Source organism: Acinetobacter yuyunsongii (genome assembly GCF_041021915.1).
Classification (GTDB): domain Bacteria; phylum Pseudomonadota; class Gammaproteobacteria; order Pseudomonadales; family Moraxellaceae; genus Acinetobacter.
This window is the reverse complement of record NZ_CP157435.1, coordinates 2,191,512-2,249,182: the sequence shown is the minus strand read 5'-3', so window position 1 is coordinate 2,249,182 and position 57,671 is coordinate 2,191,512. Positions and strand designations below refer to the sequence as shown.

At 38.4% G+C, this 57,671-nt stretch carries 50 protein-coding genes, 6 tRNA genes and 3 pseudogenes (1 of these 59 only partly in view); 34 read left to right on the top strand and 25 right to left on the bottom strand.

The window, feature by feature from the left end:
- Positions 1 to 17 precede the first annotated feature (17 nt).
- The 3 genes from ABLB98_RS10770 (at position 18) to ABLB98_RS10760 (ending at position 2,575) form a co-directional block, all read left to right on the top strand.
- Positions 18 to 1,661 carry a nitrite/sulfite reductase gene (locus ABLB98_RS10770; protein WP_348882287.1) on the top strand — a complete coding sequence of 548 codons (1,644 nt, stop codon included), beginning with the start codon at positions 18 to 20 and terminating at the stop codon, positions 1,659 to 1,661.
- Entirely contained in the window at positions 1,654 to 2,139 is a 486-nt protein-coding gene (locus tag ABLB98_RS10765; RefSeq protein WP_050041452.1) for a DUF934 domain-containing protein, read from the top strand. The genes ABLB98_RS10770 and ABLB98_RS10765 overlap by 8 nt, the downstream gene beginning before the upstream one ends.
- Positions 2,140 to 2,221: 82 nt before the next feature.
- A complete protein-coding gene (locus tag ABLB98_RS10760) occupies positions 2,222 to 2,575 on the top strand; it encodes a multidrug efflux SMR transporter (protein WP_087543165.1) in 354 nt (117 codons plus the stop codon).
- Between the two features lie 45 nt (positions 2,576 to 2,620).
- On the opposite strand, the gene ABLB98_RS10755 is transcribed toward ABLB98_RS10760, so the two are convergent.
- From ABLB98_RS10755 to ABLB98_RS10745, 3 genes are all read right to left on the bottom strand, one after another.
- Positions 2,621 to 3,064, bottom strand: coding sequence for a VOC family protein (locus ABLB98_RS10755; protein WP_348882286.1), 444 nt, complete (start codon positions 3,062 to 3,064; stop codon positions 2,621 to 2,623).
- A gap of 133 nt (positions 3,065 to 3,197) precedes the next feature.
- Positions 3,198 to 4,373, bottom strand: coding sequence for a thiolase family protein (locus tag ABLB98_RS10750; RefSeq protein WP_087547050.1), 1,176 nt, complete (start codon positions 4,371 to 4,373; stop codon positions 3,198 to 3,200).
- 111 nt (positions 4,374 to 4,484) lie between these two features.
- The gene (locus ABLB98_RS10745; RefSeq protein ID WP_005162070.1) at positions 4,485 to 4,997 is read right to left on the bottom strand and encodes a GspH/FimT family pseudopilin; all 513 of its coding nucleotides are present in this window, start codon (positions 4,995 to 4,997) and stop codon (positions 4,485 to 4,487) included.
- A 387-nt stretch (positions 4,998 to 5,384) separates the two neighbouring features.
- Between ABLB98_RS10745 and omp38 the strand changes: the two genes are divergently transcribed.
- Positions 5,385 to 6,455 carry an outer membrane protein Omp38 gene (gene omp38, locus ABLB98_RS10740; RefSeq protein ID WP_005162068.1) on the top strand — a complete coding sequence of 357 codons (1,071 nt, stop codon included), beginning with the start codon at positions 5,385 to 5,387 and terminating at the stop codon, positions 6,453 to 6,455.
- A gap of 146 nt (positions 6,456 to 6,601) precedes the next feature.
- Here the strand turns inward: omp38 and ABLB98_RS10735 are convergent, their stop codons facing one another.
- The 5 genes from ABLB98_RS10735 to ABLB98_RS10715 form a co-directional block, all read right to left on the bottom strand.
- On the bottom strand, positions 6,602 to 6,760 hold the full coding sequence (locus ABLB98_RS10735) for a hypothetical protein (protein ID WP_348882285.1): 159 nt from the start codon (positions 6,758 to 6,760) through the stop codon (positions 6,602 to 6,604).
- Positions 6,761 to 6,764: 4 nt separating this feature from the next.
- Positions 6,765 to 7,970 (bottom strand): RtcB family protein, encoded by a 1,206-nt coding sequence (locus tag ABLB98_RS10730; RefSeq protein WP_348882284.1) that lies wholly within the window; start codon positions 7,968 to 7,970, stop codon positions 6,765 to 6,767.
- A gap of 255 nt (positions 7,971 to 8,225) precedes the next feature.
- Entirely contained in the window at positions 8,226 to 9,683 is a 1,458-nt protein-coding gene (locus ABLB98_RS10725) for an amino acid permease (protein WP_348882283.1), read from the bottom strand.
- An 18-nt stretch (positions 9,684 to 9,701) separates the two neighbouring features.
- Complete coding sequence (locus ABLB98_RS10720; protein WP_348882282.1) at positions 9,702 to 10,718, bottom strand: methyltransferase; 1,017 nt, start codon at positions 10,716 to 10,718, stop codon at positions 9,702 to 9,704.
- Between the two features lie 62 nt (positions 10,719 to 10,780).
- Complete coding sequence (locus tag ABLB98_RS10715) at positions 10,781 to 12,139, bottom strand: uracil-xanthine permease family protein (protein WP_004908784.1); 1,359 nt, start codon at positions 12,137 to 12,139, stop codon at positions 10,781 to 10,783.
- A 177-nt stretch (positions 12,140 to 12,316) separates the two neighbouring features.
- Here ABLB98_RS10715 and typA point away from each other — a divergent pair, with 177 nt between their 5' ends.
- The 3 genes from typA (at position 12,317) to ABLB98_RS10700 (ending at position 15,311) form a co-directional block, all read left to right on the top strand.
- Positions 12,317 to 14,152 (top strand): translational GTPase TypA, encoded by a 1,836-nt coding sequence (gene typA / locus ABLB98_RS10710; protein WP_004908783.1) that lies wholly within the window; start codon positions 12,317 to 12,319, stop codon positions 14,150 to 14,152.
- Between the two features lie 244 nt (positions 14,153 to 14,396).
- Entirely contained in the window at positions 14,397 to 14,825 is a 429-nt protein-coding gene (mscL, locus tag ABLB98_RS10705) for a large conductance mechanosensitive channel protein MscL (RefSeq protein WP_348882281.1), read from the top strand.
- A gap of 147 nt (positions 14,826 to 14,972) precedes the next feature.
- The gene (locus ABLB98_RS10700) at positions 14,973 to 15,311 is read left to right on the top strand and encodes a gamma-glutamylcyclotransferase family protein (protein ID WP_087543182.1); all 339 of its coding nucleotides are present in this window, start codon (positions 14,973 to 14,975) and stop codon (positions 15,309 to 15,311) included.
- 41 nt (positions 15,312 to 15,352) lie between these two features.
- On the opposite strand, the gene ABLB98_RS10695 is transcribed toward ABLB98_RS10700, so the two are convergent.
- Both ABLB98_RS10695 and mutM read right to left on the bottom strand, forming a co-directional pair.
- Complete coding sequence (locus ABLB98_RS10695) at positions 15,353 to 15,643, bottom strand: peptidylprolyl isomerase (protein ID WP_004664683.1); 291 nt, start codon at positions 15,641 to 15,643, stop codon at positions 15,353 to 15,355.
- Between the two features lie 33 nt (positions 15,644 to 15,676).
- Complete coding sequence (mutM, locus tag ABLB98_RS10690; protein ID WP_256414759.1) at positions 15,677 to 16,498, bottom strand: bifunctional DNA-formamidopyrimidine glycosylase/DNA-(apurinic or apyrimidinic site) lyase; 822 nt, start codon at positions 16,496 to 16,498, stop codon at positions 15,677 to 15,679.
- Positions 16,499 to 16,702: 204 nt separating this feature from the next.
- Here mutM and ABLB98_RS10685 point away from each other — a divergent pair.
- Positions 16,703 to 17,375 (top strand): annotated as a pseudogene (locus ABLB98_RS10685) (TonB-dependent receptor plug domain-containing protein); the annotation flags it as partial.
- Between the two features lie 295 nt (positions 17,376 to 17,670).
- Here ABLB98_RS10685 and ABLB98_RS10680 read toward each other — a convergent pair.
- The 4 genes and pseudogenes from ABLB98_RS10680 to ABLB98_RS10665 all read right to left on the bottom strand — a co-directional run bounded on the left by ABLB98_RS10680 (position 17,671) and on the right by ABLB98_RS10665 (position 20,622).
- Positions 17,671 to 18,474: a tetratricopeptide repeat protein gene (locus ABLB98_RS10680; protein WP_348882280.1), complete on the bottom strand. Its 804-nt coding sequence runs from the start codon at positions 18,472 to 18,474 to the stop codon at positions 17,671 to 17,673.
- Between the two features lie 217 nt (positions 18,475 to 18,691).
- Positions 18,692 to 19,423: a DsbC family protein gene (locus tag ABLB98_RS10675; protein ID WP_348882279.1), complete on the bottom strand. Its 732-nt coding sequence runs from the start codon at positions 19,421 to 19,423 to the stop codon at positions 18,692 to 18,694.
- 189 nt (positions 19,424 to 19,612) lie between these two features.
- Positions 19,613 to 19,747 (bottom strand): annotated as a pseudogene (locus ABLB98_RS10670) (DsbC family protein); the annotation flags it as partial.
- 152 nt (positions 19,748 to 19,899) lie between these two features.
- Positions 19,900 to 20,622: a folate-binding Fe/S cluster repair protein gene (locus ABLB98_RS10665; protein WP_348882278.1), complete on the bottom strand. Its 723-nt coding sequence runs from the start codon at positions 20,620 to 20,622 to the stop codon at positions 19,900 to 19,902.
- A 185-nt stretch (positions 20,623 to 20,807) separates the two neighbouring features.
- On the opposite strand from ABLB98_RS10665, the gene ABLB98_RS10660 reads away from it, so the two are divergent.
- The 4 genes and pseudogenes from ABLB98_RS10660 (at position 20,808) to ABLB98_RS10645 (ending at position 22,433) form a co-directional block, all read left to right on the top strand.
- Positions 20,808 to 21,254 (top strand): SRPBCC family protein, encoded by a 447-nt coding sequence (locus tag ABLB98_RS10660; protein ID WP_348882277.1) that lies wholly within the window; start codon positions 20,808 to 20,810, stop codon positions 21,252 to 21,254.
- Positions 21,255 to 21,316: 62 nt separating this feature from the next.
- Positions 21,317 to 21,652 carry a DUF2004 domain-containing protein gene (locus ABLB98_RS10655; protein ID WP_087535721.1) on the top strand — a complete coding sequence of 112 codons (336 nt, stop codon included), beginning with the start codon at positions 21,317 to 21,319 and terminating at the stop codon, positions 21,650 to 21,652.
- Positions 21,653 to 21,681: 29 nt separating this feature from the next.
- A pseudogene (locus tag ABLB98_RS10650) lies at positions 21,682 to 22,037 on the top strand (DUF488 domain-containing protein).
- 51 nt (positions 22,038 to 22,088) lie between these two features.
- A complete protein-coding gene (locus ABLB98_RS10645; protein ID WP_005162025.1) occupies positions 22,089 to 22,433 on the top strand; it encodes a zinc ribbon domain-containing protein YjdM in 345 nt (114 codons plus the stop codon).
- A gap of 187 nt (positions 22,434 to 22,620) precedes the next feature.
- On the opposite strand, the gene ABLB98_RS10640 is transcribed toward ABLB98_RS10645, so the two are convergent.
- Both ABLB98_RS10640 and ABLB98_RS10635 read right to left on the bottom strand, forming a co-directional pair.
- Positions 22,621 to 24,336, bottom strand: coding sequence for a proline--tRNA ligase (locus ABLB98_RS10640; protein ID WP_348882276.1), 1,716 nt, complete (start codon positions 24,334 to 24,336; stop codon positions 22,621 to 22,623).
- Positions 24,337 to 24,526: 190 nt separating this feature from the next.
- Positions 24,527 to 25,183: a hypothetical protein gene (locus ABLB98_RS10635; RefSeq protein WP_087548323.1), complete on the bottom strand. Its 657-nt coding sequence runs from the start codon at positions 25,181 to 25,183 to the stop codon at positions 24,527 to 24,529.
- A 280-nt stretch (positions 25,184 to 25,463) separates the two neighbouring features.
- Between ABLB98_RS10635 and pilG the strand changes: the two genes are divergently transcribed.
- The 6 genes from pilG to ABLB98_RS10605 all read left to right on the top strand — a co-directional run bounded on the left by pilG (position 25,464) and on the right by ABLB98_RS10605 (position 34,590).
- Complete coding sequence (gene pilG / locus ABLB98_RS10630; protein ID WP_004652356.1) at positions 25,464 to 25,847, top strand: twitching motility response regulator PilG; 384 nt, start codon at positions 25,464 to 25,466, stop codon at positions 25,845 to 25,847.
- A gap of 19 nt (positions 25,848 to 25,866) precedes the next feature.
- The gene (locus tag ABLB98_RS10625; RefSeq protein ID WP_004664659.1) at positions 25,867 to 26,229 is read left to right on the top strand and encodes a PleD family two-component system response regulator; all 363 of its coding nucleotides are present in this window, start codon (positions 25,867 to 25,869) and stop codon (positions 26,227 to 26,229) included.
- Positions 26,230 to 26,268: 39 nt separating this feature from the next.
- On the top strand, positions 26,269 to 26,805 hold the full coding sequence (locus ABLB98_RS10620) for a chemotaxis protein CheW (RefSeq protein ID WP_005162018.1): 537 nt from the start codon (positions 26,269 to 26,271) through the stop codon (positions 26,803 to 26,805).
- A gap of 47 nt (positions 26,806 to 26,852) precedes the next feature.
- Complete coding sequence (locus tag ABLB98_RS10615; protein WP_348882275.1) at positions 26,853 to 28,940, top strand: methyl-accepting chemotaxis protein; 2,088 nt, start codon at positions 26,853 to 26,855, stop codon at positions 28,938 to 28,940.
- Between the two features lie 155 nt (positions 28,941 to 29,095).
- Complete coding sequence (locus tag ABLB98_RS10610; RefSeq protein WP_348882274.1) at positions 29,096 to 34,123, top strand: Hpt domain-containing protein; 5,028 nt, start codon at positions 29,096 to 29,098, stop codon at positions 34,121 to 34,123.
- Positions 34,124 to 34,134: 11 nt separating this feature from the next.
- Positions 34,135 to 34,590, top strand: a complete 456-nt coding sequence (locus ABLB98_RS10605) for a hypothetical protein (protein ID WP_004664651.1) — start codon at positions 34,135 to 34,137, stop codon at positions 34,588 to 34,590.
- Between the two features lie 50 nt (positions 34,591 to 34,640).
- On the opposite strand, the gene dapE is transcribed toward ABLB98_RS10605, so the two are convergent.
- The 3 genes from dapE to ABLB98_RS10590 all read right to left on the bottom strand — a co-directional run bounded on the left by dapE (position 34,641) and on the right by ABLB98_RS10590 (position 37,024).
- Positions 34,641 to 35,774 carry a succinyl-diaminopimelate desuccinylase gene (gene dapE / locus ABLB98_RS10600; protein ID WP_348882273.1) on the bottom strand — a complete coding sequence of 378 codons (1,134 nt, stop codon included), beginning with the start codon at positions 35,772 to 35,774 and terminating at the stop codon, positions 34,641 to 34,643.
- A gap of 124 nt (positions 35,775 to 35,898) precedes the next feature.
- Complete coding sequence (locus ABLB98_RS10595; RefSeq protein ID WP_017196706.1) at positions 35,899 to 36,042, bottom strand: entericidin A/B family lipoprotein; 144 nt, start codon at positions 36,040 to 36,042, stop codon at positions 35,899 to 35,901.
- A gap of 100 nt (positions 36,043 to 36,142) precedes the next feature.
- Positions 36,143 to 37,024: a DUF1853 family protein gene (locus tag ABLB98_RS10590; protein WP_348882272.1), complete on the bottom strand. Its 882-nt coding sequence runs from the start codon at positions 37,022 to 37,024 to the stop codon at positions 36,143 to 36,145.
- A 100-nt stretch (positions 37,025 to 37,124) separates the two neighbouring features.
- On the opposite strand from ABLB98_RS10590, the gene ABLB98_RS10585 reads away from it, so the two are divergent.
- The 9 genes from ABLB98_RS10585 to ABLB98_RS10545 all read left to right on the top strand — a co-directional run bounded on the left by ABLB98_RS10585 (position 37,125) and on the right by ABLB98_RS10545 (position 39,800).
- Entirely contained in the window at positions 37,125 to 37,490 is a 366-nt protein-coding gene (locus tag ABLB98_RS10585) for a YbaN family protein (protein WP_348882271.1), read from the top strand.
- A gap of 328 nt (positions 37,491 to 37,818) precedes the next feature.
- Positions 37,819 to 38,325, top strand: coding sequence for a cell wall-recycling L,D-carboxypeptidase ElsL (elsL, locus tag ABLB98_RS10580; protein WP_005161998.1), 507 nt, complete (start codon positions 37,819 to 37,821; stop codon positions 38,323 to 38,325).
- Positions 38,326 to 38,491: 166 nt separating this feature from the next.
- A tRNA-Val gene (locus ABLB98_RS10575) sits at positions 38,492 to 38,567 on the top strand.
- A 23-nt stretch (positions 38,568 to 38,590) separates the two neighbouring features.
- Positions 38,591 to 38,667: transfer RNA gene (locus ABLB98_RS10570), tRNA-Asp, on the top strand.
- A 45-nt stretch (positions 38,668 to 38,712) separates the two neighbouring features.
- Positions 38,713 to 38,789, top strand: a tRNA-Asp gene (locus ABLB98_RS10565).
- Positions 38,790 to 38,892: 103 nt separating this feature from the next.
- A tRNA-Val gene (locus ABLB98_RS10560) sits at positions 38,893 to 38,968 on the top strand.
- Positions 38,969 to 39,006: 38 nt separating this feature from the next.
- A tRNA-Asp gene (locus ABLB98_RS10555) sits at positions 39,007 to 39,083 on the top strand.
- An 82-nt stretch (positions 39,084 to 39,165) separates the two neighbouring features.
- Positions 39,166 to 39,241 (top strand) — tRNA-Val (locus tag ABLB98_RS10550).
- Between the two features lie 88 nt (positions 39,242 to 39,329).
- Entirely contained in the window at positions 39,330 to 39,800 is a 471-nt protein-coding gene (locus ABLB98_RS10545) for a DUF2750 domain-containing protein (RefSeq protein WP_005161994.1), read from the top strand.
- Between the two features lie 31 nt (positions 39,801 to 39,831).
- Here ABLB98_RS10545 and ABLB98_RS10540 read toward each other — a convergent pair whose 3' ends face one another.
- From ABLB98_RS10540 to yccS, 4 genes are all read right to left on the bottom strand, one after another.
- The gene (locus ABLB98_RS10540) at positions 39,832 to 40,617 is read right to left on the bottom strand and encodes a YdcF family protein (RefSeq protein ID WP_348882270.1); all 786 of its coding nucleotides are present in this window, start codon (positions 40,615 to 40,617) and stop codon (positions 39,832 to 39,834) included.
- 123 nt (positions 40,618 to 40,740) lie between these two features.
- Positions 40,741 to 43,278 carry a sulfite reductase flavoprotein subunit alpha gene (locus ABLB98_RS10535; RefSeq protein ID WP_348882269.1) on the bottom strand — a complete coding sequence of 846 codons (2,538 nt, stop codon included), beginning with the start codon at positions 43,276 to 43,278 and terminating at the stop codon, positions 40,741 to 40,743.
- Between the two features lie 158 nt (positions 43,279 to 43,436).
- Positions 43,437 to 44,021, bottom strand: a complete 585-nt coding sequence (locus ABLB98_RS10530; RefSeq protein WP_005161985.1) for a YcxB family protein — start codon at positions 44,019 to 44,021, stop codon at positions 43,437 to 43,439.
- Positions 44,022 to 44,100: 79 nt separating this feature from the next.
- The gene (gene yccS, locus ABLB98_RS10525; protein WP_348882268.1) at positions 44,101 to 46,275 is read right to left on the bottom strand and encodes a YccS family putative transporter; all 2,175 of its coding nucleotides are present in this window, start codon (positions 46,273 to 46,275) and stop codon (positions 44,101 to 44,103) included.
- A gap of 142 nt (positions 46,276 to 46,417) precedes the next feature.
- Between yccS and ABLB98_RS10520 the strand changes: the two genes are divergently transcribed.
- A complete protein-coding gene (locus tag ABLB98_RS10520; RefSeq protein WP_348882267.1) occupies positions 46,418 to 47,635 on the top strand; it encodes a multidrug effflux MFS transporter in 1,218 nt (405 codons plus the stop codon).
- A gap of 21 nt (positions 47,636 to 47,656) precedes the next feature.
- On the opposite strand, the gene ABLB98_RS10515 is transcribed toward ABLB98_RS10520, so the two are convergent.
- Positions 47,657 to 48,364: a nitroreductase gene (locus tag ABLB98_RS10515; protein WP_348882266.1), complete on the bottom strand. Its 708-nt coding sequence runs from the start codon at positions 48,362 to 48,364 to the stop codon at positions 47,657 to 47,659.
- Between the two features lie 422 nt (positions 48,365 to 48,786).
- On the opposite strand from ABLB98_RS10515, the gene ABLB98_RS10510 reads away from it, so the two are divergent.
- From ABLB98_RS10510 to sbmA, 5 genes are all read left to right on the top strand, one after another.
- Entirely contained in the window at positions 48,787 to 50,133 is a 1,347-nt protein-coding gene (locus ABLB98_RS10510; RefSeq protein ID WP_348882265.1) for a DcaP family trimeric outer membrane transporter, read from the top strand.
- 181 nt (positions 50,134 to 50,314) lie between these two features.
- Entirely contained in the window at positions 50,315 to 51,550 is a 1,236-nt protein-coding gene (gltS, locus tag ABLB98_RS10505) for a sodium/glutamate symporter (protein ID WP_348882264.1), read from the top strand.
- A gap of 94 nt (positions 51,551 to 51,644) precedes the next feature.
- Entirely contained in the window at positions 51,645 to 53,120 is a 1,476-nt protein-coding gene (locus ABLB98_RS10500; RefSeq protein ID WP_178882934.1) for a sodium:alanine symporter family protein, read from the top strand.
- A gap of 161 nt (positions 53,121 to 53,281) precedes the next feature.
- Complete coding sequence (locus ABLB98_RS10495; RefSeq protein ID WP_348882304.1) at positions 53,282 to 54,259, top strand: patatin-like phospholipase family protein; 978 nt, start codon at positions 53,282 to 53,284, stop codon at positions 54,257 to 54,259.
- 229 nt (positions 54,260 to 54,488) lie between these two features.
- Positions 54,489 to 55,685, top strand: coding sequence for a peptide antibiotic transporter SbmA (gene sbmA, locus ABLB98_RS10490; RefSeq protein WP_348882263.1), 1,197 nt, complete (start codon positions 54,489 to 54,491; stop codon positions 55,683 to 55,685).
- A gap of 51 nt (positions 55,686 to 55,736) precedes the next feature.
- Here sbmA and ABLB98_RS10485 read toward each other — a convergent pair whose 3' ends face one another.
- Complete coding sequence (locus tag ABLB98_RS10485) at positions 55,737 to 56,486, bottom strand: DUF4850 domain-containing protein (RefSeq protein ID WP_348882262.1); 750 nt, start codon at positions 56,484 to 56,486, stop codon at positions 55,737 to 55,739.
- Positions 56,487 to 56,611: 125 nt separating this feature from the next.
- Between ABLB98_RS10485 and ABLB98_RS10480 the strand changes: the two genes are divergently transcribed.
- A protein-coding gene (locus ABLB98_RS10480) for a DUF1176 domain-containing protein (RefSeq protein ID WP_348882261.1) crosses the window boundary here: on the top strand, positions 56,612 to 57,671 show its 5' portion. It continues 17 nt past the right edge of the window; only the first 1,060 of its 1,077 coding nucleotides appear in the window; it begins with the start codon at positions 56,612 to 56,614; its stop codon lies off the right edge, out of view.

The window sequence follows — 57,671 nt, the reverse complement described above, 5'->3', positions numbered from 1 at the left end:
ATGACTAGCCATACGCCATGTATTTATATACGGATTTCGATCAACAACTGATTAACCAACGTGTTGCTCAGTTTCGCGATCAAACAGAACGCTATTTAGCAGGAAAATTAACAGAAGACGAATATCGTCCATTACGTTTGCAAAATGGTCTGTACGTGCAACGTTATGCACCTATGCTCCGTATCGCTGTGCCGTATGGCTTGATGAATACTAAACAACTCAGAAAAATTGCTGAAATTGCGACTGAATATGATCGTGGTTATGCCCACGTTTCAACTCGTCAAAATATTCAGTTGAACTGGCCTGCTTTAGAAAATGTACCTGATATTCTTGCTGAGCTGGCAACAGTACAAATGCATGCAGTACAAACCTCAGGTAACTGTATTCGTAATACCACGACTGATCAGTTTGCAGGCGTGGTTGCTGGTGAGATTGCAGACCCACGTCCGACGTGTGAATTGATTCGTCAGTGGAGTACTTTCCATCCTGAATTTGCCTTCTTGCCACGTAAGTTCAAGATTGCAGTTTCTGCTCTGGAAGAAACAGACCGTGCTGCAACAGCTTTCCATGATATTGGTGTTTATATCGTTCGCAATGAAGCGGGCGAAATGGGCTATAAAATCATGGTTGGTGGTGGCTTGGGCCGTACCCCAATCATTGGTAGCGTAATCCGTGAGTTCTTGCCACGTGAAGATTTGATTGCTTATTTAGAAGCGACTTTACGTGTTTATAACTTACATGGTCGTCGTGATAACAAATATAAAGCACGTATCAAAATTTTAGTTAAAGCACTTACGCCAGAAGTCTTTGCTCAAAAAGTTGAGGCTGAATTTGAACACACACGTGAAGCATTGAAGATTCAGCCTGAGATCTTGAAAAAGCTGGATGAAGAATTCACTCCGTTTGATTATCAAGAGTTAGAAGATCAAGATTTCACAGCATTGTTTGCTGAATATCCTAAATTCAAACAATGGTTCAACGTCAATACTAATGCTCATAAAGTCAAAGGCTATCGTATTGTGACGATTTCTTTGAAACGTGCAGGCGTTGCCCCTGGTGATATGACTTCTGAAGAAATGAATTTAATTGCTGACTTGGCAGATAAATACACCTTTGGTGAATTCCGTACCACACATGAACAAAATATTTCACTTGTGGATGTACCACAAAAAGATTTATTTGAATTATGGCAAACCTTAGAACAGAACAATATGGCACGTGCACATATTGGTTTTATTACCGATATTATTTGCTGTCCAGGCGGTGATTTCTGTTCATTGGCAAATGCGAAATCAATTCCAATTTCAGAAGCGATTAGCCGTCGTTTTGATGATTTAGATACGATCTATAATCTTGGTGAACTTGATCTGAATATCTCAGGCTGTATGAATGCTTGTGGTCATCACCATGTGGGTAACATTGGTATCCTTGGTGTAGATAAAAAAGGTGCAGAATTTTATCAAATCACGCTAGGCGGTAACGCGAATCATGATGCGTCTATCGGTGATATCTTAGGACCATCTTTTGCTGCTGATGCAGTCCCTGATGTCATTGAAGAAATCCTAAATACTTACCTTGATCTACGTACTGAAGGTGAGCGTTTTATTGATACGTATCGCCGTGTTGGCATCCAACCATTTAAGGAGCGTGCTTATGCTTAATACATCGCTACAAGTGCTGTTCAAAGATGGCACGATTGCTGATAATACTTATCAAGTGATTGCTGAAGATGGCGTAATTCCACAAGGTGATGTGGTTGTAACAACTGCTCAGTTAGATCAGTTGGCAAATGTACAAGCTAAAAAAGCGTTATACATTACTGTTAATGATTCACCTGAAACTCATCAATTTCCATTAAATGAATTGGATGCGATCTTCATTGAGTTCGCAGGTTTCAATGATGGACGTGGTTATTCATTTGCAGCATTATTACGCCGTCAAGGTTATCAAGGCGAGTTACGTGCTGTCGGTGATATCTTTAAAGATGTTTTAAACTATTTAAAACGTTCTGGCTTTGATAGCTTTGTGGTTAAAGAAGGTAAGGATATTCACGAAGCCGCTGCTGGACTTCAAGATTTCACCAATCCGTATCAAGCTTCAACTGCTGTGCCACAAGCGAGTTACCAAACAGGTGCTTAAGCTCATTTAAGTAAAAAAGCTGAACTCAGGTTCAGCTTTTTTTATTGCGTATTATTTAAGACTTATAGATTGAAGAATAACAATGCTGACCTTTATTGCAAAAATAAATCCTGGGGTGATTTGGCTGCTTTTCGCCATCGCAACTGATGTGCTCTCAACTTTTTATTCTGCCAAAGCAAATGGATTAGTGAATAAACTCGATCAAGGAATCGCCTTGGTTTTATATCTTGTTTCTTTTACTTGTGCTGCGATTGCATTGAAGTATATGCAAGCTGGGATTTTATATGTGCTTTGGTCTGGGCTAGGTGTTATTGCGACAGCTGCTTTAGCAAAAGTTTTTTTAGGGCAGCATATTGATTTAGCAGGGTGGGTTGGGATTGGATTTATCACTATCGGATTAATGATTATTGCTCAGTATTCTAATATTGATGTTTAGGGGTACTATCAGAAAAGACTATTTTGATAGTACCTGATATGCTGCTTATATATCTTCAAGCTGACAATTGACCATCCACTTGATTCCGAACTGATCTGTGAAAGCACCATACAGTGCGCCCCAAAAGGTTTTTTCTAATTGCATTTCAATATGGCCACGTACAGAAAGCTGGTTGAATAAACGTCGTGCCTCCATTTCATCGTGTTTAATATTGATTGAAATATAATGATTGTTGCCTTGGGTGAAAATACTATTCGGAGAGCAGAACTGATCATTAACGTCTGAACCCATGAGTACGGTATATTCATTAATAGGTAAGGAAACATGCAGAATTAAGCATTTATCTGCTTCTGATAACATAACCCCTTCTGTAGGTGGCATATCACCATAGCGACTGATCATTGCGAATTCACCGCCAAAAATAGATTGGTAAAAAATAAATGCTTGTTCAGCTTGTCCTTTAAAATTTAGGTAATGGTTGAGCTGCATGAGGGAACTCCTTATTGTTTTTTTATACAGCCCATAACTTATCGGGATTTTAATAATTGGTGCATTATTTTTTGTAATTATGAAAATAAAAAATCCTGCACTTGGCAGGATTTTTAGTTAATCGAATTAATGCTTAGATCAATTCGATTGCAACTGCTGTTGCTTCACCACCACCGATACAAAGCGCCGCAACACCTTTTTTACCACCAGTGCGTTTAAGTGCATGAATTAATGTAAGAATGATACGTGAACCCGTAGAACCAACTGGATGACCAAGTGCACAAGCACCGCCATTAATATTGACTTTTTCTGTATCTAATTTGAAGTCATCAATTGGGCACATTGTAACCATTGCAAAAGCTTCATTGATTTCCCAAAGATCAACATCTTGTGCATCCCAACCAGCTTTTTTCAAAACTTTTTCAATTGCCCCTACAGGAGCAATCGTAAATTCAGAAGGATGTTGAGAGTTTGATGCGGTTGCAATAATTTTTGCTAAAGGTTGTAAACCACGTTGAGTAGCGACTTCACTAGAGGTTAACACTAAAGCAGAAGCGCCATCAGAAATTGAACTCGCATTTGCCGCAGTAATTGTACCGTCTTTTGCAAATGCAGGTTTCAAACTTGGGATTTTGTCAATTTTTGCATTTAATGGTTGTTCATCTTGATCAACAACAACATCACCTTTACGGCTAGACACTGTTACTGGAACGATTTCATCTTTGAAATAACCTTCAGTAATTGCTTTCTGTGCACGTTGTAGAGAGCGTATAGCGAAATCATCCATTTGTTCACGTGTATAGCTACGTTTATTTGCCATATCTTGTGCAAATGATCCCATTAAGCGGCCAGTTTCTGCATCTTCTAAACCATCAAGGAACATATGATCCTTAATTTCACCATGACCCATGCGATAACCTGCACGTGCCTTAGGTAAAACGTAAGGAGCATTGGTCATTGACTCCATACCACCCGCAACCACGATTGCAGCACTACCAGCTTTGATCATATCAGCAGCTTGCATCACAGCTTTCATGCCAGAACCACAAAGTTTGTTAATGGTTACTGCACCAGTTGAATCAGGCAAACCTGCTTTACGCATAGCTTGACGAGCTGGACCTTGTTTTAAACCTGCTGGTAACACACAGCCCATGATTACTTCTTCTACATCAGTAGGCTGTAATCCCGAACGAGCAATTGCTTCTTTAATGGTGATTGCACCTAATTCGGGTGCAGTTGCGCTTGATAATGCGCCTTGGAAGCCGCCCATTGCTGTACGAGCGCCATTGACAATTACGATGTCAGTCATTGTGTGTCTCCAGACTTATAATTTGCAGAGAATGTTCAAAACCTATGCAGTATATTAAAAAAAGCATGCGAATAAAGTATTTTACGTCGTTTAGGCTAGACTGAAGAGTTTTTAACACGTGGTAATTTCCTTACTACGTATGTGCCCCATATTGCTGAGAATTAATTGAGTATGATGATTAGAATCATTCATACAATAAAAGAAACTTCCATTTGAGCCTCTTGGTAGCCCTGTATCACCTTGGAAAGTAAGTGAATTTATTCTTAATGTACCCCTCCAATCTAATTTCCCATACTTATAATGAAATGCTGTGGAATACAATAAAGGATCATTTGAATCACGTTGCCGGTTAGCATTTAAATCAAGGAATCCGATTAGTCCACTGTTCCAATCTGAATCGCAGCTAGTTAAGTCTTTACTTGCGCATAAAGTCACATTTTTATGATGAATCTGTGCGTCAGATTTGGATTTTTGTATGTAAATTGTGAGTGTTCTTTTCATATGATTTACTTCATTTGAAATCAATAATTGATTCAAATAAGGTAAACTGAGGCATGCTAGAATCGCACAAATAGCAAGTGTGACCATTAATTCACTCAGAGTGAATCCTCTAACTTTTAACATTTTTTTACCTTTTGATAATTTTGTAATTTTTTTATTAACAAAGTGTTAAGTAATTACTGTATTTATTAAATTAAGTTTAGTATTAGAAAACTAACCATTACTTCATCAAGCAAATACTGCTAAAATTGAAGAAAGCGAACGATAAGCTATTCGAGCTTTAGAGTTGAATTGAAAATTTACTGAACTACAACGGAAATTGTAAGAAATTTTGTCAATAATTTACGAGGTTAAAGTTATCAAGCACTTGGAAAATTCATCAAGTGTTTGTATGATTCAAAGTGAAGTGAATAGCTTAAAAATAATACTGTGAACACTTCTGTGTTTATGGGGCCAAAACTCATAGGCTAAGCTTGAACAACAAACAATTGTTATCTCTGGAGGATATCCATGAAATTGAGTCGTATTGCACTTGCTATGCTTGTTGCTGCTCCTTTAGCTGCTGCTAATGCGGGTGTAACAGTAACTCCATTAATGCTTGGTTACACATTCCAAGATTCTAAGCACAACAACAGCACTGAAAACTTAACAAATGCTGGTGAGTTACAGGACGATTTATTCGTTGGTGCAGCTCTTGGTGTTGAATTAACACCTTGGTTGGGTTTTGAAACTGAGTACAACCAAGTTAAAGGTGACGTTACTAGTGCAGCACCGAATGGTGAATACAAGCAACAACAAATCAATGGTAACTTCTATGTTACTTCTGATCTAATCACTAAAAACTACGATAGCAAAATCAAGCCATACGTATTATTAGGTGCTGGTCATTATAAATATTCTTTCACTGATGCTAACGAAGCTCAATTGGGTCGTGTTGGTCGTGGTTTGAAAGAAGAAGGTACTTTAGGTAATGCTGGTTTTGGTGCTTTCTGGCGCTTAAATGATGCTTTATCTCTTCGTACTGAAGCTCGTGGTACTTATAACATCGATGAAGACTTCTGGAACTATACAGCACTTGCTGGTTTAAACGTAGTTCTTGGCGGTCACTTGAAGCCAGCTGCTCCAGTAGTAGAAGTTGCTCCAGTTGAACCAGTACCAGTTCAACCACAGCCACAGCCACAGCCACAAGAATTGACTGAAGACCTTAACATGGAACTTCGTGTATTCTTTGATACCAACAAGTCTGACATCAAGCCACAATACAAGTCTGAAATCGCGAAAGTAGCTGAGAAATTAGCTGAATACCCGAATGCGACTGCACGTATTGAAGGTCACACTGATAACACTGGTCCACGTAAGTTAAACGAACGTTTATCTTTAGCTCGTGCTAACTCTGTTAAATCAGCGCTTGTTAACGAATATAACGTTAACGAATCTCGCTTGACGACTCAAGGCTTTGCTTGGGATCAACCGATTGCTGACAACAAGACTAAAGAAGGTCGTGCCATGAACCGTCGCGTATTCGCTGCGATCACTGGTAGCCGTACTGTTCTTGCACAGCCAGGTCAACAAGCTCAATAATTTGAGTTTTTGAACTGAATAAAAAAGCGACTCTGATGAGTCGCTTTTTTATATGGGTTTGTATACAAGTGATTTGAATATATAAACATTTTAATTAGTCCTACAAAATAATTTGACTGATGTGTTTGATTAATATTTTCTAGAATTTACCAAACTTCTTTTCTAAGCTTTTGTTTGGTGTTTTGTCTTTCTCGACGGTGCTGAGCTCTAGGTTTTTCTGTTTCATGGATCCCTCCTTTTTGTAGTAAAGGGGAGAGCGCTACAGGATTACGAACTTTGATTTTAGGCATTGCTTTAAGTTTCATCTATTTAACCTTTTATACATAGAACTTGTTTAAGGGTGTGCACGATTTCGATTAAATCTGATTGGTTTGCCATGACTTGATCGATATCTTTATATGCACTTGGTATTTCGTCAATTACACCACTGTCTTTACGACATTCAATACCTTGGGTCTGTTGAATCAAATCCTCTTGACCAAAAAGTAATTTGGCTTTACTACGGCTTATTTTTCGTCCTGCGCCATGTGAACATGAGCAGAATGAATCAGAATTCGCTTTGCCTTTCACAATATAAGAGTGAGCCCCCATAGAGCCAGGAATGATGCCTAATTCATCTTGGCCCGCTCGAATTGCCCCCTTACGTGTGATTAAGAGATGCTCACCAAAATGAGTTTCTTGACTGACGTAATTATGGTGGCAATTAATCGCTTCTTTGGTCATTTGAAAAGGTGATAGCAGTGGGCGGATTGCCTCTAAAATCAGACGCATCATTTCACGTCGGTTTTCAAATGCATATTCTTGTGCCCATTCCACGGCTTCAATATAGTCATTAAAACTATTTGAGCCTTCTGCAAAATAACTCAAGTCCTTATCTGGGACATGCCCAAATCGATGTTGAGCTTCTTTCTTTGCTAGCTCGATAAAATAAGTTCCAATCACATTACCTAAACCACGGCTACCCGAATGGAGCATGACCCAAACGTCCTGATTTTCATCTAAACAGAGTTCGATAAAGTGATTGCCACCGCCTAAGGTACCGAGTTGTTTTTGCCATGTCGCATCAAACTTTCTGAGCATCCGAACTAAGCCAGGGTGCTTTTTAATGATCGGCTGCAAGCGTTTTTCCAGTGGAATAATGCTTGAGGCTTTCGCCTTAATTTGTTTGTGTAATTCAAAGCCTACAGGGACTTTACGTTCAATTGCATGGCGTAAAGGTGCGAGATTATCTGGCAACTGTGATGCTTTGAGATTGAGTCGGATAGCATTCATGCCACAACCGATGTCGACACCGACAGCAGCAGGAATAATTGCATGTTTGGTTGGAATGACGCTGCCAACAGTTGCGCCTTTACCGACATGCACATCAGGCATCACGGCAATATGTGAATACACAAATTGCAGTTGTGCCATTTTCTTTAGTTGTTCAATGCTTTCGCTATCAATATCATTGGTGAATATTTTTACTGGAACACCATATTCAGCATCAGCATTAAGTATTTTTTGTACGCCCATTTTGTTTGCTCGGTTATTTTAATATTGTGTCCGAATAGGCATAAAAAAACCTAGCGAATGCTAGGTTAAGTAGAGCATTCGGACAAGTGATGATTGGATTTGTACACTTGTCCGTGAGTCGACAGTGCCAAATCCTAGAGTGTTGTTCCTTGTAGTGCCGGCATGATGTCGTACTCCTATATAATAGTGTAGCTGAAAATACGAGCTAATAATTTTACTGATATTTAGTTAAGGGTCAAGTGAATTTTTGGCTTTTTATTCGCCTTCTTTCACGTTCATGTCTTTATATGCAATCAACTTAGTTTTGTGCTTCCATTTATAGCCCAACCAGATCGCCAAAAATAATGGGATACTGATATAGGTTGAAACTAAGCCTAACCAATCAATTTTGCCACCTAGCACAGCTTGATAGTTTTGTCCTAAAATAATGATTGAACACAGAATAAAGGCAAACCATGGTGCAAATGGGAAAAACTTGGCACGGTAAGCCAAATCTTCTAATTTATAACCTTGAGCAATATAACCTTTACGGAAACGATAATGTGAAATTGCAATTCCTAACCAAACGATAAAACCACACATCCCAGACATATTTAACAACCAGTTAAATACTTGTTTTTCGCCGATAAATGTGGTCAAGAAGCACAGAGCAGCAACGGCAGTGGTTGCATAAAGTGCATTCATGGGTACGCCACGACCATCAAGTTTTGAGAACCATTTTGGCGCTCGTCCTTCTTTTGCCATATCGAACAGCATACGTGTAGATGAGTACATCCCAGAGTTACCTGCAGATAAAATCGCACTGAGAATAACCGCATTCATCAAGCTTGCAGCAAAGGCAAAGCCTGCTTTTTCGTACAATAAGGTAAATGGTGAGAGTGCAATATCTTCACTTTGTGCGGCTTTTAATAGGAGTGGGTCATCATAGCTTACCAATGTACCAATGATAAAAATACATAAGATATAAAACAGTAAAATACGCCAGAAGATTTGTTTAATCGCCAAAGGAATCGTTTTCTTTGGATCTTTCGATTCACCTGCTGCAACACCAACCATTTCAGTTCCTTGGAAGGAGAATCCAGCGATCATGGCAACACCAATCAGGGCTTGTAAGCCACCAACAAACGGTGCATCTTTATAATGCCAGTGTTGAAAGGTTGATAGATTCGGTGTCATCATAATTTTAACAATCATCCAGATACCGATGACAATAAACACAATGATTGCAAGCACTTTAATCAAAGAAAATAAGAATTCACTTTCACCAAAGCCTTTTACCGTCAATGCATTAATCGCAAAAATAATGGTAAGGAAGATTGCACTCCAATAAAACCCAGGAATATCTGGGAACCAGAATTTCATGATGAACTGAACTGCGACCAATTCAAAAGCAACGGTAATTGCCCAGTTATACCAATAGTTCCAGCCTAAGGCGAAACCAAAACCATCTTCGACATAACGACTGCCATAAGTGAAGAATGCACCTGAAGTTGGATTGTGCGTGGCTAATTCACCGAGACTCGTCATCAAGAAATAAATCATGATCCCGATGAGAGCATAGGCCAATAACGCACCACCGGGACCGGCTGTTGCGATTGTTGAACCTGAAGCAAGGAATAAGCCTGTACCAATTGATCCGCCAATGGCAATCATATTCAGGTGGCGTGCTCCGAGCTGACGCTGAAGGTGTTGAGGAGCAGATGTATCGCTCATAAAAATTCCTTAAACTGTTTATTTCGCACAGGCATATAACACTTTGAATCCCTGTTGATCTGCCTTCACAAGACATTGACCAAAGCTCTGCTCTATCAGAGGTGGATAGTTTAGAAAACGATTCGCCACGATCCATAGTTCACCTGAATTTTTCAGATGCTTTTTCGCCAATTGGCAGAGCTCTTCACTTGCATCGTAATTGGTATGAATGCCTTGATGAAAAGGTGGATTACTTACGATGGCATCTAGATCTTTAGGCGCATCAACAAAACTTGTGACAGGCTGTAGATGTAGCTGTGCTAAGTTCAGATCATTTTTTTGAAAAGTGAACTCAGTAGACCGTAATGCAAATGCATCAACATCAAGTGCAAAAATGTGCTGGTTTGGATTTATTTTGGCTAAATAAGCACTAATAATTCCAGCACCGCAACCAAAGTCGGCAATCTTACCTGATTTTACTTGGCTCAGGTAAGGGAGTAATACGGCTGTTCCAACATCTAAATGGTCTTGACTAAATACACCCGGTAAAGCACAGATTTCGAGCTGTTCTTGATTGACTTGCACAATATAGTTTTTTAACCAATGGTCAAGTGGTTTGTGTATTTCTCTCTTTTCAATTTTCATGTGCCAAAATTGACAGTGGCGTGCACTATCAATTTTAAAGGCTTTACCATATTGCAGGAGTTGTTTTGCAGCACGTTCAACACCGCTTTTTTTTTCACCCACTAGAAATACGCTTTGACCGAGTGTTAACTGGCTCACCACGACATGAAGAATATAATTCAATAACTCTTTAGATTTTGGAACGAAAATAACAACCTGATCAAAACTTGCTTGTGGAAACTCAACTGAGAAATATGAATTTATACCAGTGCTTTGAAAACCTTGATGATCAGCATAATTCCAAGTCCAGACAGACGCTTGTACTTGATGAGGTAAATTTTTGGCGAGTTGATCGTTGGGCGCATTAATCAGTAAGATTTGCCCTTTTAAATAATCTTGTTGACGTATGACAACTTCACTACGTGGATCCATATTGATCTCTCATCAAAAACAAAGCCCAGTCGTGAAACTGGGCACTTGCAATTGTTAACGAATTATTTTTGAGTTTCAGGTAAAACAATATTCAAAATCAAGGCTGCAATACCACCTGTTGCAACACCTGAGCTGAAAATATTTTTAAATAATTCAGGAAGGTGTTCTAGGATTTGTGGTACTTGTGCTACCCCTAAGCCTAGTGCTAATGAAATTGCAATAATTAACAATGCACGGCGATCTAAATGGATCGTTGATAAAATATTAATACCAGATGCTGCCACAGCACCGAACATGACCATCACCGCACCGCCAAGTACCGCTTGTGGAACAGCTTGAATCACAGCAGCCACAGCAGGGAATAAACCTAATAAGATCAATAATGCTGCAATCCAAAGACCTACATAACGGCTCGCAACACCAGTCAACTGGATCACACCATTATTTTGTGCAAATACAGAACTTGGAAAAGTATTGAAAATACCTGCTAAGAAAGAGTTGGCACCATTAACTAGAACACCACCTTTGATGCGTTGCATCCAAATGGGGCCATCTACAGGTTGATTGGAAATTTTGCTGGTTGCTGTGACATCACCAATTGCTTCTAGAGAAGTTACTAGATAAATAAAAGCCATTGGAATAAACAAGCTCCAAGAAAAGCTCAATCCAAAATGCATTGGTGTTGGGATTTGAATAATCGGGGCTTCTTGTAATACGGAAAAGTTTAAATGTCCCATAAATCCAGCAAGTACATAACCGATGACTAAAGCGATCAAAATTGCTGAACTTTTCACCCAAATAATGCGAATTCTATTCAGTAAAATGATAATCCCCAAAACTGTACATGACATAATGAGATTATCTGCGTTTGCAAAGGTATTATCCTGCATTGCGGTATAACCACCACCCATGCTAATCAGTCCTTCTTTGATCAATGTTAGACCAATTAACAGAACGACGATTCCTGTAACGAGAGGAGTAATCAGCTTTTTTACCCAAGGTAAAATTTGAGATACGCCCATTTCGATAAATGAACCAGCGATTACGACACCAAAAATGGCAGCCATAACTTGTTCGACAGGTGTGCCAGCGGCTACCATTGCGCTACCTATACCAATGATAGGACCAATGAAATTAAAGCTAGTTCCTTGAACAATAAGTAATCCAGCGCCAAATGGACCAACTTTTTTACATTGCAAGAAAGTCGCGATCCCTGAAATGATTAATGACATAGAAAGAATCATATTGGTGTCTTCGCGAGACACGCCTAATGCCAAACAAATCAATAATCCAGGGGTGACAATTGGCACTAAAATCGCTAAAAGATGTTGAAGCGCCGCTAAAAAAGCAATAAAAGGTTTCGGTCGATCATTTAGCCCATAGACTAGATCGAGCGGTTGTTCAGAGTGGGGATTTGACATGGGAGCATAAAAAAGCGGTAAGCATTAGTTGATTATTCTAATAGACTTAGACTACTTTACCAACGATTCTGTAACTATTCGTCAGAAAAAAATTGCTCTGTCAATAAACTGTCACTACTAAACTTTAGTATTTTTCTGTATAATTTGCCCTCAAATTTAAAGCGTATCGAATTTTACATGTCAGATATTAAAACTCTCCGTAACATTGCCATTATTGCGCACGTCGATCATGGTAAAACGACTCTTGTAGACAAACTTTTACAACAATCAGGTGCTCTTGGTGATCGCGCAGGCGAGATTGAACGTGTTATGGATTCTAACGCGCTTGAGTCTGAACGTGGTATTACCATTCTTGCGAAAAATACTGCAATCAAATGGTTAGATAAGCGTACTGATACTGAATACCGTATCAATATCGTGGATACCCCCGGACACGCAGACTTCGGTGGCGAAGTTGAACGTGTAATGTCGATGGTTGACTGTGTATTGCTTCTTGTTGACTCTCAAGAAGGTCCAATGCCACAAACTCGTTTCGTAACGCAAAAAGCGTTCGCACGTGGTTTGAAGCCAATCGTAATCATTAACAAAGTTGACAAGCCAAGCGCTCGTTGTGACTGGGTTATTGATCAAGTATTCGACTTATTTGATAACTTAGGCGCATCTGATGAGCAATTGGACTTCCCAGTTGTTTATGCTTCAGGTCTTCGTGGTGTGGCTGGTCCATCACCAGAAGAATTAGCGGATGATATGACTCCGTTGTTTGAAACGATTGTTGATATCGTAGAACCACCAGCAGTTGATGTTGATGGTCCGTTCCAAATGCAGATTTCTTCACTTGATTATAACAGCTTCGTTGGTGTTATTGGTGTTGGTCGTATTCAACGTGGTTCTGTAAAATTGAACACTCAAGTAACCGTAATTGATAAAGAAGGTAAGACACGTAATGGTCGTATCTTAAAAATCATGGGTTATCACGGTTTAGAGCGTGTTGATGTTGAATCTGCTTCTGCTGGTGATATCGTTTGTATCACAGGTATTGATGCATTAAATATTTCTGACACGATTTGTGATCCGAAAAATGTTGAAGCATTACCTGCATTGTCTGTTGATGAACCTACAGTTTCGATGACGTTCCAAGTGAACAACTCACCGTTTGCTGGTAAAGAAGGTAAATTCGTGACTTCACGTAATATCCGTGAGCGTCTTGATCGTGAATTGATTCACAATGTGGCATTACGTGTTGAAGATACTGATAGTCCAGACCGTTTTAAAGTATCTGGTCGTGGTGAACTTCACCTTTCAGTATTGATTGAAAACATGCGTCGTGAAGGCTTTGAAATGGGCGTATCACGTCCACAAGTCATCATGAAAGAAATCGATGGTGAAAAACAAGAGCCATACGAAAATGTAACGTTTGATGTTGAAGAACAGCATCAAGGTTCAGTTATGGAACAAATGGGCTTCCGTAAAGGTGAAATGACCAATATGGAAGTTGATGGTAAAGGTCGTATCCGTATTGAAGCGACTGTACCTTCACGTGGTTTGATTGGTTTCCGTTCTGAATTCTTAACCATGACTTCTGGTACAGGGATCATGACATCAAGCTTCTCGCATTACGGTCCAGCAAAAGCAGGTACTGTTGCGAAACGTCAAAATGGTGTGTTGATTTCTATGGTTCAAGGTACTTGCTTGGGCTATGCATTATTCACACTTCAAGACCGTGGTCGTTTATTCGCTAAACCACAGCTTGAAGTATATGAAGGCATGATCATCGGTATTAACTCTCGTTCAGATGATATGGTTGTTAACCCAACTAAAGCGAAGCAGTTAACTAACGTTCGTGCATCAGGTACTGATGAAGCGCTGACTTTAACACCTGCATTGGAATACACGCTAGAACAAGCGCTTGAATTCATTGAAGATGATGAGTTAGTTGAAGTAACACCAAAATCAATTCGTATTCGTAAGCGTTACTTGACTGAAAACGAACGTAAGCGTAATCGCGATAAATAATCTTTTAGCATAGAAGATTTAAAAAACCGCTAAATTAATTTAGCGGTTTTTTTATTGAAAATGAATCATGACTGATGCATGCTTAAGTTCATATTTTTAGTACAATAAAATATGTTGTTAAAGTGTGAAATAACTATCTTTTTTTGGAAAAATATTAAATTATCAACATTGTGTGAATAAACGTAGCTGTGTAATAAACAATGCAAAAACAGACTACATTAACTTCAACTCTGGAGAGTTATAGATGAGTATTATTCAAGAATTTAAAGAATTTGCCATCAAAGGCAATATGATGGATCTTGCTATTGGTGTCATCATTGGTGGTGCATTTGGTAAAATTATTGATTCATTGGTGAAAGATATCATCATGCCACTTATTTCAGTTATTACTGGTGGGGGTGTTGATTTTACGCAGAAGTTTATTGTGCTCGGAGACAATCCAAATAATTTACAGTCTTTAGATCAATTAACGAAAGCAGGTGTCAATGTTTTGACCTATGGTAATTTCTTAACCATCTTTATTAATTTCATTATTTTGGCATGGGTTGTGTTTCTTATGGTGAAAGTAATGAATCGTATGCGTAAACAAAAAGAAGTAGCGCCAGCAGCACCAGCGCCTACACCTGAAGATATTCAATTATTACGTGAAATTAGAGACTCTTTGAAAAAATAAGTACTTATTATTTTCATAAAAAACGGCATTTAAAAATGCCATTTTTTATTGGAAGTAGATAATTCCATATTTGGAACGCAAGCTTTTACATGGAAAATTGCAAGATTTGACTTTAAAATATTTGCATATTTGAATGGAACAGCAATCATGAACCAACTATTTGTCTATGGCACACTTTGCCCAAACCGAGAAAATGCGCATATTTTGGGTGGAATCGGTGGAGATTGGCAAAAAGCATCGGTACACGGCACAATTCATATTTTAGATTGGGGACCAGATAAAGGTTTACCTGCCTTAGTTTTAGCTGAACAAGATCCATTAATCATGGGATATTTATTCAGCACGGAAAAATTAGAACAAAACTGGCAAATGTTAGATGAGTTTGAAGGATTCCAATATGAGCGAGTTGTTGCTGAGGTTATCTTGGAATCTGGTGAAAAAATAGATGCATGGACTTATGTGATGAAACCGCAAGAATTAAAATAACTGAGAAGAGGAGAGAGCTTAAAATAATTAAGCTCAAACCATTATCTTAAGCCATCCATGCGAAATTTCACTTCAATTAAGTGAAAACCGAATTGGCTTTTGATCGGGCCGTGTAAGATTCGTTCTGCTGCTGTAAAAACTAATTTATCAATAACAGGGACCAATTGCCCCTTTTTCACTTCACCGAGTTCGCCTCCACGTTTAGCTGAGTTGCAAGTAGAGTATTGTTTGGCGATTTTGCTAAAATCAGCACCAGACTGAATTCGTTTTTTTAGCTGTTCGGCTAAGTCTTTATCTTTGACAAGAATATGTCGAACAATTGCGGTTTGCATAAGGTTGTTCTCCTTGATTGCATCTTAAATGGTCTATACTTTGCTTAGTTTCAAAGGTTGGCATTGTGGACAAAATACACTAGCACGTTGACCTAACTTTAAGTTTTCTAATGTAGTTTCACAATTAACACACATTTCACCTGCGCGACCATAAGCTAAAAGTGTCTGCTGAAAGTAACCATTTTCACCCATGGCATTACTATAGTCACGTAAAGTCGAACCACCTAAATCAATTGCTTGTTTTAAGATGCGTTTTACTTCGATGACTAACTTTTCCACTTGTGCTTTGCTCAGCGTCGAAGCAGGTTGCGCAGGATGAACCCCAATGTTGAATAAACTTTCAGTTGCATAAATATTGCCCACACCAACCACTATATGGTTATCCATTAAAGCAATTTTAATGCCGACATTTTTTTTAGCTAATTTTTCATGCAAATATGTTGGATTAAAATTTTCAGTTAATGGTTCTGGCCCTAGCGTATCAATCAATTTACTTTGATTGGTTTCATCTAACCATAGAATACACCCAAAGCGCCGTGGGTCATGGTAGCGGAGTTGCTGATCTTCAAATTCGATCACAAGATGGTCATGCTTTTTTAATTCATCACTGGATTGACATAGGCGAAAGCTTCCTGACATACCTAAGTGCCAAAGCATTTGATCTTGTTCAAATTCAGCCAAAATATATTTGGAACGACGTTTGAGTTGAGTTAAACGTTGACCAATTAATTTTTCAATATCATCAGGGATAGGCCAGCGCAAACTAGGATTGTGTACTCTTACAGCTTGTACACGTTGCTCTAAAAGCGGCAGTAAACTGGTTTTTGTGGTTTCAACTTCAGGAAGTTCGGGCATAGTGAGCTCAAGTTGTTTCAACAACAATACAATGAGGGTAAATGTTTAACTTACAATTATGACGATATTTAATTTGATTGGCTAATCATCATTAAAATTGATTTTTGGTTTTTTAGCTAAGGTTAGAGATCTAATCTAATTATAAAATAATGAAATACTTACTTTAAAAAGCTTGCCCTAAATTCTGTGAAACAAGGAATTTTCATATCTTTAGTAAAAACAAATTTTTTATATGGTTGTGTTGCAATAAGCATGGGTTTGAATGGTTCTTTTGCTTGGGCTGCTGAATCAGAAGTCGATCGGCCCATACAACTTCCGGACAATTAAGGTCGGAGCAACTCGTACTGACACAGCTTATATTGAAACACCAGCATCAATTTTTAGGGTAGATATGCCTAAAAACGATCAGAGCTTAGAAGTTGATTTAACTGAGCTTGTGAAAGGGATACCGAGTGTTCAACTGCGCAATCGAGAGAATTATGCCCAAGATTTGCAACTTTCTATGTGTGGTTTTGGTGCACGTCCCACATTTGAAGTTCGTGGAATTCTTTTATATAGCGATGCTATTCCTGCCACAATGCCAAATTGACAAGGGCAAACCTCAAATATTGATTTAAGGAGTTTAAGTCATCTTGAAGTATTAACAGGTCCATTTTCTTCGTTATATGGAAATTCTTCAGGAGGTAAGATTTTAGTAAAAACAAAGGAAGGACAGGGTAAAGATTCGATAGAAATGAGTTGTGCGGGCGGTAGTCATCACAAAAATCATGCTGGTTTAGTTTTACAAGACGGTTTAAAAAATCAAAATGAACCAAGTTATATGATTAATTCATCCTATTTTGATACAGATGGTTATCGCGATCATAGCAGTGCAGAAAGTATCAAACCAATTCTGAAAAGAATACATGTTTACTTTTTAATGACAACTTAAACAATTGCATCGGCTTATACAGGATACATATTTTGCTATACGGATTGGAGTTTAAATGGATTTACCCCTATAGATAATTTATTTAATAAACAATATATCGGTTCAGTGATTGTGAACGAAGGAAATAATCGCTTCTTTGAACCTACAGATGGGCGCAATTGGAGTGCTTGGATTAAGTTAAGCAAACAATTTTAAATAAAAAGCAGCACTCTTTAGGGGGGGGAGTGCTGCTGAATTGATTTTAGTTCTTTGTTTTTACTGAAGCTGCTTTTTTTGCAGCAATTGCTTCTTCAACTTTAGCCAATGATTCCTTCGCATTTGGATAGTTAGCTGCTGCTAAGCGAGTAAAAATATTTTTTGCCTGCTCTAAATCTTGGTCAACAATATCTCCATTTGCTAACATATTACCGAGAACCATTAAAGATGGTGCATAACCTTTTTTAGCTAAATCTTTAAGGCTATCAATCGCCTGTGCTTGCATAATAGGATTTTTATTTTTAACACCAACACTCAAATCGTAGATTGTTTTGAGATGTTTTGCTGGATAATAATCTTTCCGTAGCAATGGTAATAGTTTCTGAACAGCGATCTGATCGTATTCAGGTTTACCTTGCTCAAATAAAATTTTTGCAGTTTCAACAATCGCTTCATCAGAGCCTTGTTTAGAAGCTTTATCTAAATATTCTTTGTATTTTTGATTATTCTTAGTGATGCCCAAATCACCTTTATGATAAGCCTGTGCTAATGTATAACTGGCTTGAGCAAAGCCTTTATTTGAAGCATCTTGATAATGCTGTACGGCTTTCTTTTCATCCTTTACCGTGCCTTGACCAACTTGAGTCATATAACCTAGGTTATAAATTGCTTGGGCATTCCCTGTATCTGCGAGACGCTGCATTTCTTGAAACGCGGCAGGGTAGTTTTTTGCTTCGTATAGTTTAGTTGCTTGAGCAAATGCATCTGTTTTTGCAGTTACTTTACTATCAGCCGCAAATGTTGAATGACTTGTAGCAAGAATTAAGCTGGCAATCAGCAACTTTTTCATTTTATTTATTCCTTCCACAGATATCTGCTTTAATCCATTACATGGCAGTTTTTAATGCCCTCATCATAAAAGTTTGGTGTGAAATGTAAATATAGATTTTGTATAAATCTTGCTTAATTAATTTATTTTAATTTTTATATTATTTAATATAAATCAGAATCTTATGTTGTAAGTGGTGGCTTGCCAGTCAACTGAAAAGCCACCACCTAATTAGATACTATTTTTTAGTTTGTGCTTCTAAGAGAAGTTGTTCAATTTGTTGAGCATTTTGTGGTAAACCCGCGACTCTAGTGCCATTTTCAAGGAAGATTGTAGGTGTCCCACTAATTTCTAGATTTTGTCCTAAAGCAATATTTTTCTGTACAGGTGTTTCACATGTACCTGAATTTTGGGCTAACTTACGATGTAGCATGTAATCTTCCCAAGCCTCATATTGGTTTTTTGCACACCAAATTTTATTTGCTGCAGTTTCAGCTTGTGGATGCAATTTCTTAAGTGGGAATAAAAAAATGTAGACCGTTACATTGTCGATAGAGGTCATATATTGTTCAAGTTTTTGACAATATGGGCAATCGGGATCGGTAAAGACATATAAAGTACGTTCGCCTTTACCTTTGATGTGCTTAATGGCTTGTTTGAGAGGAAGTTGTTTTACATCAATTTTACTCAGTTCAGAAATACGATCTTCTGTTAGGTTTTTCTGATTTTTTACATCGAGTAAATTGCCAAAAAAAAGATATTTAGCATTTTCATCTGTATAGATAATCTTACCAGACACATAGACTTCATAAATTCCACTTAGTGGAGATGGGGTGACTGAAGTAACGGGAATATCTGGATAATTTTGTTTAAAGTTTTGTTCTAAGGTTTTGCTATCAGCATGTACTATTTGTAAGCTTAATAGACTCAGTGATAAGGCTGATAGCCAAGTTTTGATGGTTATTTTCATTTGAGAGAGATATTGTTGAGAATAGGTGAACAATAACCTTCATTTCGATTCTCGACAAGAATGATCATTAAACTTTATTTCAAATAAGGCTGCATTGCCAATTGCATTAATTCAATCAGTTCGGGATCCATCTCTATATCGACCAGAAGCATCTATCCATATAGAGCCTCTGATGTTTGAAAGAGTCTAAAGATCTGGAATAGGTGTTTTATCTATAAATTCTGGTTTTAATTCATTAGGAAGGCTTTGGATTCTTTGATTAATTTTTTCTGTGTTAGCAAAACTAGATTGCATATTAAATAAAGCGGTAGCCATCGTAATCATAAAAAGTAATGTAGACTTGAGTACAGCTAATTCCGATAAATTGAATAAAATAAAAAAGTATTTGTTTTAAATAAGAGTATATGCTTAATTTTAATTAGAGGATCTTATTTATAATTAAAAAGCCCTAGTAAAAGGGCTTTTGTTTAAAATGATTATTGTGGTCGTGCTACATCACCATTTAATACTTCTGGTAAATCCAAAACCTTTGCACCAAGTTCTTCTAAAGCAACTGGTTTTGCAATTACAAGCGCGATATAGCCGTCTTCAAATGCAGCACTATTCACAACCTCAACATCTTTACTTAGCTGGCTAGCAGGAGAAGGAACAGTATCTTTGCCTTGGATTAAATGTAACCAATGTTTTGGTTTTGCTTTAAACCATAGACGTGCCACAATTTCCTGACCTAAATAACAACCTTTATCAAAATGTACACCATCACGCTGATGCAAACGTAGTTCTTGTGGTTGAAACAAATGTTCTGTACTTTGACTAATCCATGCTTGACCTGACTGAATCGCTTGAATTTGCCAAGCATCGATGTCTGTCTCCACAGAAGAAAACTCAGTTTGAATGCCATTTAATAAAGGAAAAACAGATCCTATTTCTTCTAATTTCATTTTTGAAAAAGCACCAAACTTTTTAATATGTTTGGAAAACTCTTCGGCTTGATCTTGGGTGGTTACAAGTTCAAAACTTTCTGGGTTTAATCTTTTAATCCATAGCCCAAAATGAATACGTCCTTTTAAGTCACAAATAGCGGTATAGCGATTTTCATTTTCAGGGAGACGTTCTACATGAACAGTCACTTGACCCTGTAGAAATTTTTGCGCATCTACACCATTCAAGCTAAAAGCAGTAAAAGCAAGCTGACTCATAGATTAATCCCAAAGCTGCGTTCTTATCACTAAATATGGAGTACTATTTTGCGCCATTTTTTACAAAAAAGCAGCTTTAGATTCTAGATATTCGGGTTCAATTGAGCGATTGAAGGAATAGTATTTCATGACTAAATCGGTATGATAGAGGCACGAATTAAAAATAACTTAGTCTGAGAATAATAATGAGTGGAACAGTACAACTACATCGTGTATTTAATGCACCACCAGTTCGTGTTTTTAAAGCCTTTCTCGATCCAGATGCCTTGGTAAAGTGGATGCCACCTCATGGTTTTACTGCCAAAATCTATCACTTAGACCCACAAGAGGGTGGAACATACAAAATGTCATTTACTAACTTTTCAACTGGACAAATTCATTCATTTGGAGGAACGTATATTGAAATTATCCCGAATGAATTATTACGCTATACCGATAAGTTTGATGATCCTAATTTACTAGGTGAAATTCAGGTCACAATAAAATTAAGATCAGTGGCAGTAGGAACCGAAATGCATATTACTCAAGAGGGAATACCTGATGTTATTCCTGTTGAAGCGTGTTATTTAGGTTGGCAGGAATCTCTGTATTTATTGGGATTGCTGATTCAAGCTGAAATTCCAAATGAATAACAACTCCTTAGCTTAATTCAAACTAGCTAAATTTTTAATATTTAATCATATTGGGGAATATTATGTCTGAACAAATTCTTGAACACAGAGAACAATTGGCTCGTGTTGCCATGCGCGAAGCTTTAGAAAATCAACAAGCAGAAGATAGTGTGGAGTTATTTATTCAACATCATCTTGAAGAAGTTGAACCTGAATATTGGGAAAAATATTTTGACACATCAAAACCTAATTTATTACAAATTTTAGAGTTACTGGTATTAGATTCACGTTGGGATGAGGGGGATCTGGAAAGTTATGAAATTTTAGATTTCACCTTACCAGATGAGATCACAAATTACGTTATCTGCGTTAGTTTTGATTCAAAAGGGCAAGTTGTTAATATTTCAATGGAAAGCTGAAAAAATTGTGAGATGTGGGGTAGGCTGATGTGAGAATTGAGATTAAACGTATTTATTGATCCTGTTGAGCCGACTGATGGACAGCGTGTATTCGTAGATCGGTTATGGCCAAGGGGAATATCGAAATAGCAGGCACATTTAGATTTATGGCTTAAAGATATTGCACCCTCAACTGAATTGAGAAAAGCGTTTTGTCATAAGGTTGAACATTGGCTGAGTTTTCAGGAAGGATATTATGAAGAGCTTAAAGAAAACCCTTATGTAAATCAGCTTAAAGACATGGCACAGCAACAGCAAGTAACGCTCATTTACGCAGCTAAAGATCTTAAGCTTAATCATGCTAGTACTTAAAAATTATTTAATTGGACAAGCGATTCAAGCTTAAATTTTGAAAAAATGCGTCTATCGATCATAATAGTGCTTTTGAGATGTTTTTATGTCTTTTCCACACTGCCCAAAATGCCAATCAGAATATACTTACCAAGATGGCGACTTATTGATTTGCCCTGAATGTTCACATGAATGGAAAGAAGGGGAGGCATCCGCTTCAGAACAACAAGAGATTATTAAAGATGCCAACGGTAATATTTTAGTTGATGGTGATAGCGTCACTGTCATAAAGGATTTAAAAATCAAAGGTTCATCATCTGTAGTTAAAGTCGGGACGAAAGTGAAAAGTATTCGTTTATTAATCGATGCGAATGATGGACATAATATTGATTGTAAAATCGATGGGATTGGTGCAATGAAATTGAAATCTGAATTTGTAAAAAAGATTTAATCCAAATCATTTAAGGGGGCATGTCAGTGCCCCCTTTGCTATTCAAAAACTTACCAAAAGTGAACAATAAATCATTTTTTATTAGTATAAAAAATAATCTATAAATAAAGCTATGACAATCAAAACAACAGTTTTCAATAAAAAAGCCGTTTATTATTAAACGGCTTTTTTATTGCTAGGATGAAGATTAGCCTATAAGTTTAGCTAAGAGTTCTTCTTTACCTAAATTGCTTGCTTCAAGATCGCGACGACCTTTGTACTCAAAAGTTCCTGTATCAAGACCTTTCTCACCAATAACAATACGATGAGGAATACCCATTAATTCAAGATCAGAGAATTTCACACCAGGGCGTTCATTACGATCATCAAGCAATACATCATAGCCTTGAGCTTGCAATTCAGCATAAAGCGCTTCAGCTGCTTCAAGGGTACGAGGTGATTTATGCGCATTCATTGGCACAATCGCAATGTCGAATGGAGCAATCGCTTGAGGCCAAATAATTCCTTTGTCATCAAAATTTTGTTCAATTGCTGCTGCAACCACACGTGTTACACCAATTCCATAGCATCCCATTGTAACAGTAAATGGTTTACCATCTTCACCGAGTACTTTACACCCTAAAGCTTCCGAGTATTTTGTACCGAGTTGGAAGATATGACCGACTTCAATACCACGTTTGATTTGAAGTGTGCCTTTACCATCTGGAGAAGGGTCGCCTTCAACAACATTACGCAAATCATAAACTTCGGTAAATTTTGCATCACGCTCCCAGTTCACACCTGTCGCATGTTTATCGACTTCATTTGCACCCGCAACAAAGTCAGATAATACGGATGCAGCACGATCCACAATCACAGTTAAGCCTTTTTCAACTAAACCTTGTGGACCGCAGAAACCTGCTGTTAAACCATGTTGTTCTAATTGTGCTTCAGTTGCAAATGCCAAAGGTGCAGCAATTAAAGGGTGCTTTTCAGCTTTAATATCATTCAATTCGTGGTCGCCACGTAAAAATAGAGCAACAACGGGTGTATTGCCATTTTCATCTGTTTGACCTTGTACAAGTAAAGCTTTTACAGATTGTTTTGCATCACTGTTTAAAAATTGGCAAACATCAGCAATTGTTTTCTGATTTGGTGTATCGACTAAGGTCATTGTTTGAGCTGGCGTAGCACGCTCACCGACTAACAATGCTTCTGCCATTTCAACGTTAGCGGCGTAATCAGATTCAGTAGAAAATGCGATATCATCTTCGCCACTTGCAGCAAGTACATGGAATTCATGTGATGCAGAGCCACCGATTGAACCTGTGTCTGCTTGTACAGGGCGGAAATCGAGACCTAGACGTGTAAAAATACGGCTATAGGTGTCATACATGACATCATAAGTTTCTTGTAGTGATGCTTGATTTGCATGGAACGAGTAAGCATCTTTCATGATAAATTCACGAGATCGCATCACACCGAAACGTGGACGAATTTCATCACGGAATTTAGTCTGGATTTGATAGAAATTTACTGGTAATTGCTTATAACTTTTCAGCTCATTACGTGCCAAATCTGTAATGACCTCTTCATGAGTAGGACCAAGCACGAATGGATTATCATGACGATCTTTGAAACGAAGTAATTCTGGACCGTATTGTTCAAAACGACCAGATTCTTCCCAAAGCGCAGCAGGTTGAGTGACAGGCATAAATACTTCTAATGCGCCTGAACGGTTCATTTCTTCGCGAACAATCGCATCTACTTTCTTTAAAACACGTGTTCCCATGGGCAACCAAGAGTATAAACCAGAAGCTAATTTACGAATCATCCCCGCACGTAACATGAGCTGGTGCGAAATGACTTCAGCATCATTTGGGGTTTCTCTTAACGTTGCAAATAAAAAGCGGCTTGCGCGCATGGAAACTGTCCTAAAGTTAAGTGTTATTTAGAAATACTCAAACGAGCAAAATTATCTACTCGGTTTTAAGCAATTGGCATTATGACATGAATCATTGAATTTCGTGTAATCTAAAGCAAGCTGAATGAATTAAAACTATGAAAAGTTAGGATTAATATTTTTGAGAGACCATGCAAGAAAAATTCTAAGTCTATTGTGTTTCTTGTTCAATATTTTTTAAACGGTTAATAATATCAGCATAATCTGTTTCAGTTTTATGATATGCATTACGTAAACTTTCTACTGTTCTTTTTACATTTTCAATATTCTTGGCATTATTGTCTAAATTATTTTTGAGTTGAGCGGGGGGCGTTTCTCCCTTACGATGATATTCCATCTCTTGTCGCTTAAATCCAATTTTGTCTTGTTGAAGCTGTTGTAATTGTTGTTGTTGATAATTAAGTTGCTTTTTTAAACTAGCCAAAATTTGATCTCTTTTTGTTGCCGCTATTTTTGTATTTCCATAAGCACGCTTTAATCTCATATCTTGTTCGCGTTGACGTGCAATAGATTCGCGACGAGAAGATTGTTGTACATCTACGGTTGCGTTATAAGCACGGTTGCGTTTGATCACTTGCATATTACGATCAAGTGCTTCATAACCATAACGAATATGTTCGGGCGTAACTGATGTACTCACATTAGCAACACCATTTTTATCATAATAACGATACCATACAGCTCTGGGTTGCTCTGTGGCTGCAAAACTTGAACTGCAAAAAATCAATAAAAAAAACGCGCAAATGTAATTACGAGCAATCGTTGTAAAGTGGCTAATGCCGAAACCGCACTTTAACGAACCAGTCATTACATTCCCCGGAAAAAGTTAACTAAATCACTTATTTTTAAATAATAATCAGTTGTATATTAGTAGCTATTTAGATAATTAAAAATAGTGAGTATACAAAAAATTTAGGAATTTGACGAAAAGTGTGAGAAATTTGTTATTGTTGTTGAAAACTGATAGGTTGGTTCAAAAAACTTCATTGATAATGCAAGTAAAGATATGTTAAAAATATCAACTGATGTGTATAAAACAAATTAAACCAACCATAATTTGTATTGAGTGAATGGGGCAGGACAATTAAATGGAAGATAAATTTCAAAATTTGAAAGTAATGGTGATTGATGATTCAAAAACGATTCGTCGTACAGCTGAAACGCTTTTACAACGAGAAGGTTGTGAGGTGATCACCGCTGTTGATGGTTTTGAAGCATTATCAAAAATTGCAGAAGCAAATCCTGATATCGTGTTCGTCGATATTATGATGCCTCGTTTAGATGGTTATCAAACCTGTGCACTGATTAAAAATTCTTTAAATTACCAAAATATCCCAGTGATTATGTTGTCAAGCAAAGACGGTTTGTTTGATCAGGCTAAAGGGCGTGTTGTGGGTTCGGATGAATATTTAACTAAGCCATTTAGTAAAGATGAGCTGTTAAATGCGATTCGTAATCACGTTAGCGCATAAAATTTAAATTGAGGAAAAAATGGCTCGTATACTTATTGTAGATGATTCACCTACTGAAACATTTCGCTTTAGAGAAATTTTGACTAAACACGGTTATGAAGTTTTAGAAGCAACCAATGGCGCTGACGGTGTCACAATGGCGCAAGCAGAACTACCAGATCTCGTATTAATGGATGTGGTAATGCCAGGAATGAATGGTTTCCAAGCGACACGCCAAATTAGCAAAGGTAAAGACACGCAGCATATTCCTGTTGTGATCGTAAGTACCAAAGATCAGGCAACAGATCGTGTTTGGGGTAAGCGTCAAGGTGCTTGTGATTATTTGACCAAGCCGATTGATGAGCAACAGCTCATTGATGTGATTAAACAATTATTAAGTTAATTCGTACGAGCCTTTTCATTACTCAATACGGGATAGGGTATGGCAGCAAATGGATTTATCGAATTGCTTCGCTTATCCAAGCGAGGCAACAAACAATATGCTTCAACTCAAAATGAAGTCAGCCGTTGGTCTGGTATCGCATTTGAGATGTTAGGGCAATATTTCGTTGCACCATTAGGGGAGATTTCGGAGGTGATTTATCCTCCAAAATATACCCCTGTTCCTAATACTCAGGCATGGGTACGTGGTTTGGCAAATATTCGTGGTCGATTGCTTTCAGTTTCTGATTTAACACATTTTATTTCAGGACAACGGAGTCAGTTTTCACCAACACAAAAAGTAATATGCATTAGCCATCAAGACCATTATGTGGGTTTGGTTGTCGACCAAGTTCTTGGGATTCAGCACTTTAATAAAAAGAGTTTCTTTTCACAAAGTGCTGATCTAGATGATAAATTGAAAGATTATTGTCAGGGATACTTCCATCAACATAATCAGCAATGGCATGTGTTTTTACTGAGTCGGTTGTTGCAAAATCCTCAATATATGAATGCATCAATAAAATTTATAAACTAATTTGATACGCTACGGAAAATAAACGCGTATTCAGGGGAGAAGCTGACATGGGCTTTAAACTTAAAAAGAAAAATGGTAGTAGTGGTGATAGTACTGGTCTTAAGAGTGGTGGTGCATTTTTAGAGAATGCTCGAACGCAAATTGATCAGTTTTCTCGCTTATTTGGTGAAACTGAAAAGTCGAAACCAATTCTATACCGTGCGATTGGTGCTTTAGCTCTTGCAGTTATCCTCTTAATTTATTTATTCGTGAGTGTGCCTCGTCATAACCAGTTAACTCGTAGTTTGGGTGAGTTACGCTTGTTATCTCAGATGATTTCTCGTCAGGCAACTGAGGCGACGGCATCTGGTACACCTGAAGCAATGAAAAGTTTAGTTGAATCTAAAAAGCGTTTTGCTGAGAATTTAGAGACGGTTGAAAGTGTATATGGTACTGGTTCAGAAGAGTATAAAAAAGCAAATGCACTTTGGACGAGTGTTTCTAAGAACATTGAGTTAATTGCTTCACAACAAAAAGTCATCAATCAATTATACGATACAAATATCTCGATCAGTGAAACGATTCCTGAAATTCAGGCTGAATATAACTTGATGGTTGATCAGATGGTTCGTGAAAATATGCCAAGTAGTCAGGTAATTATCACGAAAAACCAAGTGTTTATTGCTGAACGTATTTTACGTTCGATTAACTCTGTTTTAGTCGGTACCGATAATTCAAATGTGTCTGCGAATGACTTTGGTGCGGATATTGATACCTTTGGTGTTTATTTAAATGCACAATTAAATGGTAGTACAGAACTTGGCGTAGATCGTATTGCATCTCCTGATTTACGTGAGTCTTTAGATAGTATTAAATCTGATTATGATGCAGTATTGAAATCAGCTGCAGCAACAGTATTACAAAACGCAAACCAAATTGTTCGCGTACGCCAAGCATCTTCGCAAATCTTTTCTCAATCTGATGCCTTATTAACGTCATTAAACAATTTATCTAACAAAGCAGAGGGTGGTTGGGGTAACGTTATTGCAGGTGTTGTATTAATTGGTGCGTTAGGTCTATTGATTTTCTCTGCACTACAATTACTTACTCTACGTAGTAATACAGATAAAGAGCGTGTAACTCGTCTACAAGATGAATATGACCGTAACCAAAATGCAATTTTACGTTTACTAGATGAAATTGCCGACTTAGCAGATGGTGATTTACGTTCATATGCAACAGTATCAGAAGATTTTACTGGTGCGATTGCCGACTCGATTAACTTTGCAATCGATCAATTACGTGACCTTGTATCTCGAATCACTGAAACATCTCAAGAAGTTGCTCGTTATACTCAAGATACTCAAGATATTACCAACCAATTAGCAGAAGCTTCTGAACATCAGGCGCAAGAAATTGCAGGTGCATCAGCAGCGATGAACGAAATGGCATTGTCGATTGACCAAGTATCTTCGAATGCATCCGAGTCTGCTGAAGTAGCACAACGATCTGTACAAATTGCATCGAATGGGGCAGAAGTTGTAAACCGCTCGATCGAAGGTATGGATCACATTCGTGAACAAATTCAAGAAACTTCAAAGCGTATTAAACGTTTGGGTGAATCATCTCAAGAGATTGGTAACATCGTATCCCTAATTAACGATATTGCCGACCAAACCAACATCTTGGCATTAAATGCAGCGATTCAAGCATCTATGGCTGGTGAAGCAGGTCGTGGTTTCGCAGTCGTAGCCGACGAAGTACAACGTCTTGCAGAACGTTCTGCATCAGCAACGAAACAGATTGAAAGCTTAGTAAAAACCATTCAAACAGATACGAACGAAGCTGTTATTTCAATGGAACAAACGACGTCAGAAGTTGTTCGTGGTGCGAACTTGGCAAAAGATGCGGGTATTGCACTTGATGAGATTCAAACGGTATCTGGTGATTTGGCTAAATTAATTGCGAGCATTTCTGATGCAGCAAAACTTCAGTCTGCATCAGCAAGTCACATTGCAACAACGATGAATGTTGTACAAGAAATTACGTCACAAACGACGACAGCAACGTTTGATACAGCTCGTTCGGTTTCTGAATTGGCAAATATGGCTGAATCATTACGTGAATCTGTAACTGACTTTAAGCTACCTGAATAAGCAGCAAAGGGGAGGCAGAGCATATCTGTCCTTTCCCTTTTTGAAGAGATGTAGAATATCTCTACAAGATGATGACTAACATGGAGCTACATCTTGTGTGATAGATACACGTAATTTTTAGCCACAATTAGTGGATAAAAACGAAAGAAGCCGCTATGAAAGAAATATTAAAAACGTTAGTTGAAACGATGACGCTTCCTGAAGATAGTTATCTTGAGCAAGATGCAGAAATTCTTGAAATTTTTATTGAAGAATTAGATGAAATCTTTGTTGAATTAGAGCCATTAATCGGTCAATGGATTGAACAGCCAAATCAACAAGATGTGCTTACAGATATTCGCCGACATTTCCATACCTTAAAAGGTTCTGGAAGGATGGTTGGCGCCAAATCTTCAGGTGAATTGGCGTGGACGGTTGAAGATACTTTAAATCGAGTACTTGCAGGGACAGTGTTGTTGAATTCAGATATTCAACATTATGTAAAAGCGGTTTTTAATATCTACCGCTTTAAACTTGTACATGATTTTAAATTGGTTCAAAAACATCAGATAGATTTAAAACCTTTGGTTTTATTAGGTCAGCAACTACAGCAGCAACTTAGTATAGAACCAGCGCTAGCTGAGTTATTACAATTATCGAATATGCTGAATGATAACGCTGAAACTAGTCTCGAATTGATATCCGTAAATGTGGATACTGTCGTAGAAGAGAAGACTGTTGATGTCACAGATTCAGAATCTGTATTTATAGGTCATCCACTAGATGATGAAGCGTTAATCAAAGAGACATTATCGATTTTCTTGGAAGAAGCAGAAGATCATTTGACTACGATCGATCAATTTTTACTAAATGATCGTCCGACAAATGATAATTATAATACGCTAATTCGAGCGCTTCATACTCTACGTGGCAGTTCTGCTATGGCGCATGTTGAGCATGTGTTTGAAGCAAGTTCGAAAGTTGAAAATTTATTCAAAACATTATTGCAAGAAGAGCTTGATTCAAGTTCTGATGAAACGGCACTTTTGACACACTATGCACAGTTTGTTCGTGACTATTTGCACACGTTGAAACACCAAGGTTCGCAACAGAAATTTGAAGAAATTTATAATACTTTCAATGTTGCATGGGATAGTTACGATTTCCAATTAGAAGAAAAACAAGGCGAATCTTTACGTCCACAAGGTTTAGTTTCACAATTACTAGAATTGAATATCAATGATCTTCTTGACGTTGAGTTTGATTTTGAGAAGCGTGCACGTACTGAATTTCCTCAATATATTCAACTGTTAAGTCAGCAAACTGAAACTTTATTAGAACATACCCATCATCATGCGACGATTGGTATGTATCAATATACAAGTTTGTTACGTTCTAGTTATCAAGATCTGTTATTTAAGCCAAATTTATTGAATCTTGATTATGCTTTTGAGCTGTATTATCAGGTACATCAACAGTTCATTCAATTGTTTGATACCTTGGCTGCAGGGCAGCGTGTGACTTTGACAAAGGCACATGAACTTATATTAAATGAATTAAGTTCATTTACACAGCAAAATATTGAGTTCTTGGAAGCGCCTGTAACTGAGCAAAAAGCAGGTTTAGTTGAAGCACCGATTGCTGAATTTGAGCCGTCTAGTAATAAAGTTGATGTGAGTGATTTAGCTGCACAATTCGCTTTAGATAAACAAAGCTTGCAATCAAGTGATTCAAATCGTGACTTTGATCCAGACTTGTTAGATATCTTCCTTGAAGAAGCTGATGAGTTATTGGTTGGTATTGATGCTGATCTAAATACATGGACAGCTGATCAACAAAATGTAGGTGCATTGAAAAACTTGATGAGATATTTGCACACCTTAAAAGGTAGTTCAAATATGATTCAAGCAGGTCATATTGGTTTAATTGCACATGAATTGGAAACAATTTATGAGAAATTAATCAATCAGCAGTTACAACCGAACCCACAATTAATCGCAATCATTCGTGCAGTACAAGATGATATTGCAGATCGAATTCAAACTATTCGTGATAAACAAGTCGATTATCCAGCTACACATGCGTTGAATGTATTAGCAAACCAAGATTCAGCAAGTGCTGCATCAATGGTTATTCCTGTTGATGACGTTGAAGAATTGGATAGTTTGAATACAGCCACAGTGGAAAACACGGTTGATTCGACTGTTTTTGTAAATACTCTAAGAACTGAAACACATCATGCTGTTGATGTGGGTGATTTAGCTGCACAATTCGCTTTAGATAAACAAAGCTTGCAATCAAGTGATTCAAATCGTGACTTTGATCCAGACTTGTTAGATATCTTCCTTGAAGAAGCTGATGAGTTATTGGTTGGTATTGATGCTGATCTAAATACATGGACAGCCGATCAACAAAATGTAGGTGCATTGAAAAACTTGATGAGATATTTGCACACCTTAAAAGGTGGTTCAAATATGATTCAAGCAGGTCATATTGGTTTAATTGCACATGAATTGGAAACAATTTATGAGAAATTAATCAATCAGCAGTTACAACCGAACCCACAATTAATCGCAGTCATTCGTGCAGTACAAGATGATATTGCAGATCGAATTCAAACTATTCGTGATAAACAAGTCGATTATCCAGCTACACACGTACTTCAGTTGCTTCAGCAAGCAGATCAATCTATTGATTTTACTTCGTCATCACCTGTTACTTTTGAACCTGTAGCCGAAAATCATGTTGCCGCTGTGATCGAAACGGATGATCTCACGGACTTATCAATTGATGAATTCTCATTGGTCGAAGCTCAAGAAGTTCTAGAAGATACTTCAAATGCTGAAAGTGTTCGTGAAGTTGCCCTTGATGATGATGTTCGTTCTCTTGTTGAGCAAACATTCTTAGAAGAAGCAGAAGAACTACTTGAACAAGCCAAAGGTCTATTAAGACAATGGTTTGATCAACGTGGTAATCGTAGTTTGCTCTTACAGTTACAACGTAATGCCCACAGTTTAAAAGGTGGTGCACGTATGGCTGAGTTAGATGCAATTGCGATTGTTGCTTATCATCTCGAGAATGCATTTGAACAGTTTGGTGTACATCATTTCAATTCAAATGTTTACGATAATCTTCTCAATACAGCACTGGCTTGGTTGAGTGATGCGATTTTCAAACGTCAGTATGCAAACTTTGACGGCTTAAAGCAAAGTTTAGAGAATATGGAGTTTGTTGATGTTTCAGCACAACTTCCACAAAAGCTCTCAGCTAAAGATATTTTCACTCCAGAATATACAATGGAGTTTGTTCAAGGTGATGGTACAGAACCTCCATCAATGTTAGGTGAGTGGGAAACGACCGAACGTATTGAACAAAATAATGAGATGATTCGTGTCTCCGCTGACGTCATTGAGAAAATGATTGACTTGTCAGGTGAGAATGCGATTAACCGTTCGCGTATCGAAATGGACCTTGGTCAATTGGGCGGTACATTAACGGAGATGGAGCTTGCGATCAAACGTTTGGCAGATCAGTTACGCCGAATGGAAGGTGAGTTAGAAAGTCAAATTATCGCACGTCATGGTGGTGAGAACTCTCGCTATGCAGATTTTGACCCATTAGAGATGGACCAATATTCATCTTTAAATCAGTTGTCAAAATCTCTTGCAGAATCCGCATCGGACTTGGTTGACTTTAAGACCACACTTTCTGAGAAGATTCGTGATACGGAAGGTTTGTTATTACAACAATCTCGTATTCAAGCAGAAATTCAAGAAAGTTTGATGCGTACCCGATTGGTACCTTTCTCTCGATTATTACCACGTTTACAACGTATTGTTCGTCAAACAGCATCAACTTTAAACCGACCAACAGAATTAATTGTTAACAATACTGAGGGTGAATTAGACCGTAGTATTTTGGAAAAATTGGTTGCGCCATTTGAACATATGTTGCGTAACGCGATTGACCACGGTATTGAAGACAGAGAGCAACGTTTACAAGCGAAGAAACCAGAAACTGGACATATCGCTTTAGATATTGGTCGTCAGGGTACTGATATTGTTGTGACATTTAGTGACGATGGTAAAGGTATCGATGTGAATCGCATTAAAGATAAAGCGATTCAAACAGGTTTAATGACTAAAGAGCAGAAACTTGACCATGAAGAAATTCTGCAATTTATCTTCCATCCAGGTTTTAGTACGGCTGCACAAGTTACACAAATTTCTGGGCGTGGTGTTGGTCTAGATGTTGTTCAGAGCGATATTAAAGCGCTTGGCGGTCATGTGAGCGTTAACTCTGTTTTAGGTAAAGGAACAACATTTACCATTCGAGTACCGACCACAGTAGCTGTAAGTGATGCCTTGATGGTAAAAGCAGGCGATCAACAGTTTGCCTTCCCACTTGCACAAATTGACCGTATTGTTCGTATTTCACCTGCGGCATTAGAACAATACTTTGAAAGTAAAGACGATTATTTCAAGATCGATCAAGAAAGTTATCGTTTACGTTATTTATCTGAGTTTGTTGCTGGGCAGCCGATTCCTCGTTTAAATGGCGTTGTTCATTCATTGCCTGTATTGTTGGTTAAAGGTGCGCAGGGGCAAACAACAGCATTACTTGTTGATCAGTTAATTGGTTCTCGTGGACAAATTGTTGTAAAACCTATTGGACAACAGTTCTCAAGCATCGGGGTGATTGCTGGTGCGACGATTATGGGTGATGGTCAGGTATGTTTGATCTTAGATGGTCAAAATATTGCTCGACAAGCACAGTCTACAGCACGTAGTAAACAGGCTGATGAAACTTATACAAAACAGCGCTATGATGAACGTCGCTTGATTATGATCGTCGATGACTCGGTAACTGTACGTAAGGTAACTTCGCGCCTATTAGAGCGTCAAGGTTATGATGTTGTGACTGCGAAAGATGGTGTGGATGCGATTGAGCAGCTTGAAACCATTAAGCCAGACTTGATGTTACTTGATATTGAAATGCCGCGTATGGATGGTTTCGAAGTTACAAACCTTGTTCGACATCATGAATTACATCGCGATTTACCAATTATCATGATTACATCACGTACGGGTGAAAAGCATCGTGAACGTGCTTTATCACTTGGTGTAAATCAATATATGGGTAAACCATTCCAAGAAGAAACACTCTTGGAAAATATTGAAAGTTTACTAACAGTGCGCTCATGAGGTAAAAATTAATGGTAAAAAAAAGCGCAAACTCAGGTTTGGGGCAAATTGACCAACAAGAGTTACAACATTTAATTACGGTATCAACAGGGTTCATTGACGCTTATATTATTAAATGTCATGAAAAAGTTCCAATGCTGCTACCGCAGAATATCGTGTTATCAGCGATGGATACACAAACCAATATTGATCATGTTGAATGGCATGATCTCAAACTTCCTATTTATGCTGTAAATGATCCAGCAAATAAAAATGGGGTAGCGTTGGTGGTTGAAGGTGATGACGTTTCAGAACGATTTGCTTTGGTTTGTAATGAAATGCCTGAATCCATTCGTTTACGTATTTCTGAAATTGTAGATGAAGAAAAAGACATTGATGACAATAACGTATTTAAATATGTCAAGATTGGGGAAAAACAGTTTTATGTCCCTCATCTACAAAATATTCAAACCCAACTAGGGTTATAAATAAAAAAGGAACTCAAAAGAGTTCCTTTTTTATTGCCTAAACTTGTATGTTAAGCAAGTAATTCAACTAAAATTTGCTCATAAATCTCAGCAAGTGGCTCTAAATCATTGACATTTACATGTTCATTGATTTGGTGAATTGTTGCATTTAATACGCCTAATTCTAGAACTTGAGCGCCTGTAGGTGCAATAAAGCGGCCATCTGAAGTTCCTCCACTTGTCGATAGAACAGTTTCAACACCAGTCACATTTTTGATCGCTGTTTTTGCAGCATTCACTAATTCACCAACAGGGGTGAGGAAAGGTAAACCTGATAGTGTCCACTGAATATCGTAAGTTAAATTATATTTATCCAAAGTCTCAAGTACGCGTTGTTTGAGAATTTCAGCTGTCACTTCAGTTGAGTAGCGAAAATTAAAAGTAACTTTTAGTGTGCCTGGGATTACGTTGGTTGCACCTGTTCCAGCTTGTATATTTGAAATTTGGAAAGAGGTCGCAGGGAAATATTCATTGCCATTATCCCAAACAGTATCGCACAGTTCAGTTAAAGCCTTAGATGCTAAATGAATAGGATTTTCTGCTAAATGAGGATAGGCCACATGTCCTTGTTTGCCATGAACAGTCAAAATCGCATTCAAAGAGCCACGACGACCATTTTTGACGATATCGCCTAATTGATGTGTGCTCGATGGCTCGCCTACCAAGCACCAGTTCATTTTTTCGTTACGTGCTTCTAAAGTTTCAATGACCTTCACTGTCCCGTTGATTGAAGGACCTTCTTCATCAGATGTAATCAAAAATGCAATAGAACCTTTATGGTTCGGATGCTTCGTCACAAAACGTTCAGATGCAACCACCATTGCAGCCAGTGCTGTTTTCATATCTGCTGAACCACGACCATATAATTTACCGTCGCGAATACTTGGTAAAAATGGATCTGAATTCCAAGCATCTAAATGGCCTGTAGGAACGACATCTGTATGACCTGCAAAACAAAAAACAGGTGCTGTAGTGCCTCTGCGTGCCCATAAGTTATCAACATCTTCAAAACGCATGTTTTCGATATTAAAGCCAATTTTTGCTAAACGCTCGGCCATAATATTTTGACAATCATGGTCAACAGGGGTGACAGAAGGTTGGCGTAGGAGTTGTAAACTAAGTTCAAGAGTGTCGGAATGGTTCATGCGAGATGTGGTTAAATCTGGTGAAATCTGAACCGATATAATAGGGGAATATGATAGAGAAAGGTATGCAAAAATAAACCTTATCTATGTTTAGATAAGGTTTTGCGAAGGGTGTTCACTAAAATTACATTTTATCCTGAGTTTTTTCAGCAGTTTGAGTAACTTTGTCACCCGCTTTAGATACATCCTGCCCAAAACCCTTAAATGTATTACAACCAGTTAAAACAAAAGCAGTCATGATTGAAGCAACTAAGATTTTTTTCATCATCTTCTCCGTTTAAATGTAATTATGATGTTCTTAGAGGCTAAGAAAAAAAGCAGAAAATAAACATAATGATTTGATAGTAGAAGTGTTATAAAATGTTACTTTATAAAAAATAATCTGATGAAGAAGATCTAATGAATAATAAAGACGGTTGGCGAAACATATAAAATGAGGGGCTAGGTGTTTCATGATAATAAAGACCATTTGTCCACCATGTTGCATTTTTTGAGGATGGTTGCTGATTAGGACATAACCATTCATGACGTTGTAATCGATAGTAATCTGTTGTGGGAATATTAGTTCCCCATAATCCCAAACGTCGGGATGAGTTGACCCAGTTGGGGAGTGCAAACTGATTCAAATCAGTCGGTAAATATAATTGCCCTTTCATAATCGCAAATCTTCGTTGAATCTGATGATGATTTGCATCCGCAAACTGAAATTGACGTTGAGTGAAATGCTTCAATTTTCTTTGTAATGTGTCTTCTCGATTTAGCCCATACCATTGCGCTAAGTCTAAGTTACTTTCACCTAGGTAATACTTTAGCGCAACTTCCCAGTGTTCAATTTCTTGCGTGTCTTTATTTAAAATGACGAAATCTAGTTCACCTAGCGTAACCGATCCTACAATTTTTTGAATGCTATGGCCTAAAAGTTGATAGGGATGATACTTATCATCTAATAACCAAAACCAAAGTAAGTTCTCGAATCGTAGCCCAAGGCGAGTACTTTTGAGTTGAGCAAGAAAATCAATGAGGGCTTGTGGATGTTGATCAAGTTGTTTTAAGCGTTCTTCATAGCGTTGATAATGAGTTTGCCAGCTTTGATCCGAATGGAGCTCAAAAGTATGCTTTATCTCTAAATCTGGCGGGATTCGAGCTAGAATATTTGGACTCGCGATGCAAAAAGCCAAGTGACGTACTATAGGATTCTTAAACTGCAACCAAGGTTCAAAAAAAAGGGTCGTACTCATTAGGCTCGACATGCTGTTACTCAATCATGGAAATAATAAGTTAAGTTTAAGAAAGAGCAATAAAAACAATTTATACTACCATGGTTGTAAACATGTGTTGGTTAATTACTCAATGAAAACATTGTTCTGGCGTAGTTTAGTTGTGATTTTTATTATTTTAGGAATCATTGGAGCAATTTTACCAGGCATGCCAACCACTGTGTTTTTAATCCTTGCAGCATGGGCTGCATCGAAAGGATGGCCTGAAATGGATGCTTGGCTCTTAAATCATCCTAAATACGGACCCACCTTACGCGATTGGCGTGAACATGGGACAGTACCGCGTAAAGCAAAATGGATTGCAAGTATCATGATGCTAATGAGTGGTATTTTAATGCCGTTTACCAACGCACCATTCCTTGTCAAAATTTTTACAGATCTCACTATGTTTATTGTTGCTGTGTGGTTGTGGTTAAGACCCGAGCCTGAGCGAGGATAAACAAAGCAACGCTTTGTCCGAGCGCAAGACGAGCAGCTATGCCGCGAGTGACGAGGATAAACAAACTTAAAGCTTTTCCTTAATGGCAAGACCTCGCACCAAATATGACCCATATGCCGTGAGTTACGTTGTTAAGAAAAGCAATCCTTAGCGCTGAGAATTGATTAAAACACTACTTTTGCTGATCTAAAACAGCATGTTTGATCTTACTATGCTGTTTTGTTTTTTATATTTAAAATCAATCAACAATCAAAACTACCGAAAAATACAAGAAAAAGCTTTGGGTGTATGTTGAAATATCTGTGTTCTATCATCTGTTGAGATAAAAATGACTTATACCCTTGATCAGGCAGACATCGTCATAGATTTAGCACAACAAATTCTACATTTGCCAAAGCACAATAAATTTTATGTGATCTCTTCTGGCAAGAATGGTATTGGTGAGCAAGAGAATAGCGGTAAGACGCCAAGAGGTTGGCATCAAGTCGCACAAAAGATTGGTGCAGACCTAAAGAAAAATACGGTCTTTATTGCACGTCAGCCGACAGGGGAAGTGTATAACCAACAACTCGCACAACAATTTCCACAAAGAGATTGGATTTTGTCACGAATTTTATGGTTGGATGGTTTAGAAGATGGATTCAATCATGGAAATGGTTGCGATACATTTAAACGATATATCTATATTCATGGCACGCCTGATACAGAACCGATGGGCATTCCGATGTCACATGGCTGTATTCGAATGAAGAATGATGAGATTATTGAGTTATTTGAGCTGATTTCTGAGCAGGCGCTGGTTTATATTTCAGAACATACTTTAGAAAATGAATGATGAAAATATGAATAAGTGCTTAAATAAAATACGAAAATCTTGATTTTTTCAATGAATTACTTATTTTTTAATCATTCGTACGCTTTTTTCAGAAAAGAATGGCAAAAGCGTTTGACAGGCTGTAAAGATTCTCTATAATGCACCTCACAAACGATGAAGACGTTAAGGGCGCTTAGCTCAGTTGGTAGAGCGTCTGCCTTACAAGCAGAATGTCGGCGGTTCGATCCCGTCAGCGCCCACCAAGCCTTTACGTTAAAACTCAAGTGCAGCGGTAGTTCAGTTGGTTAGAATATCGGCCTGTCACGCCGAGGGTCGCGGGTTCGAGCCCCGTCCGCTGCGCCACTTAAGTTTTAATATCGTTTTACCCTATAATTGCAAGATTATTGTGCAGCGGTAGTTCAGTTGGTTAGAATATCGGCCTGTCACGCCGAGGGTCGCGGGTTCGAGCCCCGTCCGCTGCGCCACTTTAAGATTGCAAGAATAGATAGAGTTAAGTAAATTAGAGTTTATATTCTTTGATACTTAAACAATATTTAGAGCATTGCTTTAAATTTGTTACCTCGCTCAGGGCGCTTAGCTCAGTTGGTAGAGCGTCTGCCTTACAAGCAGAATGTCGGCGGTTCGATCCCGTCAGCGCCCACCATAATTAGTGACATATACTTCTTAATAGAAGTAAGCAGTGCAGCGGTAGTTCAGTTGGTTAGAATATCGGCCTGTCACGCCGAGGGTCGCGGGTTCGAGCCCCGTCCGCTGCGCCATTCTCTTAATACCTTTTTTGAGAATGTTTGTTTTAACAAGTATACTTATACTTGATCTCTGATACGAGTTTACTCTCGCTCAGGGCGCTTAGCTCAGTTGGTAGAGCGTCTGCCTTACAAGCAGAATGTCGGCGGTTCGATCCCGTCAGCGCCCACCATAATATCTCTTCTAGTTCAAATCCTTGTAATTTATATAGAATTGTTTTATTATTAGCGTCAATAATGATTCTAATATTGAACTATTTTATGAAAAATCCATATCAACGCAAGGCTGCGTCGAAATCACAAACAACAAATTCTAGTTCCTCACCAAAAGATATTTATCGTCAATTTATTCAAAATATTATTATACAAAGGCAAGTTATTGCGCTTTATCATGATGGGTGGGCCTTATGTTCAACCCCATCTGGTCAACACGCATTATCGATTTGGCAAAATAAAGGTTTGGCAAAATTATTGATTAAAGATAATTGGGCTAAATACGAGATTCAGGAAGTATCACTGTGGGTTTTCATTGAAAAGATGATTCCTTTTTTAAAAGAAAATAATACGATTCTATCTTTAGACCTTACCCCAGAGGGTAACAATCTATTGGTTTCACCTGATACTTTTTTATTGGATGTAAAAAATTTCCTTTACCAAATTTATTTACAACGACCAGATGTATTTGCTGAGTTAAAGTTACCTTTGCCTAGAGATATTCGTCTACACAATTAAATGAGATAAATTGATTGGGGGGCAACCCCAATCAATATTCATTCAGAAGCCAACCGCTGGCATAAGCAAAGTATTCTCTCAACCATGCATTATAGCGTGTGGTCACTGGTGTCGTTGCGCCAAGCATAATGATATTACGATAGCCTTGTTTCTTTGCAATGGCGGCGGCGCGTAATGTGTGGAAATCGCTGGTTACAATAGCGATCGGTTGATGGATGTCAATCTGTTGTGTCTGTAATAAGTGTTGGCTATTTCTAAGATTCAGCTCCGTACTCGTGCTTTTATCTTCCAAGATGATCTGTGAGGCAGGAATATGATAGTGCTGCTGTACATAACGTGACATGACAATCGCTTCACTATCAGTTTCACCAAAATCAATACCACCTGTCATGACTAATTTGGCATGAGGTTGTGCTAAAGCTACAGGGGCAGCACGGTCTAAGCGTTTCGCCAATGTGGCAGAAGGTTGTCCATTTTCAACGCCACTGCCTAACACAATAATGGCTTTAACCGTAGGGATATTTTGAGTTTTGGTATTATTGTCTGAAATGTAATTAAAGAAATAGCCTAAGCTAACGACCCAAATCCAAAAGCACAACCAGCCGAAGCGCCAAATTGAATGTAGACGAAAATGATAGAAGAAGAAACGTTCGATATGATAATAGAAATAAGCATAGAGGCAAAAAAATAGCCCAAGTAGTAGCGGTAGTACTGTTCCAATATGAATCTTTTTAAAGGCGATTAGAATAGCGCCATCTAAGAACAGAACTGAACCGATAAGGGCTAAAACAAGACGAACCCATGAACTTATTTGCATAATCTTAATTGTAGTCAATTTGAATCGTGCTCAGTGTATGCAAAATTCTAAGAAAGGCAAATTCTCTTATGTTTCGATGAAAAAAACGAGTGGCTGGCACTCGTTTTTAGATATCAAAAGGGTTTAATAAACGTCTCGACGATAACGTCCAGCTTGTCTTAATTCATCTAGTTTTTCTTCGCTGAGAATATCTGTCAAAGCTTGATCGACTCCTGAAGCCATGCCTTCGATGCTGCCGCAGACATAAATCACCGCACCTTGATCAATCCATGTGATCAGTTCATCAGCATTGCTTCGCAAAATATCTTGTACATAGATGCGTTGTTCTTGATCACGAGAGAAGGCGAGGTCCAAACGTTGCAAGCTTCCCATATTCAACCACGCTTGAATGGTTTCTTGATAAAAGAAATCATGTTCGCGTTGACGTTCACCGAAGATCAGCCAATTGGCTGTATAGTTTTGTCGATTACGTTGCTGTAATAAACTCATCAAGCCTGCAATGCCTGTGCCATTACCAATACAGATAATTGGACGGTTATCGTCAATCAGATGGAAGGACTCATTGGTCCGAATACGCAGGGCAATGCTATGTTGCAATGGTGAAGATTCAGTGAGCCAACCTGAGCCAAGACCAAGTTGATTCTGTTCATCACGTTTTTGACGAACCACCAGTCTTAGGCGTTGTTGCGAAGGAATACTGGCAATCGAATATTCACGTGTAGGTAGGGTGGGTAGTTGTTCGAGTAAATTTTCAAGTGTACTAAATGGCTGAATCTCAACTCGTAGGTTTCTATTCCACAGGAGCTGTTCAATCTCTTGGTTCAATGATTCAACGACACTGTGTGTTGGAATCTGATACTTGATTAAGAAATCCTGAATGTCGGTTAAGCAATTGGCAGGCTGAATTTCTGCAATATCGCCAGCATGCCAAGTTATATCAGAAGCGGAACGAAGTTCAATATTATAGGCTGCCTGTCCTAAGCTATTAGGGTTGAGCAATGTGCGATCAGAGAGAGTCCACTGGTCAAACACTTTCTCTATATTCATGGCATGTAGTTCATGCTTAGTCACCACCGAAAGCGCTTGATTCCAGCGTTGAATATCATTGCTATTGGCATTATCTACTTCGATCAAGTCAAATAATGGTTGTGCCTTGCATTGTTTTAACCATGCATCAACGGCATAACCAAAGCTGCAATAGCTGTCAGGATATTCTCTTGATCCTAGTGCAAGCACTGCGTATTGCATATGAGCTAACTCTAGCTTTTGTTGCATCAGTTTTTTGCTAAAACTTGTTGCAAGATCAGGTGCTTCACCTGTGCCATATGTGCTGATTACAAATAAAACCTGTGATGCTTGTTGTAGGTCTTGTTCAGTCAGTTGCTGAACCGGTTTAACCGTCGTTGGTTGTTGCGCTTCCTGCAAGGTGGTCGCAGTACGCCATGCTAGTTGTTCAGCTACACCTGTTTGCGTCGCATAAGTGATCAGCCAAGGCTTGGCATTTGGATCAACCTGCTGTGCGTTGAGTGATTGACGTGCCGCTTGGGTCAGCTTTTTCTGCTTGCGACGTTTTAGATACAACATCCAACCCGTTACAAAGAACAGAGGCATGGCCAATGATGCCAGCATGGCAATAAATTGATAAGTCGAACCAAAGAAGCTGCCGCGATGCACAGGCAGCATGCTGCTCATGATTTTTTCATTGAGCTTCTTGTCTTCATACAGTTCAAATTTTTCAAATTTATTGTCTTGATAGTTATAAATCGCTTGGTTACGTGCACGTTCATGTTGAGGAATGGCATCGACAAAAGAGAGTTCAACTTTAGCATCCGCATTTTTGGGAATATTCAGGGTTAAACTTGAGTATTCACGACCAATCTGGGCATTTACCCCAGTCCATGTTTGCGTCAAGATAGTATTAAGCTGTGCGTTTGTCAGCTTAGGTTGTTTATCTTTGCCATGTTCATTATTTTGTTGATTACGTTGTGGCTGTTCAACGCCCATGACCTTGAACATACCTGCACGCCACCAGTCATAAGACCAATATAAGCCGGTGCAAGCAAACAGTAGATAAAACACAACGACCCAAGTTCCCACCACTGCATGTAGGTCCCAAATAAAATTACGACCTTTTAGTTTTGGCTTAATAAACAGCCATTGTTTAATGCTATGTTTCTTTGGAAAGCGTAGATAGATGCCACTCAATACAAAGAAAATCAGCATCAGCGTAGAAGCACCTGTGATTTGCGCTCCAAATTCCCCAGCGGTTAAATTACGATGTAAACGCTGAATAAATTGTAAGGTGTCACGACCTTTAATGTCAGGTAAGACTTCGGCTGTATATGGATTGACCATCATGTTATAACCACGACGCGCACCTTCTTTTTTAATATTGACGGTAGAAGATGCTGTTGGGTCGGCAGCAATAGTAATGCTGTTAATTTCAATTTCGGGTTGTTGCTGATTGAAATGTTGGTATAACTGGGCAGGGCTAAGTTTTGGTGTTTGAGCAGCCTCAACGACATAGCTATCTTGGTTGAGCCATTTTAAAATTTGCTGTTCATAAGAATAAATTGCACCGGTTACTCCCATTAAAGAAAGTATAAGCCCTGCAGTAATCCCTAAAAACCAATGGATTTGGAAGAAGACTTTTTTAGACATGGTCAAAAATGAAAAGATAATGAAATTTATGTCAAAAATTATAACTCAAGAATACGAACATAATATGGATTTTGTAGGTAATATTGATTTTGATTCTCATTTGTTTTTATAGGGTTGAAAAAACCTCTCATTTCGAGAGGTTTTTAGAATCATAGGCGTTAAATTGATTTTGGTGCGCCTACAACTTCATTTAAATGTTTACGTACCGTGTTAAAAGGGAAATTCTTAGAATCCATACGCTTAGGTAGGATGTAAGCACCTTGTTGTTGTTCGCCTTTTGGTGTTTTTACTTTGAAATTGACTAAAATAAATTCTGGAGAGTTGTACCATTCGTAAATGTCTTTCCAGCCAATGGTCGCAGTACCTTCTTGTAATCCAACTTTCTGGCGCATCACGATACCATGGGGTTGTACGCCTAAACGAAGACCTTTAATCTCTTGAACTGGAAACTCTGTCATTTTGCGTTTAACGTACCACTCAAGACCAAATTTTTTCACAAGATAAAAAAGGATCACAGCAATGATCACAACCCAACACAATACAGTTGAGTAGGTTGAATAATACTTAATCAGTCCTGCTGAAACCAATGAAAGCACCACAAGTGCAATCATAATCATCCATGCTTTTTTACTGAATTTATTGGTACTACGCCAAATCATCAGTTGAGCTTGACGTTGTTCAGCTTCAGAGACTTCGTAAGGAACAGGTTGTAGCGTATAAGCGTATAGCGTTTTGGCGGTCATAGTTTAAAAAATGAGTTTAGAACTAAGTTAAGTTTAACACCAATTGGCATTCAAAGATATTATGCCAATGGCGGATAAATTAAAGAGAAGCAAACTCAGTGCCATCTTCGTTCGGTTCGTGACTGAGACTTTGTTTGAGCATACTTAAACGGGTTAATATGCTAAGCATAAGTGAAAGCTGCTGTAAAATAATCAGAGATTTTTGATTGTTTTCATCATTGCGATTTAAATGCTCTCGTATGGTTTGCATCATATTTTGTGCAGATAAATCAGGGACTTCATCTCTAAGCAGAGCACCTTGAATATCATCTAATGCTTGATCCAGCAGGGCTAGAACCTCTTGATCTTGAATTTTTTCGCGATGAGCTCCAAGTGCAGCGATATAACTTAAAAAAGTATGACTTAAGCATAGAAACTCAAAAGCCAAAGTTTTCTGAGTAGATTCAATATTGGGTTCTGTGGCAAGCGTGGAAATAAGAGAAGCAACTTCTGCATCAGTATTGTGTGCAGCGCGCCGAACTACACGATAATTTAATGCATTATTACGACCTTGGTGATATTGCTCAATTACTTCTGCTAAGTAGGTACATTGGGCTTGTAAAGAACGTTGGATCGAGCGAGGTAGCCTGCGGAATTTCCAATCTGGCCAAATGAAACTGACCCCAAACCACGCCAAGGCACAGCCGATCAAGGTATCAATAAAGCGTGGGAAACCTGCCGCAAATGCAGAACCATCTAGATTAAAGTTAATTAAAGCGAGGATCGTAATAAAAGCTGTTGCTTGAGCATACTGTTTACTTCGAAGTTCTAAAAATAATACGCCACTAAGTACTAACATCACCAGTTGCCCTTCAACCGAAGGAATAAAATAGATGATGGTTAGCCCCACGATAATACCGATTAGGGTTCCAATAATTCGCAAATATAAGCGGCGTTTGGTAGCATTAAAGTTAGGTTGGCAAACAAACAATGCTGTGAGCAAAATCCAGTAACCGTAAGCAATATGGGTTACTTGAATAAAGACATAACCAATAAACAGCACGATTGAAAGTCTAACCGCATGGCGAAATAACACAGACTCAGGGGTTAAATGTTGTTTAACACGGACTAGAATATCATTCCAACCTTTTAAATCATCATCTTTTAGTTGATTTTCTGCTTGTTGTGCATTGATTAATTTCAGATTTCTTTCCGTTTCTAAATTCTGTAATTGTGCATCAATCGATTTAAGATTTTGATAGAGTGCAAATAATGCATTGATGCGAACTTGATCGTAAAGTCCATCTTCTCTTAATTTGTCTAAGGAAACTCTTAAATTTTCAAAGCTGTGTTTAAAGCGTTTGTTATGCACATAAGGGGTACGGCTTAAAATTGATTGGGCTAAATCCTGACAGGCTTTACCTTGAATCGTGAGAATGCGTTGAAAACGAAATAAGATATCACTGTGTTGAAATACTTTCGCTAGCTTTTGATAATCAATATGTGCGGAGTCTGCACGTTCATGAATATCTTGTGCAACGAAATAGTATTGTAGACTGCGACGTGTATCTTTCTGACCGCGGTCACCTTTTAAGCGGGTTAACAGTGACATTCGCATATCATTAAAAATCGCCACCAATTTGCCATTTTCTAATGCAATATCAATCATACTTTGTTGATAACTGGATGGAGTCATGTCCACATCAAATAAGTTTGATTTAGCAAATAAAAAACTACCTAAAGCATTATAGGATGCATAAAGTTGGTCTTGTACTTTTCGTACAGGGAACAGTAAGAAACTGATTGTTGAAAGTAATCCATACCAAGCGGCTCCCAAAACTAAGAATGCTGGTTGTAAATACCATTGTTCAAATAAGTGTACACCGAGCATGGTATAGACAGAAATCACTAAACATCCGTAAGCGATGGTCGCATAACGCCGCCCCAAAGAGCCTAATAAAATCCATCCAATACAGGAAACAATTAATCCAACTGCAAAAATAATTGGGTAGGGGAATAACAATTGAACCGATGCAGCTGTGATAAAAAATCCAATATAGGTATAAATCTGATTCTGAATACGGACAGAAAAGCGATCATCAATATCACTAATTGCTGCCGCAACAACGCCTAAAGTCAGTGGAATCGTCGCAAGTTGAAAATTTAAAAGATAAGGAACGAATGCTGTTCCTGCGAAAGCAATCAGCATGCGCACGTTATACATTAACGTGGTGTTATAGGTGGTTTGTTTTAAACGTGCGAGCCAAGGATTCAATGGTTGTCCTTTTATATTCGGCAATCAATTTATGATCATGCCTGTTAACATTTTTCAGGTATCAGCAGACTCTAATATTATGCACAAATATGGTGAGGATGCTAAGCTTAGAAAAATAAATAAACTTGAAAAGTAGAGGATTATGCAGGTAAAACAATCGAATCAGCGTCAGTATTCAACAGCATGGATTTTGTTACTTGCTTTGTTGACAGCACTCGGTCCATTGTCAATTGATATGTATTTACCCGCATTGCCCCAAATGGCAAATGAGTTTGGGGTAAGTACCCAAATGATTGCAAATACATTACCTGCTTACTTTTTGGGTTTAGCCATAGGTCAATTAATTTATGGACCTGTGAGTGATCGTATTGGGCGCAAGCCTCCCTTATATTTTGGGCTTAGCCTTTATGTGATTGCAAGTTTGGCTTGTGCGTTTACGACAAATGAATGGGCTTTGATTGCTGCACGAATTTTTCAGGCTTTAGGTGGTTGTGTTGGTGTTGTGATTGCGAGAGCAGCTATACGTGATCGCTTAGACATGCAAGGTTCAGCTCAAGCCTTTTCAAGCATGATGATCGTAATGGGGCTTGCGCCTGTTCTAGCCCCGATGTTTGGTGCATGGATTCTGACTTTTTTCCCATGGCAGGCTATTTTTCTGACGCTAGCAATGATTGGTGTGATCTGCTGGTTGTGTATACATTTCTTCTTTAAAGAATCATTAGCTATTGAACGCCGTTTAAAATTATCAACTTATCAAGTCACTACACTTTATGCTGCAATTCTAAAAGATGACAGCTTCAGAGTGCCAATGTTTGCAGGTTGTTTAACTGGCGCAGCATTATTTTGTTATATCAGTTCTGCTTCAGCCGTTTTTATGGGGCAGTACGGACTGTCTCAGCAACAGTTTTCTTATGCATTTGCATTTAATGCAGCTGGGATTATGTTGATGTCCTCAATCAATAAGCACTTAAATACTCGAATGGGTATTTTTCAGCGGTTACGATTGGGTGGGTCGATTCAATGCTTTGGAGCAGTTGTTGTCATCAGTGCGGGGCTGATGGCGAATGCACCATTGTGGTTATTAATGTCTGGTCTTTTTTTAGTTGTGTCTGGTATTGGATTAACTGGTCCTAATGCAATGGCTTTGGCGATGTCTAAGCAGGGTGCGCGTGCTGGGACTGCGAGTGCGATTATGGGAAGTATGCAGTTTGCATGTGGTTTGTTAGGTGGTGTGATTTTAAATTTCTTGTTATGGAAAGCGAGCCTCAATATGGGCATTATGATGTTAATGTTTACTAGCGCAGGTTTGTTTGCAATTTTAAAAGTTGGAAAACAGCTACAAAACAGTACCTCTGCATAGAGATACTGTTATTTAAACAATTTACTGGTCTAAAAATACTGTAAAGTTTTCAACGGGTTCTCGGGGAGTAATGAAGGTATTTACGATATGATCAGGATCAGCATAACCTAAGGCAACAGTACATACTAATTCTTCATCTTCTGGGGCATCTAATACCTCTAAAACGATGGGATGAAAATGATTCCATGCGGCTTGTGGGCACGAATCTAAGCCACGTGCTTTTGCGGCAATCATTACATTTTGGATCATCATGGAAATATCCATTTTTGAACCAATTCCCATTGCTTTATTGACTGTAAAATAAAGTGCGACAGGCGCATCAAACAATTGATAGTTACGCAATTGTTGCGCCGCCATTTTTTCTTTTTCGCCTTTTTGAATACCTAGCAAACCATACAGTCCCCAACCATTTTCACGACGACGATCAATAAATGGTGAAATCCATGTTTCAGGGTAGTAGGCGAAAGTTTCTTGATATTGTTCAGCGAGTTCTGGTTGTTGAAAAAGTGCTTGTTGAGCAGCACAAACTCGCTCAATCATCTCGGCGCGTTTTTGGCCTGTCACCACATAAACTTTCCATGGTTGAGTGTTTGTACCTGATGGCGCACGAGCGGCAACATTTAAAATATCCTTGATTGTCTCTGTTGCAACAGGTGTATCTAAAAATGCACGTACAGAATGACGGGCTGTAATCGCATCATCCACATAACGGATTTGTTCCATGTTCATCTTAAGGTTCCTAAGCTTATGGCTCTTTCTCATGTAATGAGACTATAAAGTAATAAGATAGATTTGAGGATGGGTTTTTAGTCGTAGATTGAGATTTGAATAAAAAATAGTCGAGTAAAGATTAACGAGATGAGATTATCCATAAAATTTTTTAATTTGTTATCTTTATGTGAAAAATAAATGTATTTGTAACACAATGAAATAGAAATAGTATTTATTGATACACGCTGAAATCGTTATGATGATTGGAATAAAAAAATACACACAATAATCTAAATTTATGCATAATACGCCCTTTTCAAAAATCGATTAGGCTTTTCTAACCAAGAAGGTGAGGGAAGTTTTCTATGATAAGCATATTTATTTACCCAATTTTATGCTTATGAAAAATGTTGAAATATACACGAATACAGGAGCTTCTCATGAGTTTACCTCTCATCCGTAAGCCGTTCATAGTTCAGGGATTGGCGTTTACCATTGCTGTCTTCATGATGAACGATGCGCAGGCTGCTAGCGAACAAGAACAAATTCAACAACTTCGAGAGGAAGTAAAAGAATTAAGAGCTTTATTGGAACAATATGTTCCTCAGTCAAAACAAAAAAATAATGTACCGCAGTACGATACCCAGCGATCTACTACTGTTGCTTCAGTATCTACTCAAAATATTTCATCTAATACTCAGATCGCTGCTCAAAAATCGCCTTTGGGTTTTAATTCTGCTTCGGGTGCGCAAGTACAGCTATACGGTTTTTTACGTGGCGATGCCTCGTATCAGGCAAAAGGCGGCGATGCTATTTTTAACCGAATCAATAAAGTTGATCTCGAAGGCAATGAAAAAAATAGTGATCGTTTTTATAGTACGGCAACAGTTACGCGATTAGGTCTAGATTTTAAAGCACCCATTCAAGAAGCAGATGTTGGTGGGAAATTAGAAATTGATTTTCGTGGTGGTAGTAGTAACGATACGATTCGTATCCGTCATGCGTATATGACTTTAAATAATTGGTTATTTGGTCAAACCACATCTACGTTCTTGGCGACAGATTTACAGCCAGAAATGATTGATTTCAATTCTCCTTTAGGGGGCGGTACTTATCGTACTCCGATGGTTCGCTATAGCGGAAAATTTAATCCAGACACCAGTTATATGCTTGCTTTAGAAAAAGGCAATGACGACAACCGAGCGCCAGCTTTAACCTCTAAGTTAAAATATGATTTTGATGATGGCAAAGCTACGGCTTCAGCCCGTGTTTTAGTAACAGAAGCGCGTAGCAGAGCGAGTTACGACAAGAATAATAATCAATTAACAGTTGATGATGCTGATCTAGGGTGGGGTATTGCGGTAGGAACTAAGTATAAATTTACTGATTCTTTACAAGCGATGATCGATTATTCGCATGTAAAAGGTGATAGTAAGTTTTTGCTCTATACCAATAGTGCTTTTAATATAAATCCCAATAGTTTTGAGTTGAATCTGAATGAGTTTGATGCACTCACCATTGGTACAACTTATCAAGTTAGCCCTAAATTGCGTAGTACTTTAGCGTATGGTGCAATGTTTGCAAAAGATAATAATCAGTTTGCACAACAAGCATTTGCGGATACAACGCAGAACAAAACCTTACAACAAGGTTGGTGGAACATCATGTATTCACCAGTTACTCCGATTACGTTTGGTTTGGAATATATCTATGGCGAACGTAAAACCTTTAATGGTCTAAAAGGTAAGGATAACCGTGTAGGCGCAATGGCTCGCTACAACTTCTAGCCTAATCCTATAAACCTAATCATCCGTGGAAACCAATCACTTTATTTGGTTGAGTTCTTACAAAGAACTGTATGCTTTTTATTAAGTTGATTGAGTTTTCACTCAATTTGAGAGTTACTATTTTATTAGCTACATGATGGAAAAACCGTCTAAAAGACTAATAAAATAAACGGAAGAAGATATGGAATTTACTTTTAATGGTTTTTATACCCTGATTTCAGCCGTCATTGTGCTGCTGTTAGGGCGTTTCCTTGTTAATCAAATTGATTTCTTGCGTCGTTACAATATTCCTGAACCTGTAGCTGGTGGCTTGGTTGCAGCTGTTGTTTCGTTATTGGTACATTCAATGTGGGGTTATAGCATTGTTTTTAGTAGCCAATTACAAACGAGTTTTATGCTGATTTTCTTTGCTTCAATTGGTCTGAGTGCCAATTTTATGAAGTTGAAAGAAGGTGGACTTGGGCTGGTTATTTTTCTGGTCTGTGTTGCTTCGTTTATAGTGGTTCAAAATGCTGTCGGCATGAGCCTCGCAAAGCTTTTAGGTATTGATCCTTTGGTCGGATTGATTGCAGGTTCAATCACTTTAACAGGTGGACACGGTACAGCAGGGGCATGGGGTGAAATTCTTGAAAGCCAACATGGAATTCAAGGTGCATTAGCGCTAGGCATGGCAAGTGCAACTTTTGGTTTGATTATCGGCGGCATCATTGGTGGGCCACTTGCAAAACTATTAATCAACCGTTATAGCCTTGCTCAAGAGCAATCATCCACTGCGATTAAGAATCGTGATACCCATTTAGATCAACACCCTGATGAACTCGCACCATTTGAAAATCCACATCAAGTGCGTTTAATCACGGCCGATAATGCGATTACCACATTGGGTATGTTTGCGGCGTGTCTAGCATTTGCTGAGTTTATGACAGGTTATAGCAAAGGCACATGGTTTGAGTTACCCACCTTTGTATGGGCATTGGGTGGTGGTGTCATCCTGCGTAATATTTTAGAAAGCGTATTAAAAGTTGATATTTTTGATCGTGCAATCGATGTGTTTGGTAATGCATCTTTGTCACTTTATTTAGCAATGGCATTGTTGTCATTAAAGTTGTGGCAATTAGCCGATTTGGCTGGCCCGCTGGTTGTAATTTTGGGTGCACAAACTATTACCATGGCGTTGTATGCAGCATTTATTACTTTCCGCGTCATGGGCAAAAATTATGATGCAGCAGTTCTTGCTGCTGGTCACTGTGGTTTCGGTATGGGAGCAACGCCAACAGCTGTTGCTAACATGCAAGCAATTACCAACATGTATGGACCATCACATAAAGCATTTTTAATTGTTCCGCTTTGTGGTGCGTTCTTTGTTGATTTAATTAATGCAACAGTAATTCAATTAATTTTGAAATTCTTTGCTTAAGTCGGATCAAAAGCCCCATGTGGGGCTTTTTTGGTTCATCGATTGTTATCGTATATGTACGGCCGTACATAAAATATTTTAAAGCGAATAAGTGATGAATGAACAATTAAATGCCACGCTGATGTCGTGGGTACAATTCCTGAATGATCCACTCTGGAATTTTCTGGTCGTCTTATTGGTTGCGGTTGGGGTGTTTTACACATTCGTTACGGGTGCGGTACAGCTTCGCTTGTTCCTGCACAGCATTCTTGTGATGAAAGGAAGCCGTAAAGAGACGCAAGATGAACATGGCATTACACCATTTCAGGCTTTCGTCACGGGTCTTGCAAGCCGTGTCGGTGTTGGTAACGTTGCTGGTGTTGCCATAGCAATCGCCATTGGTGGTCCTGGGGCCGTGTTCTGGATGTGGTTCACTGCCTTTCTTGGCATGAGTTCTGCATTTGTTGAATCATCGCTTGCCCAGTTGTTTAAGGTGAGAGATCATCAAAACAAGCAATTCCGAGGTGGACCTGCGTACTATATTACTCAGGGTTTAAAACAAAAATGGCTGGGGATTGTTTTTGCACTGTCACTCATTCTGGCTTATGGCTTTGTATTTAATGCCGTGCAGGCAAATGCGATTATTGGGGCAACCTCACATGCATGGGGGTGGGATAAAGCCAATTTTGTATTGGGTCTCGGTAGTCTTAATTTTGAAGTGTCATGGGTTGGTATTGCATTGGTGGTTATGACGGCATTGATCATCTTTGGTGGGATCAAGCGTATCGCCAAGGTTGCCGAAGGTATTGTTCCTTTCATGGCATTGCTTTATATCATGGTCGCCTTGTACATCGCGATAACCAACTTGCCGATGTTGCCTGAGATTTTTAAACTGATCTTCACCGAAGCATTCCAGTTCAATGCGGCAGCAGGTGGTTTCTTTGGTGCGATGATTTCTATGGCAATGATGATGGGCATCAAGCGTGGCTTGTTCTCCAACGAGGCAGGCATGGGTTCAGCGCCAAACGCTGCTGCTGCCTCTGATGTGAAGCATCCTGTGAATCAGGGGTTGGTACAAATGCTGGGTGTATTTGTTGATACTTTCGTGGTGTGTTCATGTACTGCGATCATCATCATGGTGTCTGGTCTGTATCATGAAGCTGGCTTTGAGGGCGTGACATTGACCCAAAAAGCATTGGAGAGCCAAATTGGTGGTTGGGGTGGAGGCTTCCTTGCCATTATCCTGTTCCTGTTTGCCTTTACCTCAATTATTGGTAACTATGCCTATGCTGAAAGCAATGTACAGTTCATTAATGACAACCCAAAGGTCATGTTCATTTTCCGCCTGCTGGTATTGGCAATGGTCTATTTCGGGGCGATCACAAGTGTACCTTTAATCTGGTCAATGGCCGACCTTTCAATGGGCTTGATGGCCACCATTAACCTTGTGGCAATCCTGCTGTTAACACCAATGGCACGCATATTGTTGAAAGATTATACCTCTCAGCTTAAAAAAGGGATCAAGGAACCAGAGTTCAAGATTGATCAATATCCAGAGCTGAAGAAAAAAGTAGATTCTGATATCTGGTAAGTTATTGGATTTATAAAGGCTTACTTCACTAAATTAAAGCCCCTTTCGAGGGGCTTTTTATCAATATATTGTGGATATATACATAAAAATTGATACAGCATTTCACCAATAATGGCGTTAAAATTAAAAGATAGAACCACGTAGATATGGCAAGACAGCATATGAAACAGCTTAAATTATTGACGCTTGGACTTTCAATGGTGATTTTAGCGGGTTGTCAAACGACTTCGCATTTAAAACCTTTAGTTGAAGATGCCCAAGTACAAGCAGTTGTTCAGCCCTTTGCACATATTAATCAACAAGAAAAAAGACCCGTTGTTGCCTTAGTACTCGGCAGTGGTGGGGCACGTGGATATGCTCATATCGGCGTACTTGAAGTGTTGGAACAGCAAGGTATTCGCCCTGATTTTATTGTAGGTACAAGTGCAGGCAGTATTGTAGGTTCAATTTATGCAAGTGGTAAATCCGCTGCAGAGTTGAGAGATATTGCGCTTAAGCTTAAGGCTACCGATGTAAGAGAAGTGAATATCAGTTTAAAAGGTTTCTTTGATGGTAAAAAAGTTGAGGACTATGTGAATGAGCAAGTCCAAAACATTCCTTTACAGAAGTTAAAAATCCCGATGTATGTGGTTGCAACGGAATTAAAAGACGGCACCAAAACTGTATTCAATTATGGTAATACAGGCCAAGCAGTACGTGCATCTGCTTCGATTCCAAGTATGTTTATACCAACCAAGATCCGTAATGTGGAATATGTTGATGGTGGCCTAGTCAGTCCTGTGCCTGTACAGGTTGCACGGGATTTAGGCGCAGATGTGGTGATTGCAGTGGATATTTTGGCACAACCTATTCATACTGAAACCAGTAATGTTTGGGGGCTATTCAACCAAAATATCAACATTATGCAAGGACGTTTGGCTGAAGAAGAATTGAAAAATGCAGATATTGTCATTCAGCCTGATCTACGTGAAAAAGCGCATATCTTTGATATCAAAGGCCGTGAAATGACTATGCAAGCGGGTATTGATGCTGCAAAAGAAAAATTGGCCAATATTCAATGGGTAATTAAAAGCAAAACAAAGCAAATTGATTTAAATCAACAGGATTTAGCTTTAAAATTGAGTAGCCTTGAGCCATAGTTTCTGCAAAATATTGAATTAAGGATAGACAGCGATGAGGTTTAAGTTCGTCTATCCAGTTGATGTTTATTAAACAAATTGTAAATACGCTACAAAAAGCTATCAAAAAATTGAGAAAACAGGTAAATAACTACCATTCATTAAACTTTTTCATCAGACAAATTTAAGTTTGAAATTATAGGATGACGTTCCAACGTCAATAGCAACACTACAAGGATTGTTAAACGCGATGTTTAAATCTTTTTTTCCTAATCCACGCTTGTTCTTTATTTCAGTCGTTGTGTGGTTAGCCTTGAATATGCTGCTTTGGTATACAGGTGGTCATAGTTGGGGTGAATATCTCGGTTTTACCAAAGGTTATGCTGAAGTAGAGCTACCTGTTGGTGTGAGTCGATTTTTATCAGCATCGTTCATTTGGTTTTATATTTGGTTTTTGGCTTCAACAGCACTTTTTGCAGGATTCTGGCGATTTTTTTCTGATAATAAATGGCAGAAATGGTCAGTTTGGGGTTCTGCATTTATTTTGTTTAATATCTGGTTTGGCGTACAGGTGAGTGTTGCGATCAATGCTTGGTATGGTCCATTTTGGGATATGATCCAAAAGATGCTAAGTGAAGGTGGTGGTAATATTAATGATCTATATAAAGGTACGCTAACATTCCTTTATATTGCGATGGTTGCTGTTACATTTGCCGTAATTAATGCCTTTTTCACCAGTCATTATGTATTCCGTTGGCGGACAGCAATGAATGAATACTACACAGAAAATTGGGAGCAATTACGCCACGTTGAAGGTGCTTCGCAGCGTATTCAGGAAGATACCATGCGCTTCGCAACTATCGTCGAGGATTTAGGTGTTGAGTTGATTAAATCTGTGATGGTTCTCATTGCCTTTTTACCGCTATTGTTCAAAATTTCAGAAAAAGTACCTGTCTTACCTGTCGTTGGTGAAATCAAACACTCATTGGTGTGGGCGGCTGTGGTTTGGGCTATCGTGGGTACGATTATTTTAATGTTTGTCGGGCAAAAACTACCCGGCTTGCAATTTAACAATCAAAAAGTTGAAGCAGCTTATCGTAAGGAACTGGTTTATGGGGAAGACCATGAAAATCGTGCTGATCCGCTTACATTGAAAGAGTTATTCAGTAAAGTTCGTTTAAATTATTTTAGACTTTATTTTCACTATGCTTATTTTAATCTAGTCGCGATTTGGTATAAGCAACTCGATGTTTTATACAGCTTAGTTGTCCTATTTCCAGCGATTGCATCAGGTAAAATGACTTTAGGCTTGATCAACCAAATTAGTAATATCTTTGATAAAGTGCGTGAATCATTTCAATATCTCATCAGTTCTTGGAAAACCATTATTGAATTACTCTCAATTTATAAACGTTTAAAAGCTTTCGAGTCAATTTTAAAAAAATAAGTGTGATTAAAAAACCTGCAACTAGCAGGTTTTTTTGTGCCTATGATTTGATTAGTGGGTTGCGTTGTAAAAATTTAGAATAGTTCCAACCAAATGCTGTTGTGATTGATCAATGGTGACTTTGATTTCTCTAAAGTTAAACGTGTCTCCATCTTGATATTTGGCTACGCCATGTGTTCTGTTCTTCAGCTTAGGAATCTGATAACTAAAGAAAGCGATTTGTTTTGAAGGGTGTACGATCTTTAGTAATTTAAGCGGATCTTGATAACCGCCGTATTCATATTCCACACTTTGTTTTAAAAGATGTGGAAAATAAAGCGTCGCATTTGGCATGCCGCAACCTACACAAAATGATGAATCATAAAGCTGAATTGCTTGTTTCTGATTTGGACTCATGATTAAGGCAGATCCAGTACCATTCGCTCCTGCACTTGATTGTATGTCTTGCCAATCTCTAGGTATAAGTACAATTCCTATTTCAGGAATAGCCCATAACTTGAGTTGTTCAGCTTGTTTAGCATCTAATTTAAAATCGAAATGACAGCTTTTTGCGGAACATGATTTAAAGTCTTTTAATAAACCATCTTCCACAGGGTTGAGTGCGGTTACCCCGTAAAAAGGCACTCGAACATCATTTGCAAAAGAAGCTTCACCGAGAGGGTAAATTTGATTTTCTGCTTTTCGTTCTTTTGCACTATTTGAAAACTGAGGGAAATTTGCTTTAAATACTGTAATCTCAGCATGAATGGCTGAGGAGAACATACTCATTAAAATCGTGGGAAATAAAATTGTTCTTTTCATTTTTAAATTTGACCAAACTCAGTTTGCTTTAAGCTAGTATCTTCTGCAATAAAATGACATATGACAAGTGTAGATCAGCCCTTTAAACTGTTTTCAAGTTTGATAATAAATATGAGTAATACAGAATGATACCAGTGAAGAATATACTTTCAGTTTGCTGCTTTATGGCACTAAGTTCTACTAGCTTCGCACAAGAAATCAAAGGGATTTCATTTTCACATCAAGATTGGGAAATTTACTGTAGTAATACAGGAACATGTCGTGCTGCTGGTTATCAAAATGAAGACGGGCAAAATGAACCTGCATCGGTGTTATTAACGCGCAAAGCTGGAGCAAAGCAAGCCGTCAGTGCTGAGTTTGCGTTAGGTAATTTTGAACAAGAATCTCTATCATCAGCAAAACTTAAAAATATTCATTTTTATGTGAATGGAAAAGATTTGGGTCAAGTCTCTGTTGATGGCACTGAGTTCCCAATCATGGGGAAACTTTCTACAAATCAGGTCAATGCATTGCTGCAACAAGCCAAACAAAAGACTGATATTGTATTTAAAAATTCAAATGTCCAGTGGCAAATCTCTGATGCAGGGATGACAGCTAGTTTATTGAAAATGGATGATTTTCAAAAGCGAGTCGGTACGGTTGGGGCATTGATTAAAAAAGGCAATGCTGATGAATCTAAGGTTCTGGCTGCTCAACCTAAACTGGTTGTGAAAAAGGTGAAAACAGCCGATAAACCTTATCTCACGCTACAGCCTAAAACGAAACAGTATCAATCATCCGTGTATCCACTTTTAATGGCAACACAACCCACACCCAAACAAGATGGTTTTTGTGAGGGAGTTTATACTAGTGATGGCGTAAAACCTCAGTCGATTGAACTTTACAAATTAAGCAATAAAAAAGTATTGGCAACGACCCTATGTTGGCGTGGAGCATATAATGAGGGGTATGGAGCGTGGGTACTGGATGAGTCTTTAACAGGAAAAGCGATCTTTGTGACTGAACATGCCTCAGATTTTGGGGATGGGATAATCGGTAGCTCACAAAAAGGAAGGGGGATTGGAGACTGCTGGTCAAGTGATGAGTGGGTTTGGGATGGGCAAAAATTCGTACATACTAAAGATATGTGGACAGGCATGTGTAAAGGGCTTGCTGCAGGTGGGGTATGGGAACTCGATAAAATTG

Excerpts from the sequence above, each read along its gene's own strand:
- ABLB98_RS10595 (WP_017196706.1), bottom strand. The coding sequence starts at position 36,042 with ATGATGAAAAAAATCTTAGTTGCTTCAATCATGACTGCTTTTGTTTTA.
- ABLB98_RS10620 (WP_005162018.1), top strand. The coding sequence starts at position 26,269 with ATGGCAGCAAATGGATTTATCGAATTGCTTCGCTTATCCAAGCGAGGC.
- dapE (WP_348882273.1), bottom strand. The coding sequence starts at position 35,774 with ATGAACCATTCCGACACTCTTGAACTTAGTTTACAACTCCTACGCCAA.
- ABLB98_RS10695 (WP_004664683.1), bottom strand. The coding sequence starts at position 15,643 with ATGCAAACCGCAATTGTTCGACATATTCTTGTCAAAGATAAAGACTTA.
- ABLB98_RS10750 (WP_087547050.1), bottom strand. The coding sequence starts at position 4,373 with ATGACTGACATCGTAATTGTCAATGGCGCTCGTACAGCAATGGGCGGC.
- sbmA (WP_348882263.1), top strand. The coding sequence starts at position 54,489 with ATGTTTAAATCTTTTTTTCCTAATCCACGCTTGTTCTTTATTTCAGTC.
- ABLB98_RS10730 (WP_348882284.1), bottom strand. The coding sequence starts at position 7,970 with ATGGGCGTACAAAAAATACTTAATGCTGATGCTGAATATGGTGTTCCA.
- ABLB98_RS10755 (WP_348882286.1), bottom strand. The coding sequence starts at position 3,064 with ATGCAGCTCAACCATTACCTAAATTTTAAAGGACAAGCTGAACAAGCA.
- ABLB98_RS10640 (WP_348882276.1), bottom strand. The coding sequence starts at position 24,336 with ATGCGCGCAAGCCGCTTTTTATTTGCAACGTTAAGAGAAACCCCAAAT.
- ABLB98_RS10625 (WP_004664659.1), top strand. The coding sequence starts at position 25,867 with ATGGCTCGTATACTTATTGTAGATGATTCACCTACTGAAACATTTCGC.
- ABLB98_RS10500 (WP_178882934.1), top strand. The coding sequence starts at position 51,645 with ATGAATGAACAATTAAATGCCACGCTGATGTCGTGGGTACAATTCCTG.
- ABLB98_RS10520 (WP_348882267.1), top strand. The coding sequence starts at position 46,418 with ATGCAGGTAAAACAATCGAATCAGCGTCAGTATTCAACAGCATGGATT.
- mutM (WP_256414759.1), bottom strand. The coding sequence starts at position 16,498 with ATGCCCGAACTTCCTGAAGTTGAAACCACAAAAACCAGTTTACTGCCG.
- omp38 (WP_005162068.1), top strand. The coding sequence starts at position 5,385 with ATGAAATTGAGTCGTATTGCACTTGCTATGCTTGTTGCTGCTCCTTTA.
- ABLB98_RS10605 (WP_004664651.1), top strand. The coding sequence starts at position 34,135 with ATGGTAAAAAAAAGCGCAAACTCAGGTTTGGGGCAAATTGACCAACAA.
- ABLB98_RS10510 (WP_348882265.1), top strand. The coding sequence starts at position 48,787 with ATGAGTTTACCTCTCATCCGTAAGCCGTTCATAGTTCAGGGATTGGCG.
- ABLB98_RS10720 (WP_348882282.1), bottom strand. The coding sequence starts at position 10,718 with ATGGATCCACGTAGTGAAGTTGTCATACGTCAACAAGATTATTTAAAA.
- ABLB98_RS10485 (WP_348882262.1), bottom strand. The coding sequence starts at position 56,486 with ATGAAAAGAACAATTTTATTTCCCACGATTTTAATGAGTATGTTCTCC.
- ABLB98_RS10590 (WP_348882272.1), bottom strand. The coding sequence starts at position 37,024 with ATGTCGAGCCTAATGAGTACGACCCTTTTTTTTGAACCTTGGTTGCAG.
- typA (WP_004908783.1), top strand. The coding sequence starts at position 12,317 with ATGTCAGATATTAAAACTCTCCGTAACATTGCCATTATTGCGCACGTC.
- ABLB98_RS10495 (WP_348882304.1), top strand. The coding sequence starts at position 53,282 with ATGAAACAGCTTAAATTATTGACGCTTGGACTTTCAATGGTGATTTTA.
- ABLB98_RS10530 (WP_005161985.1), bottom strand. The coding sequence starts at position 44,021 with ATGACCGCCAAAACGCTATACGCTTATACGCTACAACCTGTTCCTTAC.
- ABLB98_RS10615 (WP_348882275.1), top strand. The coding sequence starts at position 26,853 with ATGGGCTTTAAACTTAAAAAGAAAAATGGTAGTAGTGGTGATAGTACT.
- ABLB98_RS10535 (WP_348882269.1), bottom strand. The coding sequence starts at position 43,278 with ATGTCTAAAAAAGTCTTCTTCCAAATCCATTGGTTTTTAGGGATTACT.
- ABLB98_RS10765 (WP_050041452.1), top strand. The coding sequence starts at position 1,654 with ATGCTTAATACATCGCTACAAGTGCTGTTCAAAGATGGCACGATTGCT.
- elsL (WP_005161998.1), top strand. The coding sequence starts at position 37,819 with ATGACTTATACCCTTGATCAGGCAGACATCGTCATAGATTTAGCACAA.
- gltS (WP_348882264.1), top strand. The coding sequence starts at position 50,315 with ATGGAATTTACTTTTAATGGTTTTTATACCCTGATTTCAGCCGTCATT.
- ABLB98_RS10515 (WP_348882266.1), bottom strand. The coding sequence starts at position 48,364 with ATGAACATGGAACAAATCCGTTATGTGGATGATGCGATTACAGCCCGT.
- ABLB98_RS10610 (WP_348882274.1), top strand. The coding sequence starts at position 29,096 with ATGAAAGAAATATTAAAAACGTTAGTTGAAACGATGACGCTTCCTGAA.
- pilG (WP_004652356.1), top strand. The coding sequence starts at position 25,464 with ATGGAAGATAAATTTCAAAATTTGAAAGTAATGGTGATTGATGATTCA.
- ABLB98_RS10715 (WP_004908784.1), bottom strand. The coding sequence starts at position 12,139 with ATGTCAAATCCCCACTCTGAACAACCGCTCGATCTAGTCTATGGGCTA.
- ABLB98_RS10745 (WP_005162070.1), bottom strand. The coding sequence starts at position 4,997 with ATGTTAAAAGTTAGAGGATTCACTCTGAGTGAATTAATGGTCACACTT.
- ABLB98_RS10545 (WP_005161994.1), top strand. The coding sequence starts at position 39,330 with ATGAAAAATCCATATCAACGCAAGGCTGCGTCGAAATCACAAACAACA.
- ABLB98_RS10680 (WP_348882280.1), bottom strand. The coding sequence starts at position 18,474 with ATGAAAAAGTTGCTGATTGCCAGCTTAATTCTTGCTACAAGTCATTCA.
- ABLB98_RS10540 (WP_348882270.1), bottom strand. The coding sequence starts at position 40,617 with ATGCAAATAAGTTCATGGGTTCGTCTTGTTTTAGCCCTTATCGGTTCA.
- mscL (WP_348882281.1), top strand. The coding sequence starts at position 14,397 with ATGAGTATTATTCAAGAATTTAAAGAATTTGCCATCAAAGGCAATATG.
- ABLB98_RS10655 (WP_087535721.1), top strand. The coding sequence starts at position 21,317 with ATGTCTGAACAAATTCTTGAACACAGAGAACAATTGGCTCGTGTTGCC.
- ABLB98_RS10660 (WP_348882277.1), top strand. The coding sequence starts at position 20,808 with ATGAGTGGAACAGTACAACTACATCGTGTATTTAATGCACCACCAGTT.
- ABLB98_RS10665 (WP_348882278.1), bottom strand. The coding sequence starts at position 20,622 with ATGAGTCAGCTTGCTTTTACTGCTTTTAGCTTGAATGGTGTAGATGCG.
- ABLB98_RS10585 (WP_348882271.1), top strand. The coding sequence starts at position 37,125 with ATGAAAACATTGTTCTGGCGTAGTTTAGTTGTGATTTTTATTATTTTA.
- ABLB98_RS10735 (WP_348882285.1), bottom strand. The coding sequence starts at position 6,760 with ATGAAACTTAAAGCAATGCCTAAAATCAAAGTTCGTAATCCTGTAGCG.
- ABLB98_RS10770 (WP_348882287.1), top strand. The coding sequence starts at position 18 with ATGTATTTATATACGGATTTCGATCAACAACTGATTAACCAACGTGTT.
- ABLB98_RS10675 (WP_348882279.1), bottom strand. The coding sequence starts at position 19,423 with ATGAAAATAACCATCAAAACTTGGCTATCAGCCTTATCACTGAGTCTA.
- ABLB98_RS10645 (WP_005162025.1), top strand. The coding sequence starts at position 22,089 with ATGTCTTTTCCACACTGCCCAAAATGCCAATCAGAATATACTTACCAA.
- ABLB98_RS10760 (WP_087543165.1), top strand. The coding sequence starts at position 2,222 with ATGCTGACCTTTATTGCAAAAATAAATCCTGGGGTGATTTGGCTGCTT.
- ABLB98_RS10725 (WP_348882283.1), bottom strand. The coding sequence starts at position 9,683 with ATGAGCGATACATCTGCTCCTCAACACCTTCAGCGTCAGCTCGGAGCA.
- ABLB98_RS10635 (WP_087548323.1), bottom strand. The coding sequence starts at position 25,183 with ATGACTGGTTCGTTAAAGTGCGGTTTCGGCATTAGCCACTTTACAACG.
- ABLB98_RS10700 (WP_087543182.1), top strand. The coding sequence starts at position 14,973 with ATGAACCAACTATTTGTCTATGGCACACTTTGCCCAAACCGAGAAAAT.